The 52,805-nt window shown below is 57.9% G+C and carries 47 protein-coding genes (1 of these 47 cut by a window edge); 33 read left to right on the forward strand and 14 right to left on the reverse strand.

The features are described 5' to 3' along the window. Positions 1-188, forward strand: partial view of a GAF domain-containing protein gene (locus IPM39_20895; GenBank protein MBK8988493.1) — the final stretch only. 1,444 nt of this gene lie to the left of the window's left edge; only the last 188 of its 1,632 coding nucleotides appear in the window; its start codon lies off the left edge, out of view; it ends in the stop codon at positions 186-188. 25 nt (positions 189-213) lie between these two features. Further along, positions 214-765 carry a response regulator gene (locus tag IPM39_20900; GenBank protein ID MBK8988494.1) on the forward strand — a complete coding sequence of 184 codons (552 nt, stop codon included), beginning with the start codon at positions 214-216 and terminating at the stop codon, positions 763-765. Positions 766-835: 70 nt separating this feature from the next. Here the strand turns inward: IPM39_20900 and IPM39_20905 are convergent, their stop codons facing one another. After that, entirely contained in the window at positions 836-3,313 is a 2,478-nt protein-coding gene (locus tag IPM39_20905) for an AAA family ATPase (GenBank protein MBK8988495.1), read from the reverse strand. A 286-nt stretch (positions 3,314-3,599) separates the two neighbouring features. Then, the gene (locus IPM39_20910) at positions 3,600-4,025 is read right to left on the reverse strand and encodes a pyridoxamine 5'-phosphate oxidase family protein (protein ID MBK8988496.1); all 426 of its coding nucleotides are present in this window, start codon (positions 4,023-4,025) and stop codon (positions 3,600-3,602) included. Positions 4,026-4,194: 169 nt separating this feature from the next. Here IPM39_20910 and IPM39_20915 point away from each other — a divergent pair, with 169 nt between their 5' ends. From IPM39_20915 to IPM39_20935, 5 genes are all read left to right on the forward strand, one after another. Continuing rightward, a complete protein-coding gene (locus IPM39_20915; protein MBK8988497.1) occupies positions 4,195-5,190 on the forward strand; it encodes a ketoacyl-ACP synthase III in 996 nt (331 codons plus the stop codon). A gap of 77 nt (positions 5,191-5,267) precedes the next feature. After that, a complete protein-coding gene (locus tag IPM39_20920) occupies positions 5,268-5,621 on the forward strand; it encodes a four helix bundle protein (GenBank protein MBK8988498.1) in 354 nt (117 codons plus the stop codon). A gap of 32 nt (positions 5,622-5,653) precedes the next feature. After that, positions 5,654-7,195, forward strand: coding sequence for a long-chain fatty acid--CoA ligase (locus tag IPM39_20925; protein ID MBK8988499.1), 1,542 nt, complete (start codon positions 5,654-5,656; stop codon positions 7,193-7,195). Between the two features lie 203 nt (positions 7,196-7,398). Next, on the forward strand, positions 7,399-7,626 hold the full coding sequence (locus tag IPM39_20930; protein MBK8988500.1) for a type II toxin-antitoxin system Phd/YefM family antitoxin: 228 nt from the start codon (positions 7,399-7,401) through the stop codon (positions 7,624-7,626). After that, positions 7,623-8,021, forward strand: coding sequence for a type II toxin-antitoxin system VapC family toxin (locus IPM39_20935; GenBank protein MBK8988501.1), 399 nt, complete (start codon positions 7,623-7,625; stop codon positions 8,019-8,021). Before IPM39_20930 ends, IPM39_20935 begins: the two co-directional genes overlap by 4 nt. A gap of 82 nt (positions 8,022-8,103) precedes the next feature. On the opposite strand, the gene IPM39_20940 is transcribed toward IPM39_20935, so the two are convergent. The 5 genes from IPM39_20940 to IPM39_20960 all read right to left on the reverse strand — a co-directional run bounded on the left by IPM39_20940 (position 8,104) and on the right by IPM39_20960 (position 13,543). Next, the gene (locus IPM39_20940; protein MBK8988502.1) at positions 8,104-9,402 is read right to left on the reverse strand and encodes an ABC transporter permease; all 1,299 of its coding nucleotides are present in this window, start codon (positions 9,400-9,402) and stop codon (positions 8,104-8,106) included. 125 nt (positions 9,403-9,527) lie between these two features. Then, positions 9,528-11,345, reverse strand: a complete 1,818-nt coding sequence (locus tag IPM39_20945; protein ID MBK8988503.1) for an IPT/TIG domain-containing protein — start codon at positions 11,343-11,345, stop codon at positions 9,528-9,530. Between the two features lie 57 nt (positions 11,346-11,402). Continuing rightward, on the reverse strand, positions 11,403-12,107 hold the full coding sequence (locus tag IPM39_20950) for an ABC transporter ATP-binding protein (protein MBK8988504.1): 705 nt from the start codon (positions 12,105-12,107) through the stop codon (positions 11,403-11,405). Between the two features lie 14 nt (positions 12,108-12,121). Continuing rightward, on the reverse strand, positions 12,122-12,907 hold the full coding sequence (locus tag IPM39_20955; protein MBK8988505.1) for a YIP1 family protein: 786 nt from the start codon (positions 12,905-12,907) through the stop codon (positions 12,122-12,124). Positions 12,908-13,114: 207 nt separating this feature from the next. Next, positions 13,115-13,543 (reverse strand): OsmC family protein, encoded by a 429-nt coding sequence (locus IPM39_20960; protein MBK8988506.1) that lies wholly within the window; start codon positions 13,541-13,543, stop codon positions 13,115-13,117. A 177-nt stretch (positions 13,544-13,720) separates the two neighbouring features. Between IPM39_20960 and IPM39_20965 the strand changes: the two genes are divergently transcribed. From IPM39_20965 to IPM39_20980, 4 genes are all read left to right on the forward strand, one after another. Then, positions 13,721-15,244: a cryptochrome/photolyase family protein gene (locus tag IPM39_20965; GenBank protein ID MBK8988507.1), complete on the forward strand. Its 1,524-nt coding sequence runs from the start codon at positions 13,721-13,723 to the stop codon at positions 15,242-15,244. Between the two features lie 59 nt (positions 15,245-15,303). Beyond that, positions 15,304-15,885 (forward strand): sigma-70 family RNA polymerase sigma factor, encoded by a 582-nt coding sequence (locus IPM39_20970; protein MBK8988508.1) that lies wholly within the window; start codon positions 15,304-15,306, stop codon positions 15,883-15,885. A 12-nt stretch (positions 15,886-15,897) separates the two neighbouring features. After that, the gene (locus tag IPM39_20975) at positions 15,898-16,146 is read left to right on the forward strand and encodes a zf-HC2 domain-containing protein (GenBank protein ID MBK8988509.1); all 249 of its coding nucleotides are present in this window, start codon (positions 15,898-15,900) and stop codon (positions 16,144-16,146) included. A gap of 220 nt (positions 16,147-16,366) precedes the next feature. Then, positions 16,367-16,567 carry a DUF2892 domain-containing protein gene (locus IPM39_20980; GenBank protein ID MBK8988510.1) on the forward strand — a complete coding sequence of 67 codons (201 nt, stop codon included), beginning with the start codon at positions 16,367-16,369 and terminating at the stop codon, positions 16,565-16,567. A 200-nt stretch (positions 16,568-16,767) separates the two neighbouring features. Here the strand turns inward: IPM39_20980 and IPM39_20985 are convergent, their stop codons facing one another. Together IPM39_20985 and IPM39_20990 are read right to left on the reverse strand one after the other, a co-directional pair. After that, on the reverse strand, positions 16,768-17,496 hold the full coding sequence (locus IPM39_20985) for a DsbA family protein (protein ID MBK8988511.1): 729 nt from the start codon (positions 17,494-17,496) through the stop codon (positions 16,768-16,770). A 55-nt stretch (positions 17,497-17,551) separates the two neighbouring features. Next, on the reverse strand, positions 17,552-17,878 hold the full coding sequence (locus IPM39_20990) for a hypothetical protein (GenBank protein MBK8988512.1): 327 nt from the start codon (positions 17,876-17,878) through the stop codon (positions 17,552-17,554). A 468-nt stretch (positions 17,879-18,346) separates the two neighbouring features. Between IPM39_20990 and rocD the strand changes: the two genes are divergently transcribed. Beyond that, complete coding sequence (rocD, locus tag IPM39_20995; protein ID MBK8988513.1) at positions 18,347-19,552, forward strand: ornithine--oxo-acid transaminase; 1,206 nt, start codon at positions 18,347-18,349, stop codon at positions 19,550-19,552. A gap of 59 nt (positions 19,553-19,611) precedes the next feature. Here the strand turns inward: rocD and IPM39_21000 are convergent, their stop codons facing one another. Beyond that, positions 19,612-20,268: a hypothetical protein gene (locus IPM39_21000; GenBank protein MBK8988514.1), complete on the reverse strand. Its 657-nt coding sequence runs from the start codon at positions 20,266-20,268 to the stop codon at positions 19,612-19,614. 118 nt (positions 20,269-20,386) lie between these two features. Between IPM39_21000 and IPM39_21005 the strand changes: the two genes are divergently transcribed. From IPM39_21005 to IPM39_21050, 10 genes are all read left to right on the forward strand, one after another. Continuing rightward, positions 20,387-20,860: a DUF1499 domain-containing protein gene (locus IPM39_21005; GenBank protein ID MBK8988515.1), complete on the forward strand. Its 474-nt coding sequence runs from the start codon at positions 20,387-20,389 to the stop codon at positions 20,858-20,860. 120 nt (positions 20,861-20,980) lie between these two features. Beyond that, a complete protein-coding gene (locus IPM39_21010; GenBank protein ID MBK8988516.1) occupies positions 20,981-22,306 on the forward strand; it encodes an alpha-amylase in 1,326 nt (441 codons plus the stop codon). 395 nt (positions 22,307-22,701) lie between these two features. Next, entirely contained in the window at positions 22,702-25,761 is a 3,060-nt protein-coding gene (locus IPM39_21015) for a hypothetical protein (protein ID MBK8988517.1), read from the forward strand. 158 nt (positions 25,762-25,919) lie between these two features. Continuing rightward, positions 25,920-27,245 carry a hypothetical protein gene (locus tag IPM39_21020; protein MBK8988518.1) on the forward strand — a complete coding sequence of 442 codons (1,326 nt, stop codon included), beginning with the start codon at positions 25,920-25,922 and terminating at the stop codon, positions 27,243-27,245. Between the two features lie 60 nt (positions 27,246-27,305). Beyond that, positions 27,306-28,502 carry a hypothetical protein gene (locus tag IPM39_21025; GenBank protein ID MBK8988519.1) on the forward strand — a complete coding sequence of 399 codons (1,197 nt, stop codon included), beginning with the start codon at positions 27,306-27,308 and terminating at the stop codon, positions 28,500-28,502. A 69-nt stretch (positions 28,503-28,571) separates the two neighbouring features. Further along, positions 28,572-29,066: a CopD family protein gene (locus IPM39_21030; protein ID MBK8988520.1), complete on the forward strand. Its 495-nt coding sequence runs from the start codon at positions 28,572-28,574 to the stop codon at positions 29,064-29,066. A 324-nt stretch (positions 29,067-29,390) separates the two neighbouring features. Continuing rightward, the gene (locus IPM39_21035) at positions 29,391-29,969 is read left to right on the forward strand and encodes a sugar transferase (protein ID MBK8988521.1); all 579 of its coding nucleotides are present in this window, start codon (positions 29,391-29,393) and stop codon (positions 29,967-29,969) included. A 46-nt stretch (positions 29,970-30,015) separates the two neighbouring features. Further along, positions 30,016-31,080 carry an RNA 3'-phosphate cyclase gene (gene rtcA, locus IPM39_21040; GenBank protein ID MBK8988522.1) on the forward strand — a complete coding sequence of 355 codons (1,065 nt, stop codon included), beginning with the start codon at positions 30,016-30,018 and terminating at the stop codon, positions 31,078-31,080. A 161-nt stretch (positions 31,081-31,241) separates the two neighbouring features. Further along, positions 31,242-32,201: a ribonuclease Z gene (locus tag IPM39_21045; protein ID MBK8988523.1), complete on the forward strand. Its 960-nt coding sequence runs from the start codon at positions 31,242-31,244 to the stop codon at positions 32,199-32,201. A 22-nt stretch (positions 32,202-32,223) separates the two neighbouring features. Beyond that, positions 32,224-33,597 carry an FAD-binding oxidoreductase gene (locus IPM39_21050; GenBank protein MBK8988524.1) on the forward strand — a complete coding sequence of 458 codons (1,374 nt, stop codon included), beginning with the start codon at positions 32,224-32,226 and terminating at the stop codon, positions 33,595-33,597. A gap of 308 nt (positions 33,598-33,905) precedes the next feature. Here the strand turns inward: IPM39_21050 and IPM39_21055 are convergent, their stop codons facing one another. The 4 genes from IPM39_21055 to IPM39_21070 form a co-directional block, all read right to left on the reverse strand. After that, positions 33,906-35,774 carry a PAS domain S-box protein gene (locus IPM39_21055; protein ID MBK8988525.1) on the reverse strand — a complete coding sequence of 623 codons (1,869 nt, stop codon included), beginning with the start codon at positions 35,772-35,774 and terminating at the stop codon, positions 33,906-33,908. 230 nt (positions 35,775-36,004) lie between these two features. Then, positions 36,005-37,042 carry a zinc-binding alcohol dehydrogenase gene (locus IPM39_21060; protein MBK8988526.1) on the reverse strand — a complete coding sequence of 346 codons (1,038 nt, stop codon included), beginning with the start codon at positions 37,040-37,042 and terminating at the stop codon, positions 36,005-36,007. After that, the gene (gene ribA, locus IPM39_21065; GenBank protein MBK8988527.1) at positions 37,039-38,370 is read right to left on the reverse strand and encodes a GTP cyclohydrolase II; all 1,332 of its coding nucleotides are present in this window, start codon (positions 38,368-38,370) and stop codon (positions 37,039-37,041) included. Before ribA ends, IPM39_21060 begins: the two co-directional genes overlap by 4 nt. 12 nt (positions 38,371-38,382) lie before the next feature. Then, positions 38,383-39,504, reverse strand: coding sequence for a polysaccharide deacetylase family protein (locus tag IPM39_21070; GenBank protein MBK8988528.1), 1,122 nt, complete (start codon positions 39,502-39,504; stop codon positions 38,383-38,385). A 184-nt stretch (positions 39,505-39,688) separates the two neighbouring features. Between IPM39_21070 and IPM39_21075 the strand changes: the two genes are divergently transcribed. The 11 genes from IPM39_21075 to IPM39_21125 all read left to right on the forward strand — a co-directional run bounded on the left by IPM39_21075 (position 39,689) and on the right by IPM39_21125 (position 52,753). Next, positions 39,689-40,279, forward strand: coding sequence for a sigma-70 family RNA polymerase sigma factor (locus IPM39_21075; protein MBK8988529.1), 591 nt, complete (start codon positions 39,689-39,691; stop codon positions 40,277-40,279). Positions 40,280-40,780: 501 nt separating this feature from the next. After that, positions 40,781-41,551 carry a hypothetical protein gene (locus IPM39_21080; GenBank protein MBK8988530.1) on the forward strand — a complete coding sequence of 257 codons (771 nt, stop codon included), beginning with the start codon at positions 40,781-40,783 and terminating at the stop codon, positions 41,549-41,551. 389 nt (positions 41,552-41,940) lie between these two features. Then, complete coding sequence (coxB, locus tag IPM39_21085) at positions 41,941-43,011, forward strand: cytochrome c oxidase subunit II (GenBank protein ID MBK8988531.1); 1,071 nt, start codon at positions 41,941-41,943, stop codon at positions 43,009-43,011. Between the two features lie 31 nt (positions 43,012-43,042). Continuing rightward, complete coding sequence (locus IPM39_21090; protein MBK8988532.1) at positions 43,043-44,905, forward strand: cbb3-type cytochrome c oxidase subunit I; 1,863 nt, start codon at positions 43,043-43,045, stop codon at positions 44,903-44,905. A gap of 35 nt (positions 44,906-44,940) precedes the next feature. Beyond that, positions 44,941-45,141: a cytochrome C oxidase subunit IV family protein gene (locus IPM39_21095; protein MBK8988533.1), complete on the forward strand. Its 201-nt coding sequence runs from the start codon at positions 44,941-44,943 to the stop codon at positions 45,139-45,141. Next, complete coding sequence (locus IPM39_21100; GenBank protein MBK8988534.1) at positions 45,141-45,818, forward strand: heme-copper oxidase subunit III; 678 nt, start codon at positions 45,141-45,143, stop codon at positions 45,816-45,818. Before IPM39_21095 ends, IPM39_21100 begins: the two co-directional genes overlap by 1 nt. Before the next feature lie 9 nt (positions 45,819-45,827). Further along, positions 45,828-46,769 carry a cytochrome c oxidase assembly protein gene (locus IPM39_21105; protein ID MBK8988535.1) on the forward strand — a complete coding sequence of 314 codons (942 nt, stop codon included), beginning with the start codon at positions 45,828-45,830 and terminating at the stop codon, positions 46,767-46,769. Positions 46,770-46,938: 169 nt separating this feature from the next. Next, entirely contained in the window at positions 46,939-47,721 is a 783-nt protein-coding gene (locus tag IPM39_21110; protein MBK8988536.1) for an SURF1 family protein, read from the forward strand. Between the two features lie 129 nt (positions 47,722-47,850). Then, on the forward strand, positions 47,851-48,234 hold the full coding sequence (locus IPM39_21115; protein ID MBK8988537.1) for a hypothetical protein: 384 nt from the start codon (positions 47,851-47,853) through the stop codon (positions 48,232-48,234). Positions 48,235-48,412: 178 nt separating this feature from the next. Continuing rightward, the gene (locus IPM39_21120; protein ID MBK8988538.1) at positions 48,413-50,683 is read left to right on the forward strand and encodes a transglutaminase domain-containing protein; all 2,271 of its coding nucleotides are present in this window, start codon (positions 48,413-48,415) and stop codon (positions 50,681-50,683) included. 312 nt (positions 50,684-50,995) lie between these two features. Further along, complete coding sequence (locus IPM39_21125) at positions 50,996-52,753, forward strand: GAF domain-containing protein (GenBank protein ID MBK8988539.1); 1,758 nt, start codon at positions 50,996-50,998, stop codon at positions 52,751-52,753. Positions 52,754-52,805 lie beyond the last annotated feature (52 nt).

The raw sequence follows: 52,805 nt of genomic DNA on the forward strand, positions 1-52,805 counted from the left end.
TGATTATTTTGGTGCGTGATAACGGCCGTGGCCTGCCCACCAACGTCACCTACGGCCTGGGCCTGGAATTGACAACGATGTTGATAACCGATGACCTGCGTGGGGGTTTTAAGTTTAACGCGCTGGCGAGCGGCGGCACTGAGGTCAGCATCCGCCTGCCGCGCGAAATTGAGCGCGATTTGATGTGAATGACCTATCTTTGTAAGAACAGACATGAAAATTTTAATTGCTGATGATGAATCTATTATCCGGCTGGGGTTGAAAGGGATGCTAGAGGGGCTGGGGCATGAGGTGGTGGCGGCGATGAACGGCCGTGAAGCCCTGCAAATGGCCGCCCGTTTCACGCCAGACCTGGCCATCCTGGACATCAAAATGCCCTTTACCGACGGTTTGCAGGTCGCCAAAACTCTGGCGCGGACTTCCCCTCTGCCGATCTTGCTGCTGACAGCCTATAGCGAGCAAGACCTTATCGAAAAGGCCACCGATTTGCCCATTCAAGGCTACCTGATCAAACCCATCAAGTCGGCTGAACTTTCGGCGGCGATTAATGTGGCCTATAAACGTTTTTGGGAGCAGCAGTCATTGGCCGACAGGGCGGCTAAACTCCAGGAAACGCTGGAAATGCGCAAATTGGTAGACCGAGCCAAAGGCAAATTGATGGCCGCCGGGCTGTCGGAAGAAGAAGCATACCAATCGCTTCAGCGCGAAGCGCGCAGCAAGGGACGCAGTTTGAAGGATGTGGCGTTGGCGGTTTTGGGGGAGTAATTGGTTGATTGGGTTGATTAGTTGGCTGGTTGGTTAACCAACCAGCCAACTAATTTTTTATTGCGTTTCGTTATGGCGCCGTTGCATCGGCGGATTGGGGGACGGCCGGCGGTTCGGCTACGTCTACCTGGATAAAGGTCAGTTCGTTGTCGTCCATGTCAATGAGGATGTGGTCGCCGGTGCGGAACTCGCCGCGCAGCAGCCGCACGGAGAGCGGGCTTTCCACGTACCGTTGGATGGCCCGGCGCATAGGCCGCGCGCCAAAATCTTTGTCGTAGCCCTGCTCGGCCAGCCATTTTTGCGCCGTTTCCGTCAGGACGATGGTCAGGTTGCCCTGATCGGCCAACCGCTCTTGCACTTCCTTGATTTGCAGCTTCACAATCTCCAGCATGTCGGCTTCCGACAACGGCTCGAAGATGATGATCTCGTCAATGCGGTTGATAAATTCGGGCCGGAAGGTTTCCTTCAGCGCTTCTTCAATGCGCTTGTGGTCCGCTTTTTCCTGCGAGTCGCGGACGCCGACGAAGCCCAAGGCGCCAGACTTATGGACGAAGGAGGTTCCCACGTTGCTGGTCATGACGATGACGGCGTTGCGGAAGTTGACAATGCGTCCCTGACCGTCGGTCAGACGGCCGTCATCCAATAGTTGCAGCAGGGTATTCCACACGTCCGGGTGGGCCTTTTCGATTTCATCGAACAACACGACGGAATACGGCCGTCGCCGCACCTGTTCCGTGAGTTGGCCGCCTTGTTCGTAGCCAATGTAGCCGGGCGGCGCGCCAAACAGACGGCTGACGGTGTGTTGTTCGCGGTATTCGCTCATATCAATACGCACCAGCGCTTCCTCATCGTCAAACATAAACTCAGCCAGGGCTTTCGCCAATTCGGTCTTGCCCACGCCGGAGCTGCCCAGGAAAATGAAAGAGCCTAACGGCCGTTTCGGATCACTCAACCCCGAACGACTGCGCCGGATGGCGTCGGCCAGGGCCGCAATCGCTTTCTCCTGGCCGACAATACGCTCGTGCAGCCGCTGTTCCATGTTGAGCAGTTTGTCCGCTTCCGTCTCCAACATTTGCGTCATCGGAATGCCGGTCCAGGAAGCCACCACCTCGGCGATGTCATGCTCATCCACCACCTCATCCAGCTTTTGCTCGGCCTGCCACTTTTCGCGGGCAGCCTCGAACTCCGTCTGTACCCGCAAACGCTCGGCCCGTTTGACGGCCGCGCGCTCATAGTCGCGCACCGTATGCGCCTCTTCTTCCTCGATGATGAGCTGATCAAGCTGTTTTTTGTGTTCCTTCAACTCGGTCGGCAGCGTGTGCAGCGCCACCCGCAGTTTGGCAGCCGCCTCATCCATCAGGTCAATGGCCTTGTCTGGCATGGACCGATCCGTCACGTAGCGGTTCGATAATTTTGCCGCCGCCACCAACGCCGCGTCAGAATAAGTGACTTTGTGATGCGTCTCATAACGGTCGCGCAGGCCATAAAGCATTTCAATGGTGTCTTCCACCGATGGCTCGTCTACAAAAACGGGGGCAAAACGGCGCTCAAGGGCGCTGTCCCGTTCGATATATTGGCGGTATTCGTCCAATGTTGTGGCGCCGACGCATTGCAGTTCGCCGCGCGCCAACGCCGGTTTGAGCATATTGCTGGCGTCCATCGCCCCTTGCGCCGACCCGGCGCCAACGACGGTGTGCAGCTCGTCTATGAACAGAATCACTTCGCCCTGCGCGCGCTGAATTTCTTCAACGGCCGCTTTCAGCCGTTCCTCAAATTCGCCGCGAAACCGGCTGCCGGCGATCATCGCCCCCAGGTCCAGGGAGATCACTTTTTTGTTCAGCAGATTTTCCGGCACGTCGTTGGCGATGATTTTTTGCGCCAGCCCCTCCACGATGGCCGTTTTGCCTACGCCGGCCTCGCCGATAAGCACCGGGTTGTTTTTGGTCCGTCGGCTGAGGACTTGAATGACACGCAAAATTTCGTTGTCGCGGCCGATGACCGGGTCCAGGCGGCTTTCTTTTGCCAGTTGGGTCAGATCGCGGCTGTATTTTTCCAGAGTACGATAGCGGCTTTCCGACTGGCGGTCGGTAACGCGCTGCCCGCCGCGCAGTTGGTTGACGCCTTCTAAGATGCGTTCGCGGGTCAGGCCAAACTCTTGCAAAATACGGGACGATGGCGTGTTGCGCTCGCTGAGAATCGCCAGGAAGATATGCTCGGTGGAGATAAATTCATCTTTCAGGCGGTTGGCTTCGCCCTGGGCCAGTTCTAGCACGGTGCGAATGCGGGGTGTGTAGAATATTTGCCCCACGCCGCCGCCATAGACGGCCACTTTGGGGCTGGAGCGCAGTTCCTGGTCCAGGCGGTCTTTGATGCCGACGCTGTCCACGGATAGTTGGTCCAAAATTTGCAGGACTGCGCCATCTTTTTGTTCCAGTAAAGCCAGGAATAAATGCTCGGTGTCTACCTGGGTGTGGCCGTACCGCTGCACAATTTCATAGGCGCGGGCGGCGGCGTCTTGCGCTCGTTCTGTAAATCGATCAAATCGCATTAGGTTTCCTCGTGTAAATAGTTGGTTCGTTCGTTTGCTGGTTTGAGAAACCATCCAACCAACAAACGAACACGCTTTCCAAACTATACAGTGCTTTAGTTGGATTCACGTAAGAATCAGATGAAGCGTTTCTTATGCGTCAGGCGTCTGGCTCACATGACAGCAATTCCAATGATGAACCTGTTTGTAGGGTCGGGACAGGCGGGCCAACGTCTCGGCCATTCGCCAACATCTCGGCTGCCGCCTGTCCGCGCCGTCCCGTCCCTACCAACATTGGAACTGCCGCTCACATGATGCGCATCCCATCTGTCTGGTCGTAACCATCACCCCAGGCCAGGATTTTGCTGGGGGTAACTTCGATGAGCCGCCACTCGGCGCTGTCGTCGTAGCGGAAGTCCCATTCGTATTTATGATAAAAGTAGTCGGCCAGTGTGTCTACTGTAGCGCGGTCGGCGACGTGGGCTTCGCCTTCGATGATGAGGGCATTGACGGCGTCGGGCAAGGAGAGGGCGACGCTTTGGTTGTGGAACATGTTGACGAATTTTTGGGTGTGCGCGCCGGTTGCCAGGTAGACACGGCCGTTCAGCCATACATACCACAACGGCGCAAGATGCGGACGGCCGTCGGACCTTACCGTCGCCAGCCAGATTGTCATTTCTCGGCCCAATCGAGCCTCGATGGCCCGCAGGCGCTCTGGACTTTGTTTTCTCACGCTGAATACCACCCTGTCCACGCCAACAAACTGTCAATTTGTACCACGAAACGGCCGTTTTTTCACCACCTTGTATCCCATCTGTTACCCGTTCATGCTATTCTACTACCTGTCATTGCAATGACTCGACTAAAAACAACTCGACGAAAAGACAACAGGACAAAATCCCATGCCCCGATATGCCCAAATCCGCAGCACCGGGCGCTACGTGCCCGAAAAAATGCTCCCCAACGCCTATTTCAACGAAATTCTAGGCCGCGATGTAGATGAATGGCTCGTCAAAAACGTCGGCATCCGCGAACGCCACGTGATGGCCCCCGACGAATCCACCAGTGACCTGGCTTACCACGCCTCCCGGCAGGCGTTGGAGCGCGCCCATCTCCAACCCACCGACCTGGACCTGATCCTCGTCGCCACCGACACTCCCGATTACCTCAGCCCTGGCACGTCCAGCGTGCTGCAAGGCAAATTGGGCGCAACCCAGGCCGGTACGTTCGACGTGAACTGCGCCTGCGCCGGTTGGGTAACGGCCGTGGAAACGGCCGCGCGCTTCATCGCCACCGACGACGAAATCAACCACGTCCTGGTGGTCGGCGTCTACGCCATGAGCCGGTTCGTGGATTATACCGACCGCTATACCTGCACCCTCTTCGCCGACGGCGCGGGCGCGGTCGTGGTGGGCGCGGGCGACGCGCCGGGGTTCATCACCGGCAAGCGCTTCGCCGATGGCTCTTATTCGGACGCGCTGGGCATTTACACCGGCGGCGCGGCCTGCCCGGTTACGCCAGTCGAAGTAAACGGCGGCGTGCCGCGCGTGCAATTTGTGCGTAAATTCCCGGCCACCTTCAACACCGAACACTGGCCGCGCCTGGTGCGCGAGGTAGTGGCGAAGGCCGGGTTGACGCTGGACGACATTGACTTCTTCCTCTTTACGCAGCTCAACCTGAACACCATCAAGTTGATGATGGAAATGCTGGAACAACCCCTGGAGAAAACCCACTGGATCATGGACAAATGGGGCTACACCGGCTCGGCCTGCATCCCGATGGCCCTCGACGACGCCATCGAACAAGGACGCGGCCCCCAACCCGGCGACCACGTCCTCTTCTGCGCCAGCGGCGGTGGCATTGCTATGGCGGCATCGGTCTGGCGGTGGACGAAGTAGTTGATAGTGGAGAGTTGTTAGTTGGTAGTGGGGAGTTGTTAGTGGATAGTGGGGAGGGGAGTGTGATGGGGCAAGTGGTGCAGAGTTATCGGGATTTGGTGGTTTGGCAAAAGAGTGTTTTGCTGACGAAAGAGATTTATTTGCTGACGGCAAACTTTCCGGATGCTGAGAGGTATGGGCTGACAAATCAGATGCGCCGCGCGGCCGTTTCCATTCCTTCAAACATCGCCAAAGGGCAGGGTCGTCGAAGCGCACCTGATTTCCGCCGATTCCTACATATTGCCCTTGGTTCGGTTGCTGAACTTGACACTCAAATTGTCATCGCCATAGAACTCGGATATTTGACCCATGAAAACACAATCAAAGCCAACGGACTCATCATAGAAATCAAAAAGATGCTCTACACCCTGATTGACAAACTGACCAACTAACCACTCCCAACTATCAACTAATAGGAGGAGCTATGTACATTGGCGATTATTTAGGACGACGGGCGATTTATTCACCCGATAAATTGGCGATTATTGATGCGGGCAAAACGCCTGAATTGCAGCTGTCTTATGCCCAGATGAACTCGCGAGCGAACCGGTTGGCGAACTGGCTGCGCGACCAGGTGGGCGTGGGTTATGGCGACCGGGTGGCGATTTTGGCGCGGGATGGCCTGGAGCATCTGGACACTTTTTTTGCCTGCGCCAAACTAGGAGCGATCCACACGGCGCTGAATTGGCGGCTGCATTGGCGGGAAACGGCCGTCATCCTCGCCGCCACCACCCCAAAAGTCCTCATCTTCTCCGCCGATTTCGCCCCGGCCGTTACCGAACTCCAACACGCCCCCGAAGCCGCCAGCGTTACCCACTATTTGCATTTGGATGGCGAGCCGGTGGGCGGAAGCCTGTCGTTTGCTGAGGTGATGGGCGGGGCGGCGGATACGGCCGTTACCACCCCCACCGTCACCGAAGAGACCACCGCCGCCCTTATTTTTACCGGCGGAACCACCGGCCTGCCCAAAGCCGCTCAGGTGACACACAAAATGATCGCTTGGAACAGCCTGAACACCATCATCCACGACCTGCACCACGATGACACCTACCTGAACGTCTTTCCGCTCTTCCATACCGGCGGACTCTTTGTCTACACCCTGCCGAACGTGGTGTTGGGCGGCACGACCATTTTGCTGCGCCAGTTCGACCCGGCGCAGGTGCTGGACCTGATCGCCCGTGAGCATGTCACCGTCTTCGCCGGCGTACCCACCATGTACCAACTTCTCACCCAGGCGGCCAACTGGCAAACGGCCGATTTGTCCTCTTTGCGCTTTTGCACCAGCGGCGGCGCGCCCTTGCCCGTGCCCCTGGTACAAAAATACACCGTCGAAAAAGGCATCCGCTTCAAGCAGGGCTTCGGCATGACAGAATTTGGCCCCGGCATTTTCGCCCTGGCCGCCGAGGACGCCATCGCCAAAGCGGGCAGCATTGGCCGCCCCAATTTTTACGTGGATGCGCGGGTGGTAGACGACGCCAATCAACCGCTCGGCCCGGACGAGGTAGGCGAATTGGTGCTGAAAGGGCCGAGCTACTGCGCCGGCTATTACAACAATGAAGCGGCGACGCGCACGGCCGTTGACGATGACAACTGGTTCCACACCGGCGACCTGGCCCGCCACGACGCCGACTGGTACTTCTTCATCGTGGACCGTAAGAAGGATATGTTTATTTCCGGCGGCGAGAATGTATACCCGGCGGAGATTGAGAAGGTGCTGTATGAGCATACGGCCGTGCACATGTGCGCCGTCGTGGGCGTGCCAGACCCGAAGTGGGGCGAGGTGGGCGTCGCCTGCGTCGTCCTCAAGCCCGACGCCACGGCGACCCCCGACGAGCTTTTGCAGCACATGGCCGAACGTCTGGCGCGCTTCAAAGTACCCCGGCGCGTGCAAATCATGAAAGAACTGCCCATCTCCGGCGCGGGCAAAATCCTGAAACGGGAACTACAGACGCAATTGATCACGTAACGCCGTTTGTGAACGCGACCAGGTATCTTCTGAATATTTCGGGGGTCAACCGGTGGGCAAAAGGGTAAAAGCCGGGTTTATCCGGCGTTGTTTTGTAGATCGGCGCTTTAGCGCTGATCGTCGTCGGCAACATTGACAGGGCGTTTGTCTCCAACTAAAATGTACATAAGAAACTTTCTATGTACATTTGGAGGACAAAGGCCATGATCAAAGTCTCGGCCACAGACTTCAGGAAAAATCTATTTGATTACTTAGACAAAACGGCCGCCGGCGAAATCATCATCATCCAGCGCAACAACCAGGAAATCGCCCGCCTGCTGCCCATGGAGCGCGCCAATTGGCGCGATCAGATGACCACGACGCCGCAGCTCCTGGTTTCACCGGTAGAACTGATTCAACCGCTCGACGACATTTGGGAAGCCTACGTGTGAAGCCAAACGCCTATTTATTCGACACCCACGCGCTGATTTTTTGGGTAAACAAAGTCTCGGTATCAGACAAATTTATCGCCTTTTTCGATACCCAGGCGCAGCAGGGCGCTTTACACGTTTCGGCCATCACCTTTTGGGAGATTGCCTTTCTGGTGCAGAAAGGCCGACTTGCCATACCAGACATTCACGTCTGGCAGCGAGAATTGTTAAGTCAGGCAAACCTGCGCCTGATTCACCCGTCCGTTAGCGAGATGATTGACTCAACACAACTGCCACCACATCATAAAGACCCATTTGATCGCTTGTTAATTGCCCAGGCAAAGTACCATCATCTCATTCTCGTTACTCAGGATCAAATGATCCAGGCATACGACGTTCCCCAAATCTGGTTATAAATCGGGTCCGTAACGGTTACGGCCAAAGCCGCCACCCCAAAAACCTCCGTGTCCTCCGTGCCTCTGTGGTGAATGCTTCCGCCTACTCATATTTTAGGGCGGTGATGGGCGACAGCGTCGCCGCCCGTAGCGCCGGATAGAGGCCGGAAAGCAGCCCAATCACCGTGGCAAAAATCAGAGCAAAGAGCGGCAGCCAGGCGGGGGTGGACACAGCCACCGTCGGCGGTGGGCCGCCGGTTTGCGCCGCCTGCCCGGCCAGGTAAGCAATGGCAAACACATTCACCACCTGCCCCAGGCTCCAGCCCAACGCCACACCGCCCAATCCGCCCAAAAAACCAATGCCCGCCGATTCGCCCAAAAAGACGCTCAGTACGTGCCGATTGGTCGCGCCCACGGCCTTCATCAAACCGATTTCGCGGGTGCGCTCCAGAATCGCCATCGCCATCGTATTGGCGATGCCGATGGCCGCCACCAGCAGGGCAATGGCCCCCATGCCGCCAAAGACCAGTTGCAACACCACGTAAAAGCTGTTAATGCCCTGCACAAACGACTGCGGCGTCCACGCCTGGAAACCCATCGCGGTGATCTGGTCGGCCACTTCCAACACCTGGTCCAGGTTGGCGGCGCGCACGATGACGGTGTTGTAGCCAGTTTTGTTGCGGTCCAACCGCTGGCCGGTAAACCAGGCGTTCATCGCTTCCAATTCCTTCAGCGGTATGTAGATGGAGTAATCGGCTTCGTCGCGGGATTCGGCCAGCACGCCAGCCACGCGGGCGCGCACCGTTTTGCGGATTTCTGTGCCGTCCTCGCTGTACTTGATGAGCGTGAAGGTGATTTGTTGGTTCAGCAGGTCGGGCGGCGGCGGCGGTTCCTGGCCGGGCCGGGCGTGCGGGTCCCAGAAATTGTTCGGTATCTGGTAGCCAACGACCACTGTGCCGGGCAGCAGTTCGGTCGTGCCCTGGTCGGCGCGCAGACCTAATTCACTCAGGTCGGTTGTGCCTGCGCCTAAAAGCTGGCCGCCGCCTTCCAGCCGGTCTACGGTCATTTGCGCCCAACCTTGCAAGTAATCCTGGGGGATCACGGCCGTTACCCCCACCATCCCCCGAAACGCTTCGACGGCCGTATCATTCAGCGGCGCGTCAATGATGGGCATACCGGTCGTCGGATCAAATTCGGTGAAATTGGGCGATACGCTGATTTTGGTCAGGTCGCCGATGCCGCCCAACTGGCTGGCCGCGTTTTGCTGCAAGCCCGACCCCAACGACACCAACAGCACCACCGCCGCCGTGCCGATGATGACGCCAACGGCCGTTAGCGCCACCCGCCCCTTCCGCCGCGCCAGGTTCTCCACCACCAACGCCATCAAATCAAAAACCGACATAATCGCTTACTCACAAAAGACCTGACAGTTTAAACCCTCTCCCCTGCCCTCTCCCTTTGGGAGAGGGAGCCAGACTTCCCTTCCCTTTGGGAGAGGATTGAGGGGAGGGTAAGCTCTGCTATCCGTTACGGCCCAAAATTTCCCGGCCCGCCAAAGTCTGGCGGCACGCTCTCTACGGGCTGCTCCGGCACGGGCACGCCGCTGCTTAATCCCAACAGACCCAGGATAAAGCGCCAGATTTTCGCGCCCAGGGTTTCCGGTTCCGGCTCCGAGGCCGGTTCCTCAAAGCCTTCCGGCGGCATTTCTGGCTCCTCGAAGACCATCCCCTCCATCACCTCCACCGTCAAGGTGTGCGTAATGACTTGCGGCTGGTTAAAGTCGTCGGTGTAATCCACGCTCAGGTGTAAATCCAGCGGCCCTGGCTGGCTGGCAATCAGCAGTGCATCCAGCGGGAAAAAGCCGCCCGATTCCAGCGCGCCGATAAAAACGCTGTTGTTCATCAGCACGGCGTCATCGGCCGTGACCTTAAATGTGCCCAACACCGCCGCACTGCTGCCCACATTCACAATTTGCAGCGGCAAACTGGCCGCTTCACCGGCAAAAATGGTCGGTTCCGGGGCATAAAAGTTGAAGCTGACCGACGGCCGTTTATACACCAGCAGCGTAATCACCTGATCATCCACAAAGCTGCCATTCTGGTCGTCGCTGTAGACAAACGACACCTTCAGCGGGTAGGCCCCCGGCTTGGTGGTGGCGTTGACAATGAGCGATTGGCCTGTGTCCAACGATTGGCCGCGCAGCAAATCGCCCAGCGCGCGCACGTTGGACGTGCCCACCGGAGCAAATTCGGTAAAGCTGCCGCTGGCCCCGGCCAGCCCGCCGGCCTGCGGCGTGCCTTCGGGGTTGACGCTGCTGCTGCCCGTACCGCCGCCCACAACCATCGTTACGCGGCGGGCATCGGTGCTGCCCTGGTTTTGCACCGTCAGGGCCAATTCAAAGATCGTGCCCGGCTCTAGCTGCGGCACATTGATCGTGTAATCGGTGATGATAAGCTGCGGGCGCAGGCGCGGCGCGGCCGTGGCCGTCGGCGTCGCGGTCGGCGTGGGCGTGGCCGAAGCCGCCCCGCCTACCGCTCGTGGCACGATGGGAAACGTCAGGGCAAAGGTGTCGTTGTAAGCCGTGCCGTTGGCATCGGTGTAAGAAACTTTCACTTCCAACGTGCCAATCGCCTGCCCGGCCAGATCGGCGCTGGCGGCCAATGGCTGCCAGAAGCGTGACTTTTCGCCGGGCTGCAAGCCGCCGATGGCCCGCACGCCGCCGGTGTTGCGCGGCACAAAGCTGCCGCTGACAAAGGTGGCGACGATGTTGCTGGCCGGAATTTGCCCGGCGTTAGCTAACGTCATCTCAAAATCGAAGTTGGCGCCGGGGGTGATTTGCGCCGAGCTGGCGCCGTAGTTGTCTACGATGAGCAGCGGCCGGACAAAAGCGGTCGCCGCGGGGGTGTTGGTGGGCGCGGGGGTGTCGGTGGGACCGGGCAGCGCTGTGACGGTGAGGGCGTTGGGCAAGGAGGCCGCCTGCGCGTTTGGATTGACGACGGTGACGGTGTACGCGCGCGGCGGTGCGCCGGCTGGCAGCAGCGCCCTTAGCAGGTTGGCGCTGACGGTCGTGGTGGCGAGTGCGCCGTAGCCTTCCAGCACGACGACCGCGCCATTGGCAAAATTACTGCCGGTGACCACCAGTTCGGTATCGCTGGCATTGCTGACGCTGTTGGGCTGCACGGCCGTTGGCTGCGGCGCGGATGATGGCGGATTGGTCGTCGTGGCGGTGGGCGTGGGTGTATCGGCCTGGGCGTAAATTTGCGGCGCGGCGCAGATCGTCAGGGCCAGCAGCAAAATCAGCAGCAGGCCGGGAGCGTATTTGCGGAAAATGGTTGATTGGTTCATAGGCGTTTGCGTGCGTAGATTGGTCCAATCTTAAAGATTGGACCAATCTTGACAGGTTTAGACTCCGGTAACGGCCGTTTCATAATCGGCCTGGGTGACGATACGGCCGTCGAGCATATAGACGGTGTGGGTGGCGTATGCCTGCATCCGCGGATCATGGGTGACAACGAGTACGGTACGGCCGTGTTGGTGTAAATCGGCCAATAACTGCATGATGGCCTGGCCGCTGGCTGTGTCCAGGTTGCCTGTCGGTTCGTCGGCCAGGATAAGCTGCGGGTCGTTGACCAGGGCGCGGGCGACGGCCACGCGCTGCTGCTGCCCGCCGGACAATTCAGCCGGTTTGTGGGTCAGCCGGTCGCCCAGCCCTACCCGCTGGAGCAGGTCGCGGGCGATGGACTGACGGCGGCGGCGGCTGACGCCGCTGAAGCGCAGCGGGTAGGCCACATTTTCCAGCGCCGACAGGCTGGGGATCAGATTGAAGGATTGGAAAATGAAGCCAATGGTGCGGCGGCGATAAATCGCCAGGGCGTTTTCATCCATCGCTTCCAGTGATGCACCGCCGACATGAATCTGGCCGCTGGTGGGGCGGTCCAGGCCACCCAACAGGTAGAGCAGGGTGCTTTTGCCGGAACCAGACGGCCCCATCACCGCGTAAAAGGTGTTGACAGCCACGGTCAAATCCACGCTGTCCAGGGCGTGGACCTTTTGCCGTCCCATTTGGAAGGTCTTGCGCAGTTCGTGGGTGATGATTAAGGGAGACATGGGAAATTGGCTATTTAGAAAAATGGGCGTACCACTGTTAACCCGCTAAATTGAGCGGCGATGAGGGCCGGCAGGGCGCGCAGCAAGGTAAAGACCAGGATGGTGAACAGGACGACGCTCCACACTTTGGCACGGCTGATGGTTTCGGCGGCGCGTGCGCCAATCAACAGCAGAAAAATGTGCCAGAGCAGGTAAATATCCACCAGGGTGAGCAGCGCCGTCAGGTAAATGTTCAGGCTGCCATCGCCCGTCGGGGCGAAGCCGGCGAGGCCCAGGGAGGTGAGCGGCTGGCCGGTGAGCCACATGGCGGTGATGCGCACGCTGTCGCGGATGGCGAAGGGCAGCAAGGTCCAGGCGACGACGTTGAGCGCCTGACGGCTGCTGCCGCGCCCGCCCATTAATGTCAGGCCGAGGTGGATGACCCAACCCAGAATCAGCCAGCCGAGATAAACGCCGAGGATGGTGACGACCGAGGGCAGCAGATAGGTGAAGACGGGGCCGCTGGTGGCGGTCATGGCCTGCTGCAATTGGGCCTGCTGCTCCGGGGTGTAATATTCAAAGCCGGGCGGCGGTGCGCCGCTGTTGGCGGCGGCCAGGTTGGCGGCAGCCTTCACGGAACCGTTCACCAGAGTACGGACGAGGCTGGTGAGGACGAGGATGAGGATGGGGGTTTGCCAGACGGCCGTTTCCGTCCCGGCAATGCGGGCAAAAGCGCGGCGTGGTTGGAACAGGGTTGGCAGCAGCCAGTCGAAGCGCCAACGGCCGTTATCGTCTGATGAATCGGACAATACATCTTCCATAGAAAAGTATCCTCTTTTCTGTCATTCCTTCTTCACTATCAAGCGATCTAGCGCAGAAGGTTTACATTTTAACAAGGTTTACCTGCGTTTAACAGTCGGCGAGCAGGGGTTTCATCTACGAATGACCACTGATGTCAAGTTATACACAAAAGCCCGACCTTGTAACAAAGGTCGGGCTTTTGTGTCGGAGGAGGAAGGATGAGGAGCTTAGCCTGGTGATAGTTCGGCCGCTTCGGGGTGGATGATCGCAAATTCAATGCGTTGGATGGTCTCGATGGTTTTGTGTACCGGGCATTGTTCCGCCACACGGATTAAAGCCGCTTCCCGGCGCTTATCCACACAGCCATTGTCTGGCATGAAGACCTTCACCTGGATGTTGGTCAGGCGGGTTGGGTTGCCTTCTTTGTCAAAAGAGACATCCACACGCATGCCCGAAGCGTCCGAATCGTGGTTGGCGCAATATTCGGCAATGAGAGCCGCTACGCATGAGCCAATCGAGGCGATGAACAACTGCGGTGGTTGTGGACCACGATCCTGACCGCCCATCTCTTTGGGAACGTCAATCAACAATTTGTGGTTGCCTATTATTGTTTCAAACACCATATCGCCACGGTAGTGGGTTGTAATTGTTGCCATTGTTACTCCTTTTCAGGTTGATATTTAGATTTTGGATGCTGCATTGACTGTAACAGCTTGATGATACTTTATACCATTATGTAAATTTACACAGTGACGGAAGTCGGTTTCTTTTGTGACAAATGTCACAAAGGCAGTTTGAGCATTTGCCGGACACTCTGTACAATGGTGCGCATGATGGCCGAAACAAAAACGACCTTCTGGATTTTGGGCAATCAACTCCTGGCAAATCATCCCTTATTAGAGGGGGTGGACAAAACGGCCGTCACCATCCTCTTCATTGAAAGCGCGGCGCGGGTGCAAAAATTACCCTACCAGCGCAAAAAATTGGTCCTCTTGTTCAGCGCCATGCGCCATTACGCGCAAGAATTACAGGCGCAAGGATTCCAGGTAGATTATCGCGCTGCGCCCACTTTCCTGGCCGGCCTACGGGCGCATGTGGCCGCTTACCAGCCAGACGAGTTGCTCACGATGGCCGCCGCCGACTGGTCCGGCCGCGCTTTTCAGCAGGGTCTGGCGGCGCAGTTGGGGCTGCCTGTTACCATCACGCCCGACCGCCAATTTCTGGTGGCCCAATTTAACCCGTACCCGGATACGCCACCAGAAAAGCCGATCGTCATGGAATACTTTTACCGGGAGATGCGCCGCCACTTCAACGTTCTGATGGATGACCGTCAGCCGGTTAGCGGGCAGTGGAACTATGACAAAGAGAACCGCAAGCCGCTGCCCGCCGGTTTGCCACTGCCGGCCGTCCCTGTCTTTGCGCCAGATGCCATCACCCAGGCGGTGATGGCTGAAGCGGCTGCCCTACCCGGCATCGGCGCGCCCCATGGCTTTAGCCTGGCGGTGACACGGGCGCAGGCGCAGGCGGCCTGCGCCGATTTTTTTGCCCATCGCCTGGCCGATTTTGGCGCGTATGAAGACGCCATGACTGTGCGTCACGCGACCCTGTTCCACTCGCTGTTGTCGCCTTACCTGAACATTGGTCTGTTGGAACCATTGGAACTTATCCGGGCGGCGGAGCAAGCCTACCACGACGGCCGTGCCCCGCTGAATTCCGTTGAGGGGTTTGTGCGCCAGATTTTGGGCTGGCGTGAGTACATCTACTGGCAATATTGGCGGCAGGGGCCGGCGCTGTTGGCGCTGAATGAGTGGGGAGCAGAACGGCCGCTGCCCCCCTTCTTTTGGAGCGGCGCGACAGAGATGAACTGCCTACGCCACGTTATCCACCGGGCGCTGGAGGATGGCTACACCCACCATATCGAGCGGTTGATGGTGGTCGGCAATTTTGCCATGCTGGCCGGTTTAAAACCGACGGCCGTCAATGACTGGTTCCTCGCCTGCTACCTGGACGCCTATGAATGGGTGATGGCCCCCAACGTCCTGGGCATGGCCCTCAACGCGGATGGCGGCCGCACGGCCACCAAGCCCTACATCGCCAGCGCCAACTACATCCACAAAATGAGCAATTACTGCGCCGGCTGCCGCTTCAGCCATAAGCAGCGCCACGGCGACGACGCCTGCCCCTTCAACTTTCTCTACTGGAATTTTCTCATTAGACACGAGGCAAAACTGCGGGCTAATTCGCGCCTGGGGCAAAACGTGTTAGGGCTGCGCCACCTGGATGAAGCGGAACGCACGGCCGTGACCCGTCGGGCGCAGCAGTTTTTCGCCGCGTTTGACAGTGAGGCGGTTGGATGATTTGTTAGCCAACTCAACCACGTAACCTTTTTCGGGGCGATTCGTCTAAAATAAACACCATGAATAACCAATGGAGCGATACTGAATTGTTAGCGGCGCTGCGGTGTCGGGAAGAAGCAGCGTTTGTCTACCTGTTTGAAACCTACTCCGACCGGCTGTTTCGCTTGGCCGCCGGTTTGTTGGAGGATGAAGAAGAGGCAGAAGGGGTCGTGCAAGAGACGTTTTTACGTCTGTTTGAGCGCCTGGAGCAGTTTGAGGGGCGGTCCAGCCTGAGTACATGGCTGTACCGCGTGGCCTATAACAAATCTATAGACATGCTGCGCCGCCGTCGCGTTACCCTCTCATTAGACGGGACGATGGATGATGAGGCCATGGTAGCCCCGGCCATCTTGGCGGACTGGAGTGAAGCGCCGGAAAAACTGGTTTCGCAGGCAGAGATGACGGCCGAATTGGACCGGGCGATGGCGGCGCTGCCGGATATATACCGGGTGGTGTTTTTATTGCGGGAAATGGAAGGGCTGACGACGGAGGAAACGGCCGTGATCACCCATCTGTCCATCAGCGCTGTGAAAGTACGCCTGCACCGCGCCCGTCTCTTTTTGCGTGAACGCCTGGCCGAATCATATGCGGCCCTGGCCTGAGGTACGAAGACAATGACTTGTGATGAATTAATCAGCTACCTGTCTGACTATATTGACCAAAATTTGGATGAAGAATTAACGGCCGCCGCCCAGGAGCATCTGGCTACCTGCCAAAACTGCCGCGTCGTGCTGGATACCACCCGGCAAACCATCATCTTGTTCAAGAAACAGTGCCAACGCACCATTCCGATGGGGCGGCGGCAGCAGTTATTCAATACCTTGCAGGCTGCCTTTTTGCAAAGTGAGCCGGGTGAAGGGTGATCGCCGGGCAGTGACACCTAGACGCAAAATTGATTTTGCCAGTTTTGTAACCAATCGAATCCGCCTGCGTCTAAAAGGGTGTATGCAGGTAAGACAAAATGGATGACACAAAAAAAACTTTGTTGAAATTGCTGCTGGTTTGCGTATTGTGTGTTGGTCTGGTGTCTGGCCTGGTTGTCTTAATTCAATCGTTTAATTAGTTTATGACTGGAGGTTTGTGATGCCGAAAAATATGGGAACTGTGGATCGTGTTGTGCGGGCTGTGTTTGCCGTGGTTGTGGCTGTGTTGTATTTCGCCAACATGATACCGGGGACGGTGGCGATTATTTTGGGTGTGTTGGCGCTGGTTTTCCTGGCGACCAGCGTTGTGGGCACTTGCCCGCTGTATATCCCTCTGAAACTCTCGACGAACAAAAAATAACGGCCGTTACCCCCAACGGCTCGCCTAAAAAACAGGCCGGCAATCGCCGGCCTGTTTTTTTGAAATAGGGTATAGGGTACAGCTTATACTGCGCTGGCAGCCGTAATCAGTATTCAGTCACCAGTTTTCAGTGACCAGTTTCAGTTGGCGCTACTCTGGAAAACGCGCACCGAATACTGAACACTGACTTCTGGATACTGCTACGAGCCTCCAGCCAGGATCGCATCGATCATAGACTGGAATTGGGCGAAGGGCAGCGCCCCGCGCACTTCTTCGCCATTGATAAAAAAGGTGGGGGTTGAACTGACGTTGCGGCTTTGGGCAATTTCCCGGTCGGCCTGCACCAGATCGCTGTATTTACCGGAGTCCAGACAGGCGTTAAATACGGCCGTATCCAGACCCAGGTTAACCGCAAAGGTTTTCAGGCTGCGGTCGTTAAACGCGCTCTGGTTTTCCCCTTTTTGGTTTAGGAACAGCATATCGTGGTAACGCCAGAAAGCGCCTTGCTCGTTGGCGCATTCGGTCGCCTCGGCGGCCCGAACAGATTCTGGTCCGAGGAAGGCATAGTGGTTATAGACAAAACGTACCTGGCCCGTATCGCCATACATTTGCCGAATTTGCTCACCCGCGCCCAGGGCAAACTGACCGCAGTAAGGGCATTGAAAATCGGAAAACTCCTCAATTACCACGACGGCATCTTCTGGCCCCCAGGCACGGCCGTCGGCATTGGCCGGCTCGTCGGCGACTTCCGGGACGACAATGCCCCGCGCCGCGATGGTGGTGGTGATTTGACGTGTCCAAAACATAAGACCGGCGATGATAACAACACCGGCGACGGTGAGGGCAATGGTTAACGAACGCCGCCGCTTTTGTTGCGATTGGTGCTGCACGCGGCGGGCGCGACGAGATTGACTCGGTTTTGGGGTCATGATTTTTCCTCCATAAAAGTTTAGGTTGCTGCTCAGGATGTGCTTCGGCCAGGACTTATAGGGAGCGAGGTGGAGGAACGAGAGGGCTGGTGACGGCCGTTTGTGGCAGATGAACCGACAAAAACCAGGACGATATCATAAAGGGAGCGGCGACCCAACCTTCGGCTGTCGGCGGCCAGATGGCCGGACAGGGACAGGAGTGGGGAGCGCCGCTGGTGTTGGCTTCGACCAGGCGTACAGAATCGTGGCAGGGGATAGCGTTGGGGGCGGGCGGGGAAACGGCCGTTTCCCCGCCCGCCTTATCACAAGCGGGATTATTGACCAGGATAATCGGCCGACCCGCCAAAATAAGTATGACTACCAACGTGATCCATCGCCACATAATCTTTTGATTATAGCGGCGCTGTCTCAAATTCTCCATGTTCAGGCTTTTCATCTCACGCACTCTTAACCCAAAAGAGCGGTGAGGCCCATCGGCGCTCCATCCATCGTCCCCCTATTTACTCATAGACAACCCCCCGGTTCCTACTCTATAATAGCTTTATATTGTGAAACACATTTTCAAAGATGGCCCTTAACTAACCGGGGACGGTTAGCGGTCTGAGCAAAGCCTGATTCCAGCATTGGATCAGGCTTTTTTGGTAAAAGGGCATGTTTGAAGAAGTGGGTTAGTGGGCGAGTTGGCTGGCAAACCAACCAACTAGTAGCCGTAAACCGAAGCCGTATGCCGTTTTCCGTTGGCATTTGCAGAGGCGCCGCCCTATGGAATACGGCATACGGAATACGGGATACGGATTACCGAACACCTGTACCAGCTAACCTGCACCAAGTCATTTAAGGAGTATTTCCCATGGACAGCGATACCTTTATCGAATTAGAAGAAACCTACAGCGCCCACAACTACCATCCTTTGGATGTGGTGATTGAACGGGGTGAAGGGGTGTGGGTGTATGATGTAGACGGCCATAAATACCTGGACTGCCTCAGCGCCTATTCGGCCGTCAACCAGGGACACTGCCACCCCAAAATCCGGCAGGCAGCCATCGAGCAGATGGGGCGGGTCACGCTCACCTCGCGCGCCTTTCGTAATGACCAGATGGGGCCATTCTTGCAAGAATTGTGCCAGCTTAGCGGCTATGAAATGGCGCTGCCGATGAATTCTGGGGCGGAAGCAGTGGAGACGGCCGTCAAAGCGGCGCGCAAATGGGGGTATGAAGTCAAAGGCGTGCCGGATGGTCTGGCCGAAATCATCGTCTGCCAGGGGAATTTTCACGGCCGTACCATCACCACCGTTGGTTTCTCCAGCGAGGCAGGCTACAAACGCCATTTTGGTCCCTTCACGCCCGGCTTTGTGACAGTTCCCTACGGCGACGCGGCTGCCCTGGAAGGGGCCATCACGCCCCATACCGTCGGTTTCCTGGTGGAGCCGATTCAGGGCGAGGGGGGCGTGGTGATGCCGCCGGAAGGCTACCTGGCCGAAGCAGCCAACATCTGCGCCCGCCACAACGTTTTGCTGATTGCCGACGAGATTCAGACCGGCCTGGGGCGTACCGGCCGATTGTTTGCCAGCCAGCACGAAGAGGTGCGCCCGGACATCACCATCCTGGGTAAGGCGTTGAGCGGCGGTTTTTACCCGGTGTCGGCCGTGTTAACCGACCGGGACGTGTTGGGCCTGTTCCAACCGGGCGACCACGGCAGCACGTTTGGCGGCAATCCGCTGGCTTCGGCCATCGGGCGGGCGGCGCTGCGGGTCATCGTCGAAGAAAATTTAGTGGAACGGTCACGCGAGTTGGGCGCTTATTTTAAGGGGCGGTTGGCGCGTATTGAGAGCGACATCATTCAGGAAGTGCGCGGCAAGGGGCTGTTTATTGGCGTAGAGCTAAAAGTGGCGGCACGGCCGTTTGCCGAAGCGCTGCGTGATCGGGGGATTCTGTGTAAGGAGACTCACCGGACTGTGCTGCGCTTTGCCCCACCGCTGGTCATCGGCAAAGAGGAAATTGATTGGGCGATGAACCACATTGAGGCGGTGCTGATGACCGAAAAGGTGGCGGCGTAGGGATTTTGGATTTGGGATTTCGGATTGAAGATGAAAGGTTGGGCAAGGCCAATCCCTCATTAGCTTTCAATCTTCGGGCTTTTCCCCAGGAAGAACTGCACGGCCGTTTGCCCATCCGCTTTCTCTAGCTCCAGCAACAACATTTCAAGTTCCACCTGGGTGTGTTTGGTGGCGGCGGCCAGGGCATAGGCGAACAACGGGCCGCGCCCCGGATGGTCCAGGTGCATGGCATCGTGAATGTCTGGCGGAAAGTAGAGCCGCTGCGCCAGCGGGCCAAGCAGGGGCACGCGATACAGCAAAAAAAGGGGGATAGCCGCCCGGCCAGACAACAGAGCGGGCACGGTCGTTGTGTCCGGGCAGATGGGCGTGTCTTCCGGGCGACAGTGGGCCGGACCGCCTTGCGTTTCTACCCAACGGGCTACCCAATTGGCATGGGCGTAAAAATCCTGACGGCCGTGCAGCAGCCGCCCAAACGACTGTAGGGCCGCCGTCCGATCTTGTTGCCTGGTGATGGCGGTGACGGCCGTTTGCCGCTGCTGGTGAATATACGCCTCGCTGTCGGCAAACCGGCTGTCGTCGAAGTGGTAAACCGGGCGCAGCAGCCCTACCAGGCTGTCCTGCCCCAGATTGGCCTGGATGATGATCTGTAAATCGGCCGGCGAAAAATAGGCGGCCAATACGTCCTGAATCATCTGGCGGTGGTACTCAGCTTCCATGCATCCATTATCCTGAAATCAGCCAGACCCGCCAAAAAAGCCCTATCCGTGCTACAATCACTCTTCAAAACTGGGGCCGCGCCGCTTCCCCCTTCACAATTCACAATTCTGGAGCCTTATGTCTAAACTTATCAAACTACTCGTCCTTTTTGCGATTATCGGTCTGGCAACTTTTTTGGTTTTGCGGCGCTGGCTGGTGGAACAGGCCAGCCCACTGCCGGATAATTTGGGGGTGGTAGACGGCCGTCTCGCCCCCTGCCCCGACAGCCCCAACTGTGTCTCTACCTTTGCCACCGACACAGAGCATGGCATTGCACCGCTGGCGTATGATGGGAATACGGCCGTTGCCCAGGCGGCTATCCTCGCCATTCTGCAAGCCCAACCCAGTTACACCCTCATCAACAACGACCCGGCCTACATCCACGCCACAGCGCGTTCCGCTTTCTGGGGTTTCATTGATGACGTAGAGTTTTATTTTGATGAAGCGGCCGGCCTCATCCACTTTCGCTCCGCATCCCGCCTCGGCTATGGCGATGGCGGCGTCAACCGCCGCCGAATGGAAGAAATTCGGAAATTGTACGAAAATAGATAATCGAACTCGACGGATAAAGAACCAGGCTTGAATGATTTACACGTTCGGATTGGACCAATCTCAGAAGATTGGTCCAATCTTCCACTTGTTATTTAATTTTCATTCCTTAAGGAAAATTTAATGGCTACAAACACCCCGCAAACTTATAAGAATTTGGTGCTGTATGAGATTTACGTGCGCAATCACGGCCGTTCCGGAACATTCGCCGACGTCACCGCCGATTTGCCGCGCATCCGCAGCCTGGGCGTGGACGTGGTCTGGTTTATGCCCATCCACCCCATCGGCCAGCTGCACAAAAAAGGGTCGTTGGGCTGCCCTTATTCCATCAGCGATTATCGCGCAGTCAACCCCGAATACGGCTCAAAGGAAGAATTTCGCCTGCTGTGCCAATACGCCCACGCCCTGGGCCTAAAAGTGATGATTGACGTGGTCTACAACCACACCGCCCACGACTCGGTGCTGATCGGCCAACACCCCGAATGGTTCCACCAGGACGAACACGGCCGTCCCTTCACCACCGTGCCCGAATGGAGCGACGTGATAGACCTGCACTACGCCGATCCCGCCCTGTGGGATTACCTGATCGAATCACTCAAAGGTTGGGTGGAACTGGGTGTGGATGGCTTTCGCTGCGACGTGGCCTCGATTGTGCCGCTGGAATTCTGGCGGCGCGCCCGGCAAGAAGTGGCTGCCGTTAAGCCTGGCGTCATCTGGCTGGCCGAATCGGTGCATACCAGCTTTGTCATAGACCGGCGGCGGCACGGGCTGGTCGCCCAATCTGATGGCGAAATCCATCAGGCGTTCGACCTGAGCTACGATTATGACATCTGGCCGACGTGGGTAACGGCCGTTACCGACCCCACGGCCGTGCCCACTTACATCTCCCTGCTGCAATTTCAGGCTGGCATCTACCCGGCCCACACCATCAAAATGCGCTGCGTCGAAAACCACGACCAGCCGCGCATCATGCGGCAGGCCGCCAGCCGGGCGCAAGCTCTGGCTTGGACCGCCTTCCAGGCGTTTAACGAAGGTGCGTTCCTCATCTACGCCGGGCAAGAATCAGAAAACGAACACACCCCCAGCCTGTTCGACGTGGATAAAGTGATCTGGCGCGATTACGCCTTGCAAGGTTTTCTGACCCGCCTGTGCCAACTTAAAAAAGACCCGGCGCAGGCAAATGGGCAGTTTGCGGTGATTACCGCCGTGCCGGCCATCAGCGCCCTCTGGCAAAGCGAAAACGAAGGGTTGTATGGCGTCTTCAACGTCAGCGGCGCAGACGAAGTAATGCCCACCCCGCTGCCCGACGGCCGTTACACCGATTTGCTCAGCGACCGGCCAGTAGAAGTGCGCGATGGTCAGATGAGTGTACCGGAAACGGCCGTCATCCTGCGTTATCACGGCCGTCTGGCCCTGGCCGCCCACCGCCAACCGTCACAATTTTTGTAATACGGCCGTGCGCCGTAAACCGTATTCCGTATTCAGTGTTCCGTTTACGGTTTACGGCTTACGGCTTACGGCCTACGGCCCCCTTTCTTAACGTTTTCTCAACGAACAGACCACAACTCCTATCCGTCCATCCCCCTGGTTTGTCAACCCGCTTGCCCTTGTGCTAGAATCAACCAAGTTGATACATTTGGCAACAGGCGGCTAATAGGCCGCTTTTTTGTATAATGCCAACATCGTATCTGCTGCGTGAAGAGGAAAATACAGCGCAATAATAAAGGAAGGGTGGTTAGACCAAACAGGTTTCCAAATAAACCTGTTTGGTCTAACCACCCTCTAACCGATTTTTTTGGAGGTATGCAACTATGGGAGAAGGAATCCCCCCTACTGAAGACACCATGATTCAATCACCACAGGAGGAGCCAACCCTGGGCGAAATACAACGCGCCGATGGGAACAGCTCTAAGAAATCATCCGGGCTGCTCATAGCCGGCGCGGTTGTTTTTGTACTCCTGGTGGTTATTGGTTTGTTTTTGCCCCCCATTTCCCTGGGACAGCGATTGAGCGGCGGTAACAACGAAACGGCCGTCGCCGCCACCAGCCCTGCGGAAACTGCCCAACCGACCAGCCCGGTTATCCCCGGCGAAATTACCCTGACCGTCGCCGACAATGCCAATGTCAACGTCAGCGGCACGACCCTGGCCGATTTCGTGGCCGCCAATGCCAGCGCCGCCATGCCCGGAGAAGCCTCCGTGCAGGGCAACGTCTACGTCTTACAATACGAAGGTGACGCGCCACAGGGCCAGGTCTCGCTCACCATCCCCCCCGGCGTATCGGCTGCGGAAGCCCTGGACCTGTTGGGTTGGGACGGCCGTCAATGGAAATTCATCCCCAGCGAAGTAGACGCGGTTAGCCAACAGATCGTCTCCGTCGCCGATAAACTACCCCAGGCCTACGCCCTGGTTGCCTTTGCTGCTCCGGCGTCGCCAGACCTGGCCGTCTCCGTGCTGCCAGAACAAACCCTGCCGGTAGAGATGCTGCCCATCGTCACTCAGGTGATATTGGGCAAACTGAGTTTGGCCGATGGCGGCGTGCTGGATGGCGCTGCCGCCACTATGCCCACGGGCGCTTACGAGCAGTACGTCAACGCCAGCAACACCGGCGCCATCATCAACCCGGCGGCGTTAACGGCCGTACTCTCCGACGCCACCACCCAAATGAACCACATCAACGCCCTGGTCGCCGCCGCACAGGCGGGTGGCTTCGCCGGCGTCGCCTTGGATTACCAGGAAGTTGGCGACAACAACCGCGACGCCTTCACCCAATTTGTCGCCGCCCTGGCCGATGCCCTACACCAACGCGGCCTCAAACTAGCCATCACCCTGGCTGCGCCACAAAACGTAGGCACTCGCTGGGAAACCGGCGGCCAGGATTGGGCCGCCCTCGGCCAACTGGCCGATAAAATCAACCTCCTGATGCCCCTGGACCCGGCCGCCTACGGTGATGGTGGCGCGGCCGAGCAAATTTTAACCTGGGCCGTGCGCCAGATTGACCGCCACAAGTTGAACATGTTGATCAGCGCCAGCGCCATCAACCGACTGGGTGATTCATTTGTGGAACTACCCAACGACGCTGCCCTGAGTAATTTTGGCGAGCTGTCCTTTATGCAGGGCGGCGCAGAGGTGGAACCGGGAACGGCCGTTGAAGTCGCCCTCTCCGGCACCGCCAGCCCCCTGGAATGGGACGGCGCCAGCCTGACCTACAAATACAGCTACGAAGACAACGGCCAGACCCACAACGTCTGGCTGGCGAACGCCGCCTCGCTGGCCCATCGCCTGAATCTGGCGAAAAAGTTCAACCTGGGTGGTGCGGCCGTGCGCGGCTTAGGTGGAGTGGCCGATGGGCCAGGCTATGCGGCCGCCTTGAACAGCTTTGTCAGCGGCGGTGAAGCGCCGGCCCCGGCCAGCGCGGCCATCGTCTGGACTGTGCGCGACGAAAATGGCAGCGTCATCGCCAGCGGCAGCGGCGAAGACCTGACCTTTGCCTGGGACGGCAGCGAAGCGCCCGGCGTTTACACCATTAACGCCGAATTTGCCCTGGGCGACAACGTCGCCAGCCTGGATGAAGTGAGTGTAGCCGTGGCCGCCCCCGTCGAAGAAACCGTCGTCGAAGAAGCACCGCCGGCCGAAGAAACCACCACAACCACCCCGGTGAACGTCGGTGACGCCGATGCGGTCGTGAAAGCGCCATCCAACGTGCGTCTGGGGCCGGGCGTCAATTATGGCCTCATTGCCAACGGGCTGAATGCCGGTGTACAGGTTAAGCTCATCGGCCGTAACGCCGATTCAAGCTGGCTGAACATTACCATGCCCAGCGGCGAAGATGGCTGGATATTTGCCACCCTGGTTACAGTGAATCCTAATGTCAATGTCGCCAGCCTGCCTGTGGTGGAGGTAGCCGCCCCGGTTGCCAGCGCCCCAACCAACCCAACCAACCCAACCAGCCCGGGCACAACCGCCCCACCGCCTGTTTCTGCACCGCCGGTGGCAGTGGGCAACTTTGAATTAGGTGGGCAAACACATGGCTTTGGCAATCCGCAGCTCATGTCTTCAGCCGGGATGAATTGGGTGAAATTCCAACAAAAATGGGGTCCTGGCGCCAATCCCGGCGACCTGGCCGGCCGCATCAGCAACGCCCATGCCAGTGGCTTCAAAGTGCTGCTGAGCATCCCCGGCAGCCCCTATCCCACCAGCATTGATTTCGCCAGCTACACCGAATATCTGCGCGGTGTGGCGGCGCTTGGCCCGGACGCCATCGAAGTCTGGAACGAAATGAACATTGACTTTGAATGGCCGGTCGGGCAGATTGACCCCGTCAACTATGTCAACAACATGCTTGCTCCGGCCTACAACGCCATCAAAAGCGCCAACCCCAATGTGATGGTCATCAGCGGCGCGCCGGCGCCCACCGGCTTCGACAACGGGACCAACGCCTGGTCGGACAGCCGCTACATGGCCGGCATGGCCGCCGCTGGCGCGGCGCGTTACCTGGACTGCGTCGGCGCACACTTCAACGCCGGGGCGACCTCGCCCAGCGCTGTCACCGGCCATCCGGCCGGCAGTGACCATTACAGTTGGTATCTCATGCCGACCTTGAACATCTACGCGCAGCTTGGCAAGCCAGTTTGCTTCACAGAATTGGGCTACTTGTCTGGCGAAGATTACGGCGGTGTGCCGGCGCGCTTCTCCTGGGCAGCCGGAACCACCGTGTCTCAGCACGCGCAATGGTTGGCCGAGGCGGTAAGTTTGTCGGCCAACAGCGGCAAAGTGCGTATGGTCATCATCTTCAACGTGGACTTTAACCAGTGGGGCGACGACCCGCAAGCGGGTTATGCCATGATTCGGAAAGATGGCAGCTGCCCGGCCTGTGGCACGTTGGCGCAGGTGATGGGACGGTAATGAGCAGTGTTCAGTAACCAGTATTCAGTAGTCAGGGTTCAATCTTCGGTCAGCATGTAAGTTTACTGAACACTGTGTACTGAACGCTGAATACTGAACACAGGGCGCATTTTGGTGAGGTACTGCCGGAATGCGCCCTTTAGTTTGGAGAGGAGAATATGAAGCGATTAATGGTTGGTTTGTTGGTTAGTTTGATGATTGGTCTGTTGGTGGCCTGTGATGGCGGCGCCGCAGAGCCGGTGGTAACTGTGCCGGAGGTTGCGCCGCAGGAAGTGGCGCCAACGGCGATTGTGCCGCTGGAGCAGCCGACGCTGCCACCGCCGGTAATTACCGGTGGTGAAGGGGGAAGTGGGGAAACGGCCGTATCCGAACCCGCCCCCGTCGAAGAACCCGTTGTTCTCGGCCCAACCGTCCCCTGGCCGGCCGACCGCTTTGGCTACGGCATTCAGGTACATGGCAACGCCAGCGTGGGCAACGCCGCCGATACCATGCACGCGGTGCGCAGCCAGCTTGGCCTGGATTGGGTAAAGATGCAGCTCAAATGGCCGGTCATCCACCCCAGCCCTGGCGCCGACCAATGGTTTTTCTATGACAGCGTCATCGAGGAGGCCAACAGAAATGGCCTGAACCTGATGGTCAGCATCGTTGGCGCGCCGGAATGGACCCGCGCCCTGGGTGGCGAAAATGGTCCGCCGGACGATTACAGCCAATACACCACCTTCCTGACTGAACTGCTGACGCGACACCCCGGCCAGATTCAGGCCATCGAAGTGTGGAACGAGCAAAACCTGGACCGCGAATGGACGACGACCAACGGCATCAGCCCGGAGGATTACGTGGTATTTTTGCGCCAGGCGTATGAGACTATCAAAGCGCAAGACCCTGGTATCATCGTCATCAGCGGCGCGTTGTCGCCGACGGGGCCAGGCGACTGGGTGCGTTGGGCCGACGATTTTGAATACATGGACCGGGCGCTGGCCGCTGGAATGCTGAATTATGCTGACTGTGTGGGCGCGCACCACAACGGCTACAACATCCCGCCCGATGCGGCCTATGACCAGACAGGCTCGCTGGCGAAAGCGCAAACGGCCGTTTTCCGCGGCCCCTTCGACAATCCCCATCATTCCTGGAGCCTCAGAACCACCCTGGACACCTATGCGCAAAAAGTGCAAGCCGTAGACCCCAACATGAAGCTGTGCGTCACCGAATTTGGTTGGGCCAGCAGTGAAGGCTACGACGTGTATCCGGTCGGCTTTGAATTTGCTCAAGACAACTCCCTGCAAGAACAGGCTGACTACATCGTCCAGGCTTTCCAGCAAATGAACGACTCCAACGCCGTCTGGCTGGCCTTTTTGTTCAACTTTGACTTTGGCAACAAGGGCAGCGGCCCCGGTGACGACCCGGTTCCTTACAGCATTGTAGACGCCAACGGCGCGCCACGGCCGTCTTATTCAGCCGTATCGGCGATGGAGAAGAAGCCGTAAGCAGTGGTCAGTAATCAGTAGGTGTAACTGAACACTGGACACTGACGACTCAAACACCAAATGCACAAGTTCCTACTTCTGATAGCCGGATTATGGTTGGTGGGCTGCGGCACGGCCGTTATCCCTGCCGCGCCGACCGCCATGCCCACCTCAGCGCCAGCGCCCACCCCAGCGCCAGCGCCTACCCCGCTGCCTACCGCCCTCATGAGCGACGAACCGGTCACACCGTTGTTTGGCTCCCCGGCATACGGCATCCACATCGCTCAATGGTGGCAGCTAGACGCCCTGGACCGCGACCTCAAACTGGCCCAAGAAATGGGCTTCGGTTGGATCAAGCAAGCCTTTTCCTGGCGCGACATCGAAGGCTACGGCAAAGGACAGTACGACTGGTTCCGCCCCGATGTGATCGTTGAATCGGCCGAAAGCGCCGGTTTGCAGCTTGTCGTGCGCATAGACCACCAACCTTTGTGGTCGGTACGCTCGCTGCCCGACGAAAAAATCACCCCCAACCAACCGCCGGTGGACTACCAAGATTTCGCTGACTTTTGCGGCGTGCTGGCCGCCCGTTACCAGGGGCGCATCGCCGCCTACCAAGTATGGAACGAGCCAAACCTGAGCCGTGAATGGGGTGGCGAATCGCCTGACCCAGCCGCCTACACCGAGCTGCTTCGGGTCTGCTATGAAGCCATCAAAGCCGCCGACCCCCAGGCCATCGTCATTTCGGCCGGGCTGGCGCCCACCGGCACGCAGCCGCCGGACGCCATGCCCGACACCGACTTCTTGCAAGGCATGTACGACGCCGGCGCCGCCAGCTACTTCGATGCACTGGGTGTCCATGCCCCTGGCTACAAAGCGCCGCCAGAACTATCGGCCGATGAGGTAGCAGCCAGCTACGACTATGGGCAGGGACGCTGGTTTGCCTTTCGGCGGGTGGAAGATATGCGCGCCATCATGGTTGCCAATGGCGATGGAGCCAAACAGGTGGCTATCATGGAGATGGGCTGGATACTAAACCAGGAGATGCACCCCAGCTATACCTGGCACGGCGTCACAGAAGCCGAGCAGGCGGATTACCTGGTGCGAGCTTACCAATATGCCCAGGAGAACTGGCAGCCCTGGATTGGCCTGATGACCACCATCTACATGGCCGACGCCAACTGGACGCCGGAAGAAAATGAACAGTGGTGGTGGGCCATTGTATTACCGGACGGCACGCCGCGCCTGGCTTATGCCGCGCTGAGCGCGATGCCGAAGTGAGTAGTGTTCAGAAGCCAGTGTTCAGCGCATCACTGAGTACTGAACACTGGACATTCCCACAAGGTTCTTATGCTCTGGTTACTAGCCATTTCCTATTGGATTCATTTGTTGGCGACGGTGGTGTGGTTGGGGGGATTGGCGTTGATGGCGTTGGTGGGCTGGCCGGCTTTGCGCCAGGGTACACTGGCGGATAACCAATGGTTTGCGCTGCAAAAGCGCTTTCTGCCCTGGGCCAATGGCAGCCTGCTGCTGCTGCTGATTACTGGCTTTGTGCAGATGACCAATGATCCCAATTATAACGGCTTCTTGGCGATAGATGGGGTGTGGGCCTGGGCGATGTTGCTGAAACATATCGCCTTTGTGGGCATGGGCTTGTTGACGGCTTATGTGCAGTTTTCGCTGTATCCGGCCATGTCCCGGTTGTCGTTGGTAGCCGACAGCCGACCGCAGCTTGCCGCCGCCGAACAGGAGAAATTGAGGCGCAAAGAGATTCAGTTTTTACGGCTGAATCTGGGGTGTGCAGCGCTGATTTTGCTGTTTACGGCCGTGGCAACGGCCGTCTAGTGGTATTCAGCAACCAGTGTTCAGTAACCAGTATTAGTATTCAGTAACCAGTGTTCAGTCGGCGTAACCTATGTCAGATTCCCACTGAACACCGAACACTGAACACTGTAACCGTGTAAGCATGCCTGTAAGCCATGCCTGCCAAGATTCAGGTAGTAAACATTGTGGCGCATTTGCAATTCTGGAGAAATCAGGGTGCAGGTATCCTTTTTAGACGACGAATTACCTTCCGCGCTGCCCAGGCGCGATTCCCAAACCGGCGATTACAATTTAGCCCAAGCCAGGCAGGCGGCGCCGCGACAACCGGCGCACTGGCTCAAGACGCTGCTTGATTACAGCATCACGCTGCCGGGACTACTGTTTATTTTGCCCTTGCTGCTGCTGTTGGCCGCGCTGATCAAGCTGGATTCGCCCGGCCCGGTAATCCATCGGCGGCTAATGATGGGGCAGCACGGCCGTCCCTTTTATGCCTTCAAATTCCGCACCATGGTCGTCAACGGCGACGCCATCCTCGCCCAGAATCCTCACCTGCAAGCTGAACTGGCGCAAAATTTTAAGCTCAAAAACGACCCCCGCGTCACACGCATCGGCCATTTGCTGCGTAAATACAGCCTGGATGAGCTGCCGCAGCTTTTGAATGTGCTGGCCGGGCAGATGTCGCTGATTGGGCCGCGGTTTGTCACGCCACAAGAAATTGCCAAATACGGGCCGCATGGCGACACTTTGCTGACGGTGCTGCCAGGTCTGACAGGGTTATGGCAGGTAAGCGGCCGTTCCGACACTTCCTACGACGAACGCATTCGCCTGGACATGCTCTACATTCACCACTGGTCGCTGGCCCTGGACCTGAGGATTTTGCTGCGCACGCCGTTGGTGGTGCTACAGGGCAAAGGGGCGTACTAGCGATCAACGGTTAACATCTGCCCGTTAATTTGGTACACTGGACCAGATGATACGGATTGATGGCAGCCAGGGGGAAGGGGGCGGGCAAGTTTTGCGGACTTGCCTTAGTTTGTCGGCGCTGACGGGACGGCCGTTTCACCTGCGCCATATTCGCGCCAATCGCCGCAAGCCCGGCTTGCGCCCGCAGCATCTAACGGCCGTGCGCGCCGCCGCCGCGATCTGCCAGGCCCACGTCAGCGGTGATCACCTCAATGCCTCAACCCTCGAATTTCATCCCCAGGTCCCCCCGACGGCTGGCGCATACACCTTCGACGTGACCCAGGCGGCTCAGGGCGGCTCCGCCGGGGCGGTGACACTGATTTTTCAGGCGGTGTTGTGGCCGCTGCTGTTTGCCGCCGCACCAACCCAACTCACCCTGCGCGGCGGGACCCACGTACCGTTTAGCCCGCCATTCCATTACCTGACCGAGGTATTTGGCCCGGCAGTGGCCCGGCTGGGCGCAGCTTTCAGCGCCAACCTGACGGCCTGGGGCTGGTATCCCATGGGCGGCGGCGAGATGATCGCCATCATCCAGCCCATCCACCAATTAACCACCGCCGACCTGAGCCGGACGGCCGTTGCCCATGCCCGCGTTAGAGGGCTGGCGGCTGTGACCAACCTGCCAGCCGACATTCCGCAGCGGATGGCGCGCCGGGCAGATAATCTGCTGCGCCAGGCGAAGCTGCTTGGGCAGGTAACGGCCGTGCGCGAACGTGGTCTGGGGCCAGGCGCGGGCATCTTCCTATGGCTGCCGCAGGCCGGGTTCAGCAGCCTGGGGCGCAAAGGGCTGCCGGCGGACAAAGTGGCGGAAACGGCCGTTGCCGAATGCCGCGCTTTTATGGACAATGGGGCCGACGTGGACAAACGATTGGCAGACCAACTGCTGCTACCCCTGGCCCTGGCCCACGGGCGTTCCCACTTTACGACCGACCAAATTACCCAACATACCCTGACCAACGTCGCCCTGCTGCGCGACTGGTTAAATGTCTCTATAACCATCGTCGGCGAGCTGAACCAGCCCGGCGCGATCACCATAGAGGGTATTGGTTATATGAGTAGCCGTAATCCGTAAACCGTATTCCGTAGGGTGGCACCTTTGGCAGAGGCTAATAGAAAACGGCTTACGGCTGTGAGGGATATTCATCCTGGCGTTGCGGAGATCACGGAGGAATAAAATGTTTAATCGCCGCACCCTCCCCGCCGCCGTGGTGCAATTTTTAAGAAATCATCACTATGTTTGAACTTGTCTTTCTTGGCACTTCCTCTTCGGCCCCTTCGGTGCAGCGTGGGCTGTCTGGGCACATCATCATGCACCGCCAATATCGCTTTTTGCTGGACTGCGGCGAGGGAACGCAGCGCCAGATTTTGCACAGCGGCCTGGGCTTTAAGCGGTTGAACAAGGTGCTGCTGACCCACAGCCACCTGGACCATATCCTCGGTCTAGGCGGGCTGCTTTCCACCCTCACGCGCTGGGAAAATCTGGAGAGTGTGGATATTTACGGCGGTCGGGCGACGTTGAAGCGCGTTTCCGACTTGCTGTTTAAGGTGGTGTTTCCCGGCGGCCAGACGCCGCTGGAGATTAACCTGATCACACTGGAATCGGGCATTGTCATGGAAGACGATAAGTTTGCCCTGTCGGCGTTTCCGGTGAGCCACCGGGGGCCAGACTGTTTTGGTTTTGTGTTTGCGGAGAAGGAGCGACGGCCGTTTCTGGACGACAAAGCGGCGGCGCTGGGGGTGCCGTCTGGCCCAGAGCGCGGCCGGTTGGTGCGCGGTGAAAGTGTGACATTGGCCAACGGCCGTACCATCCACCCCAGCGACGTGTTGGGCGAGACCATCCCTGGCGTCAAATACGTCCACATCGGCGATGTGGGCCGCACCGATACCCTGCTGGAGATTTGCCGCAACGCCAACACGCTGGTTATCGAATCCACCTATATCGAGGAAGAAGCAGAGATGGCCGCCCAATTCGGCCACATGACAGCCGCCCGCGCCGCTCGCCTGGCCCAAGAGGCCGAGGTGCAAAGCCTGATCCTCACCCATCTCTCGCGCCGTTATTTCGAGCGCGACGTGCGCCGCGAAGCGCAGGCCATCTTCCCCGCCACCTTCGTCGCCCGCGACTTCGACCATTTCCAGATCACCCGCGAAGGGGCGCACCGTTTGCCAAAGAACGAGCAGGGGGAGGTGGGGTGACAGGGTGACAGGACGAGGTTGAATGATGGAAACTGCGGCTGTGGTGATTTGTGGGGCGGGTATTGCCGGGACGGCGGCGGCGTATGCGCTGGCCGTGGGGCATGGCATGAAAAATGTGGCGCTGGTGGATGAACGGCCGCCCTTAACCCTGACCAGCGATAAATCCAGCGAATGTTACCGCAACTGGTGGCCCAGCCAGGTGATGGTGCGTTTTATGAATCGCAGCATTGACCTGCTGGAGAAGCTGGCAGACGAGAGCGATAACTATTTTCACCTGAACCGGCGCGGCTATGTGTACGTGGCCGCCAGCCGGGAAACGGCCGTCTCCCTGCAACAATCCGCCGCCCACATTGCCACCCTGGGCGCGGGCGATTTGCGCATTCACGACGGCCGGGGCACCCTCTACCAACCCGCCGATCCCCACGCCTACCGCCAGCAGCCCACCGGCGCGGATTTGCTGCTGGGCAGCGACCTCATACGCGCCCACTTCCCATTTGTGACGCCAGAAGCAACGGCCGTGCTGCATGTCCGACGCGCCGGTTGGCTAAGCGCGCAGCAGTTGGGCATGTATTTGTGGCAGCAGGCCAGGGAACATGGGGCGAGATTGGTAAACGGCCGTGTCACCCACGTCAGCCAGACCAACGGCGCTGTGAGCGGCGTCCGGGTAGCCGCCGCCGGGCAGACCATCCACCTGTCTACAGGCCGGTTTGTCAACGCTGCCGGTCCTTTTTTGCGCCAGGTGGGGCAAATGGTAGGCGTAGAGTTGCCCATAACCAACGAACTGCACGGCAAAATTGCCCTGGAAGACCCCCTGGGCATTATCCCCCGAGACGCGCCGATGATGATCTACAACGACGCCGTGACGCCGCCCTGGTCGGACGACGAGCGGGCTTACCTGGCGGAACAGGCAGAGACCCGCCACTTGTTGGGCGCGCTGCCGCCGGGGGCGCATTTTCGGCCAGAGGGTGGGCCGGGCAGCCAAACGCTGTTAATGTTGTGGCCCTACCATACGGCCGTGCAAGACACCCCCCGCTGGCCGCTGCAATTCGACCCGGAGTACCCCGACGTGGCCCTACGCGGCCTGGCCTGCCTGGCCCCTGGGCTGGCAGCCTATTTTGAACGTCGGGGCAAGCCGGTGATTGATGGCGGCCATTACACCCGCACGGTGGAAAATCGGCCGTTGATTGGACCGCTGCCGCTGGCCGGGGCTTATGTGGTGGGGGCGTTGTCTGGTTATGGCATTATGGCGGCGCCGGCGGCCGGGGAACTGCTGGCGGCGCATATCACCGACGATTCCCTGCCTGATTATGCGCCAGCCTTCTTGCCGTCGCGCTATGAAGACCCGGCCTATCAGGCGCAGGCGGCGCGTTGGGCGGCTGAGGATGGGCAGTTGTAGGCGTCAAATGTCAGGCGTCAGGCATTAACATTCAAAGCAGGGCGGAGAACATGGATTTACAGGATTTGCGGATGAAGCAGGTCGAGAAGTAAATCCGTAAATCCTGCTAATCCGCTGTCCCTCTAGTGGGCTGTCGGAAAAGTAGAAATGGATACACGGATGACATGGATTTAACGGATTTACACCGATTTTCTGGTGATTTATCCGTAAAAATCCGTCGAATCCGTTCAATCCGTGTACCTATCCTGAGTTCTCCGACAGGCTGTTAGCTGAAACGAAACACCCCCCTGACAAGTGACGCCGGCTGCCTACGTGGTGTCCAAATACATTTCCACCACTTGCAGCAGTTCGGCGGCGCTGTAGGGCTTTTGCAGAAAGGCGGTGGCTGCCAGGCTGGTAAACCGCTTACCGATTTCGGTCTGGCTGTAGCCGGAAGAGAGGATGATTTTGACGCGGGGGTTGCATTGGCGCAGGGCGTGGAACGTTTCTTCGCCGCTCATGCCGGGCATAGATAAATCTAAAATGATTAGCCGGACGCTTTTTTGATTTTCACGGAAGGCGTCCAGACCGGCACGGCCGTTTTCTGCCTCAATCACCCTGACCTGGCGCAGTTCCAGAATATCTACCACCGCCTCGCGGACCAGGGCTTCGTCGTCTATCACCAGGACGGAACCGCGCAAGGGACCGGTATCCACTTTCGGGCTGGCCTGGGTTTTGGCGGAGGGGTGGATAGCGGGGAAGAACAGGCGGAAAGTGGCCCCCTGGCCTGGATGGGTGGACACTTGTAAGCCTGCTTTGTGGCCGCGCAAAATGCCTAAAACGGCCGCCAACCCCAGGCCATGTCCCGTGCTGTGTTTGGTTGTGAAAAAGGGATCGAAGATTTTAGCCAGCGTAGCCGCGTCCATGCCGTGCCCGTCGTCCTGAACTTCCAGGCAAACGTAGCGGCCGGGCGGCAGGGACGAATTGCTGTAAAGGGGGATACGGCCGTTTTCCTCATCCAGGTCCAGGCTGTTGGTACGCACGGTAACAATTCCCGGCCGCTCACCGATGGCTTCAACCGCGTTAATGATCAGATTCATCACCACCTGCTGAATTTGCCCCAGATCGCCTTCGATTGCCGGTAATGGTTCGCTCAAGTCAGAGCGCAAGTCAATGTGCTTGGGAACCGCCACCTGGAACAGGTGTAAATGGTCCTGAATGAGGGCGTTGACCTGGATGGCTCGTTTTTCAAACTGGCCGCGTCCAGAATAGGCCAGGAGCTGCCGGGTAAGGTGGGCGGCGTTTTCAGCCGCTCTGATAGATTTTTCAATGTGGGGGCGGGCGTCGGCATATTCGGGCAGCTTCGCCAGGGCCAGAGTTGCCTGCCCCAACATAGCCACCAGCAAATTGTTAAAATCGTGGGCGACGCCACCGGCCAAAATACCCAGGCTTTCCGTTTTTTGTGTCTGGCGCAGCGTTTCCTCCGCTTGTTTGCGTTCGGTAATGTCGCGGACAATACAAAAAATGAAGGAGGCGCTGTCGGCTTGTGCCAGGGCTGTGGTCAGCTCTACGGGGATGAGACGGCCGTCTCGATGCCTGAACAGGCTCTCGAAGGGGGCGCCATCTGGAGACAATGGTACGGCATTCGCCGCGTCGCTGGCCTGCAAATCGCTAAAACGCATGTGCAACAATGTCGGCAGGTCATAGCCCATCATCTGGCACGCCCGTTGGTTGGCGTCTATGATGTCGTCTGCTGGGGTTAACAAAAAAATAGCGTCGTTGGCTGTCTCAAACAAAGTCTGGTACCGGGCCTGGCTTTCGCGCAACGCGCCCTCGGTTTGCCGATGACGGGTTATATCTTCGCCAATCGCCAAAACCCCCCAGGGTGTACGGTACACCCATGAATGCAGATAGCTGTTATTGATAGGGCCTTCGACCATCTGGTCCTGACCTGTTTGCAAAACATTCAGGTAGGCGGCAAAAGAACGCGAGCGGGTAAAGCTGGGCAGCAGATCAGGCAGCTTGTGGCCCTCCAGATCGGCGATGGGTATTCTTGCCAGCACGCTAAACGCCTGATTGCAATAGAGAATCGTCAGGTCTTCTGTCAGAGCCAGAATAGGGGCGCGTATGCTGTTGAGCAAGAGACGGAGATCGCTCTCGTTGTGGCGCAAAGGTGATCCTGGCAGGTCTTCTTTCATTGCAGAGTCGCAGCAAAAACATTTTGAATAGGACTGAAATGGAACAGCCCCTGGTTTAGTACACCATGTTAGCAAAAACCTGTGGGTTTGTGACTAGGTATTATGTCACCGTGAGTAACGATCGGCGGCAACCCGGTATGGCGCTGAACACGGATTTACAAGATTTGCGGATGAATGTGGATGAAACTGGTCGAGAAGTTAATCCGTAAATCCTGCCAACCGCTGTCGCTCTAATAATCGAGTAGGACTTGAATGGTTTGCGCCGGTTGTTCGGCGATGAGGCGGTAGGCGGCGGCGGCCTGGCTCAGGGGAAAGCGATGGGTGATAAGTTGGGTGATGCGTTGGGCAGGTTGGCAGCGGGCTAATTGGGACCAGGCAATTTGCAGGCGGCGGGCGGAGGTCCAACGGCCGTGCCAGCGCGGCGCAATGTGGCTGACCTGGCTGCTAATAAGCTGCATGTGGCTGCGATGAAAATGGCCGCCTAATTGTAAACTGACCGGCTTTGTACCATACCAGGAACCGATGAGGACACGGCCGTTAAAACCGGTCACCGCCACCGCCTGATCCAACGCCGCCGGATGGCCGGACAGCTCAAACGTCAGGTCGGCGCCGGGGTAAGGGCGATCTTGTTGCAGCGTCGCCAGCAAACTGGCGCTGGCGGCCGGCGCGGCCGGGTCCAGGCTGGCGTGCGCCCCCAGGCGTGTGGACCATTCGCGGCGCAGGGCATGGCGGTCGGCCGTCACCAGGCGGGCCAGGGGCATTTGCGCCAGCAGCGCCGTCGTCAGCAGGCCGACAATGCCCTGGCCAAACACCGCCACCTGCTCGCCGATCATCGGCTGGCCGTCCATGAGGAAGGAGACGGCCGTTTCCATGTTGGGCAAAAAGACGGCCGCTGCTGCATCCAGGCCATTGGGCACGGGGATTAGCTCATCGGGTGCGGCCAGAAAATGGCTCTCGTGGGGGTGGAAGGCAAATACCAGGCGGTCCAACCAGGCGGGGTCTACGGCCGTGCCAGTGGCAACCACCCGCCCCACGGCCGCATAACCATACTTTAGCGGATAGGCAAAAGCGCCGCTCAGGGCGCTGATGGTGGCGTCCAGGGGCACGTCGGCGGGCATCTGGCCGCGATAAACCAGCATTTCCGTGCCAGGGCTGATGGCCGAGACCTCCGAGGCCACCAGCAGTTGGTGCGCCGCGGGGGCGGAGATGGTCTCCTCGCGGACCTCCACCACGTAAGGGGCGGTGAACAACAGCGACTGCCTCTTCATCCGTCCTGCCAATCTATGTCGGCGACCAGCACGATGTCCTGGCCGAGTGTCTGGTAATGGGGGTGGCGCAGATGGGGCGAGGAACGGCCGTTGTGCCAGACCACATTTTCCACGGCGTGCAGCCCACCCACTAGCAGCGGCGCAATCGTCACCGCCACCCGGTCTGCGAGATGCAAATCGAGAAAACTGGTGATGACTCGCGCCCCGCCCTCTACCATTAGCGTTTGCACGCCCCGTTCGGCCAACTGTGCCAGGAGAACGGGCAAATCTACCCGGCCCAGAGGATCGGATGGCAGGGTAAAAAGCTGCGCCCCGGCGGCTTCTAGCGCCTGGCGGCGGGTAGGGTGAGCCTGGGCGGTGGTGGCAATCCAGGGAGGGCAATCCGGGTGGTGGCACAGGAGGTTGGCCGTCAGGGGGAAGCGTAAATGGCTGTCCAGCACAATGGGCTGGGGATTTTTGCCGGGGACCAAACGCACAGTCAGGTGGGGGTCATCGGCCAGGATGGTGTTGATACCCACCAGGATGGCGTCGTGTTGGGCGCGCAGGTGGTGGCAGAAGGCCATAGATTGCGGCCCGCTGAGGGCCAGCGGTTGGCCGCGATAAGCGGTGATGGAGCCGTCCAGGCTTTGGGCGTAGCTGAGGGTGATGAAGGGACGGCCGTTGGGCCGGGCATTGGGGGGCATGGCGGGCAGGGTGGCGGGGGCACGGCCGTTTTGCCCATGCGCTGGCTCCAGATTGAGCAAGTGGCGCATCCGCTGGACTTTTGTTTGCAGGTAGGTCTGGTTTTCCGCCGTCACCTCAGTGGTCAGTGGCACGCGCGCCGTCACCTGGATGCCTTGCTGCTGCAGGCTTTCTATTTTGTCCGGGTTATTGGTGAGCAGCCGCACATTGCGCACGCCTAAGTCGCGCAGAATGAGGCCGGCGATGGTGTACTCACGGCCGTCGGCCTGGTGGCCCAACATCAGATTGGCGTCTACGGTGTCATAGCCCATATCTTGCAGGTTATAGGCGCGCAGCTTTTCGCCCAACCCAATCCCACGCCCCTCCTGGCGCAAATAGATGATAACGCCGCTGCCATTGTCGGCGATGAGGCGCATGGCTCGCTGCAGCTGCGGGCCACAATCGCAGCGCAGCGACCCCAGCACATCGCCGGTGAAACATTCCGAATGGACGCGCACCAAGACGTTATCTTGTCCAGCCACATCGCCCATGATCAAGGCCAGATGCTCCTTTTGGTCCTGACTATTCGCATACAGGCAAAGCTGAAACTGCCCCACATCGGTGGGGATGCGGGCGCAAGCCTGCTGTTGGACGGTCACTTGTGTCATGGTCTCCATCTATCAGGGTAGGGCATTGCCGCCGCGGGTGTTGCCCGGGTCTACCAGGGTGATAAATTCTGGCAGGGTGGTGGCGTGGCGAATACGCATCCGGCTCCATTCGTAGCGGTCGGTAAAGCCCTGCCAGCGGCCACCCTGGGTCGTCACCGCTCCCCAATAACCCACTTCCTGCAAAATAGCCATTGTGGTCTCATCGTAGCGGCCGGATGGGTAACAGAAATAGCGCGGCGTATAACCCAGGTGGGCGGCCAGCGTTTCTTGGGAACCCAACAATTGATAGATGACGAAGTCGCGGCTTTTGCCGCTGAGATCGGGGTGATTGCGGGAGTGGGACTCGATACGCATCCCGGCGGCGGCCATCTCTTTGAGCATATCCCAGGTCATGTAGCCGGGCAGCTCCCGGTCTACAAAATCGGTGATGACAAAAAAGGTGGCGGTGAAGCCGTAGGCTTGCAGGACGGGGAAGGCGTTTTGGTAGTTGTCCAGGTAGCCATCGTCGAAGGTGAGAATGACCGGTTTGTCGGGCAGGGTCAGTTCGTTGACAATAGCCAGCGATAAGTCGTAGAAATCAATCGGGGTGTAGCCATTTGCGGCCAGGTAGGCCATTTGCTGGCGGAACATCTCTGGCTCGGTGGAGAGATCGGTGCGGTAGATGTCGGCGTCGGCTGGGGGGGTGCTGAGGTAGTGGTACATCAGGATGGGCACGCGCAAGGTGCGGCTGTAGATGCCCTGGGGCGTGGGCAAGGCTGGCGGCGGCCCGGCAATGAGCGACGACGCGATTGGCGGCATCGCTGTGGGTGATGCTGTCGGCATCGCTGTCGGCGACAAAGTCGGCGTTTTTATGAGGGATGGTTCCGCCGTCATGGTGGCGATGGGGGAAGGCGGCGCTGTGCTTGGTGCAGGGGGAAGCAGAAGCGGCGTGGGGGAGGGCACGGCCGTTTCCCCGGCGGCGGTTGGCGCGGCGGTGAGCTGCGCCATCGCGCCTTCAGCCGCGCCGGTTTGGGTCTGGCAGGCTGTCAGCAGCAGCCCCGCCGCCAGCAAGCAGAGAAAGAGAAGGGCACGGCCGTTGTGCCATGCCCGGTAAATCGGTGCGACAGCGTCTTGCAATGTTGTGGGCAATATCATAAACAAGCAACGATAACGTACCGGCAAATCAGCGTCAAGAGCCACTCTGGTTTGTCTGCCAAATGTTAAGATTTCACCGGTGTGGAATAGATACCTGACAAGGTGGCAGAGAGGTGTGTGGGCGGTAGGCAGGTGTATATCCTTTTGGTATACTGCTGCCACACTGGTTAGCAGGAAGACCCATGTGACAGAAAATCTTGAAGAATCAGAGTTAATTGAACGGGCCAAAACGGATAAAGAAGCCTTTGGCGTGTTATACGAACGGTATCAGGGCCGAATCTATAATTACGTGTATTACCGGACCGGCAATGCAGCCGACGCGGAGGATTTAACGGCGCGCGTTTTTATGCGGGCGATGGCTCATATTGGGACTTATGAGGACAAAGGGCTGCCATTTTCCGCCTGGTTGTATCGCATTGCCCACAATCTGGTAGCAAATTGGCACCGTGACCGCAGCCGACGGCCGTTAATCGCCTTAGACGACATCGCCCAATGGCACATGGGCGATGCTGATCCTGAATTCACGGCGCAGTTGTCCGAGGATCAAGATGCGCTGCTGCAGGCAATCCGACGCCTGCCGGCCGAACGCCAGGAGATGCTCATTCTAAAATTTGTCGAGCGCCTGCCCAATGCCGAAATTGGCGAAATCATGGGGCGCAGCGAAGGGGCCATTAAATCATTATACCACCGCACCTTGTTGTCCCTGCGTGAAGAGTTTAAGGACCAGCACCCACAGCCAGCAAAACGCCGCGCCCTTTTTAGCCGCCTGCGCTGATCAAAGATCAGACCGGTTTGGCAAGCCATTGAAGTCCAGCAGTTCTCAATTTGTCATGGTGCATGGTAGGGGCGAGACGGCGCGCGCAGAAAACAGCCGCAGCGGACGACTTTTCCCGCGCCGTCTCGCCCCATAGGACCCAAAGAGCGGCGAGACAAGCGGGAGGCAAGGCATTGGTGATTGGCAAAGACGTTGCGCCGCCTGTCCCGCCCCTACGGCTGGATTGCAAATTGAGAACTGCTGATTAAAGCCATTACCAGTTGGCGCTATTACATATCAGATGTAAAATCCCGGAATTATTCATAAAACTCTTAATTTAATATGAAATTGTATATTTTGGATTGCTGCTGAAACGGGATTATGTTAGAATGCCGGGGCGATTGTGGATAAGTTCACAATCATTTAAGGGTCGGAACATGTTCTGATCATTCAGCGGCTTGGGGACGTAATCCATCATGATGCAGTCCATCATTCGGCGCAATTGCAACAGGAGAGGACCTCTTGAACAAATCGGAATCAGCGAGAAACTGGCTTATTATTTTGGCGCTTCTGATCGTGACCGGGGTGGTAACGGCCGTATGGCCTTTATTAAGCCTGAACCTGGGCATCTCCTTTGGTTTTGGTCCCAACCGGCCGTCCGTGGAGCAGCCCGGTATTGTGTTCCCGGTCCCGGCGTTTCTGGTTGAGCAGTTAGGCACACAACTAACGCTGAGCAGTTTCCAGGTATTTGTGGCCTTTGTTGTCATTCTGGTCTCGGTGGTCATCACCACCCTTGTGGTTGGGGCGATTTTGTCCTTTTTGATTCGGGCGTTGTCTAAGTCAGCAACGGCCGTTACCACCGGCGAAACCTACCAAAAAGCGACAGCTTCCCTGGATAAACGACAGCAAGAAAAACTGGCAGCTCATCGCGCCCGCAGCCCTAAGCCAAACGCCCCCGGCGGATACACCTATCAGCTAGACCCTGTTAGCTTTTCTCTGGTTATCCTGCTCTTTGTGGCCCTAGTAGGGACCCTGCTGTATGCTGAATTTGCCCCATCCGGTGAATTTGTCTTGTTTGGGCAGACGTTTTCTACCGCCACACCCATCCTCATCATTCTGTTCGTCATTACCATCCCCATTTTAGCCTGGCGCGTTCGCGGACACCGGCTAACGGCCGTTGCCGAAAAAGACCACGCCCCCATTCCCTGGGACTTCATCGCCGTGTTGGTAGCTGGCTTGCTCATTGTCGGCGTTGGGGTTGGGCTGATGATGTTCCTCAACAACTCTGCCTGACAGCACTGTTCAGTATCCAGTGTTCGGTGTTCGGTATGTGTTTTCAAGGAGTAGAGGCTGCTAAATACGGATCACTGAATACCGGTTAGTGAACACAGAACACTGAATACAGTCTTCTGTTCACCGGTCCTTACCTTCGTCAAAAACCTGGCTGAACTGACGTTTATTGGTTGTTTTAGAAGCAGCGCGGTTTTCACAATCGTTCTGCCTGTCAGAAAAACGCCAACATCTGTCAGTTGATAGGCCTGAATCAAACCAATCACATTTCCAAATTTAGCGCCTGGGAAAAAGCCTCTGATCACCAATCTGAGCGCCCGTTTCCAGGCCGAACAAGCTCAATAGGTCATCCTATTGGTCTGCCTGTTTGCCAAACCGCAAGGTATATTCACATGGGTAAAAGAAAACATTATATCGCAGTCGCGGTCCTGATTGTTTTAACCACGCTCGTTCTCCGCTTTTTTATCTTGGGCCCGCTGTACGTTTTGCCAACCGCCGCCAGCAGCGAGGCCGGCCCCATTGACGCCATGTTCGACGCCCACTTCTGGCTGATCTCCTTTCTGTTTGCCCTGATCATGGTTTTTATGCTCTATTCCGCGGTGGTTTTCCGCCGTAAACCGGGCGATGAAGAAATGGGAACATACGTACACGGCCACACCGGGCTAGAGATTGCCTGGACCTTCATTCCCACCGTGTTCGTCATCGGTTTTGGCATTTGGGGGGCTGTTACTCTCAACGCCCTGACAGCCCCGAACCCCGAAGAAATGACGATTCGCGTCTGGGGGCAGCAGTGGGCCTGGTTGTTTGAATACCCGCAGCAAGAGGGCATCACCGCGCCAGAACTGATTTTACCAATCAATCAACCCATCGTTTTAGAAATGGAATCACGGGATGTTTTGCATTCTTTCTGGATTCCTGAGTTTCGGGTGAAACAAGATTTGCTGCCAGGGCGTAAAACCTTTCTGCGAATCACGGCCACCGAGTTAGGCGACTATAAGCTGCTCTGCGCCGAAATTTGTGGCTTACAGCACACCACCATGGTGGCCGATGTGCGCGTCGTAAGCCAAAGCGAGTTCGTGGCCTGGGCCGACGAGCGCATGGGTGGTCCGGCCTATGCGGAGATGACGCCGGCCGAACGCGGCGAAATCTGGTATACGGAATATGGCTGCCTGGCCTGCCACAGCCTGGATGGCCGGGATATGGCCGGACCAACATGGTTGGGGCTTTATGGTCATGAAGCTCAACTTGCCGATGGCACGGCCGTTCCCGTAGACGACGATTACCTCCGGGAATCTATTGTCAACCCCAACCTTAAGCTAGTCGCCGGTTACAATGCCGACGTCATGCCGCAAAACTTTGGCGAACGCATGGCCGAAAAAGAAGCGCAAATCCTGGCCGCCGAAGGCATAAGCATAGACACCATCGCCGACCTCATCGCCTTCATCCAAACCATCCAGGAATAACAGAGCCAACACCAGGTTCTGGAGGACATTTATGAGAACGTTAGGCATCATCTTTACCTCTGGGTACATACGCGGCCTGATCGGTCAGGCCATCTTTACCTTCGCCGGTATTGGCCTGGTAGGCGGCGTCCGCACGGCTTTAGGGCTAGAGCCGAATGTGGAACCAGGCGTCGTCCTGGGATCTGTTCTGGGCATTATCGGCTTTTTACTCTTTGCCGGCGTCCTCACCGATTGGCTCAAATGGATCGTTGGCAAAAAAACGCCACTGCGGCACGGCACGCCGCCCGGTAAACCAGAATGGTCCCGTTATGTCAATGTAGACTATAACCACAAGGTCATCGGCATCCAATACGGCTTCACCAGCCTGTTTGTCCTGTTGGTGGGTGGCATTTTCGCCCTCACATTCCGGCTGGAACTTTCGCAGCCAGGGGTGCAGTTCCTGGCAAACGACACATACAACACCCTGTTTAGCGCCCACGGCATAGTCATGATCGCCAGCATCCTATTGGGCGTTGGCGCCATGATCAATTACCTGGTTCCCCTGATGATTGGCGCATCGGACATGGCTTTCCCCCGACTCAACGCCTTTAGCTACTGGGTGGGTGTCCCGGCCATTATGCTGATCCTGGCCGGCATGGTTGTGGGGGGATGGGACACCGGTTGGGTGGCGTATCCGCCGCTCAGCTTCCGCGCACCGCTGGGGGTCGTTCTCTTTTTAATGGGCTTCTATTTGAACGGCCTTTCTTCCATTGCCAGCTCCATCAACTTGCTGGTGACAGTTTCCTTTATGCGCGCACCGGGCATGTCCTTGTTCCGTATGCCCATTTTTGTGTGGGCGGCCGTCGCCACCTCCCTCATCCAGTTTACCGCCACCCAAACAGTTGGTGTGGCCCTGACCCTGAATGTGATGGAGCGCGTGGCCGGGCTGACCTTCTTTGATCCGGCCGGCGGCGGCGACCCTGTTTTGTACCAACATCTGTTCTGGTTCTATTCCCATCCGGTGGTATATGTGTTTGTGCTGCCGGGGTTGGGCATCATCAGTGAACTGCTGCCGGTGTTCTCGCGTAAGCCGCTGTTTGGCTACAAATGGATTGCGCTGTCCAGTCTGGGCATTGCCTTTGTCGGCTTCCTGGTGTGGGCGCACCACATGTTCACCTCCGGCATGAACGACGCTCTGCGCATCCCTTTTATGATGGCGACCATGTTTGTGGCGATTCCCACCGGCGTGAAGTTCTTTAGCTGGATAGCCACCATGTGGGAAGGCAAACTGACTTTTGAAACGCCGATGTTGTTTGTGCTGGGCGCGATCTCCGTCTTTTTGATTGGCGGCGTTACCGGTCCGATTTTAGGGACCATCCCTACCGATTTGCACCTGCACGACAGCTATTGGGTGGTGGGCCATTTCCATGCGACGATGTTTGGCGGCTTCGTTTTTCCGTTCTTTGCCGCCATTTATTATTGGTTCCCCAAAATTTCAGGGCGCATGTACAACGAGGCTTTAGGTAAGCTGCATTTCTGGCTGATGGTCCCCGGTTTTTGGGTGATGAGCCTGGGGCAAATGCAAATTGGCTTGTTGGGTATGCGCCGCCGCATCTCCGATTATGATCCGGCTTTGGGCATACAAGGGACGCAGGTACTCATTACTATTGCGGCTCTGGTCATCGGCTGGTCGGTGATTATTATGTTGTATAACCTGATCAGCAGCGCCCGGTCCAGGGAGATGGCGGTTACCAATCCGTGGGGGTCCCGCTCGCCGGAGTGGCAGATTCCTTATCCTGTGCCGGAATTTAACTACGATGCCCCATTTGAGGTGGTCGGCGACCCCTACGATTATGGTCTGGTTGGCTCCAGGTATGTACAGATGCAGCCGGCGCCGGCTCCGGCTGGGGATTAGCCTAACATACTGGCGACTAACGCGAGGAGTGTGACGTGGAATTACAAAAGAAAGCAGCCTGGCGGCAGGGCAATATCGTTGCCATTTTATTGGTCGTTTTAACGATCATAGAATTTGTGATTGCCATTGTGAATGGCTCGGCCGTTTTTCTGTTTATTGTGGCCTTGATTAAAGCGGCGATTATTGTGCAGGTGTTTATGCACGTCTATCGGTTGTGGCGCGCGGAGGAGCATTGATGAGCGCATATACCAAAGTATCTACGGAACTACCTCAGGGCGCTCATGCCCATGACGAGGATCGCGGCCATGAACTGCCTTACGCTGTACAGGTAAGGGCGAATCGTCTGGGTTTGTGGCTGTTTTTCATCTCGGAGTTTTTCTTGTTTGGGGCGCTGCTGATTACCCGGTTTTATTTGTGGAATGAGCCGGGGGTGGGACAGACACGGCCGTCACTCAGCCAGGAATTGGGGTTAATTACCACCAGCATCTTGCTGCTCAGCAGCTACCTGGTGTATCGCGGTGAAACCGCCATGACTTATGGCGACCGTAAGGTGTTTACCCAATCCTACTTGTGGGCGGCCATTCTGGGGCTGCTCTTTTTCATCGGCGTGGTGGTGATGGAGTGGAACCTGTTTGGTCTGCGCCTGGATTTGTTTGGCATTGAGTGGTTTGGTCATTTAAAGCCATCTGATGGCGTGTATGGCGGCGTTTTCTACATGATGACCGGGATGCACGCCCTGCATGTGATCAGCGGCGTGTGGCTGCTGTTGGTGGTCTGGAACCGGGGACGCAAGGGCGAATATTCGCCGGAGCGCCATTGGGGTGTAGAAGGGGTGGCGCTGTATTGGCATTACGTGGATGTCGTCTGGATATTTTTCTATCCGGCGTTGTATTTGATTGGTACGGCCGTGTAAAAAACCACAATGGACCCAGTCCTTAAAGCCGTTCTTACTTCGTGGAACTGGCGTTTCACCATTCTGTTAGTCCTGGCGCTGGCCGGGGCTCTTTATTCCATTGGCTGGTGGCGGCTGCGGCGGCGCAGCCAGCGCCGCCTGCGCCCGACGCGCCGCCCTGGGCAGCCCTGGCCTCTATCGGCGCGGTGGCGGTTGGTCTCTTACCACACTGGCCTGATCGTTGCCGCCATTGCCCTCATGTCGCCCATTGATGTGTTAGGCGGGCAGCTTTTCTTCATGCACATGATCCAGCATTTGCTGCTGATTATGATTGCCCCACCCCTGCTGCTCATTGCCAATCCCATGGCGACCATGCTCTGGGGACTGCCGACCGATGCGCGCCGCTGGCTAGGCGGCGGCCTGAGCAAGGCGCTGCACCGCGAATCGCCCTTTCGTCATGGGCTGCGTATCGTCACATCGCCAGGCGTTATCTGGCTGACCTGGGTTATTGTGTTGGTCGGCTGGCACGACCCCAACATGTACAACTGGACCCTGCGCAACGAGGTGGTCCACGACGTAGAACACCTCTCCTTCTTCCTGGTAAGCATGGCCTCTTGGTGGCGGACGACGGCCGCTGCGCCGCGCATTCACGGCCAGTTAGGGCTGATGGGCCGCATTGTGTTGGTCCTGGCCCTGGTTCCGCCCAATATGTTCACCGGGGTAGCCATCGCCTTCGCCGAAAGCCCGATTTATACTTATTACGTGGACGTGCCCCGGTTGTGGAATATCAGCGTGATGACCGATCAGCGCATTGGCGGCATTCTGATGTGGATTCCGGGCAGCATGATGTACATCATCGCCGCGCTGGTATTGGTGGCCCAATTTTTAGGCCAGGAAGAGCGTAAACCCAGTTTGCCTGAAAGCAAATGGGCGACCGATGAAGCCTTATTAGCGCCGGGCTTAAAAAAGTAGCGCCAAATTGCTTATCACCACAGAGGCACGGAGGACACGGAGATTTTACCCGTCAATCTTTGGTGTTTTCTGTGCCTCTCTATGGTTGTACCCCTGATGAATAGGTTGCATGGTCAGTGTCGAAATTCTCGGCACTTCTCACGGGCCAGGGGAAGTTGGAGCCAATGGTATGGAACGCATCAAGTTAGTGGTACGCGCCCTGTTTAGCCGCCAATGGTGGTGGGTGACGATTCTGGTTCTGGCATTGACGGCCGTTTTTCTCCGTTTGAGTGTGTGGCAGTGGCAGCGGCTGGAGCAGCGCCGGGCGGAGAATGTTGTGCTGGCGCAAGCGCTGGCGGCGCCGCCGGCGCTGTTAACGGCCGTCTCCCTCCCCCCAGACCTTACCACCTTCCAGAACCGCGAAGTGTTCGTCTCTGGCACGTATGATCTGGCGCACCAGATGGCCCTGAAGGTGCAAAATTGGAACGGCCGTGCCGGTATTCATCTCATTGCCCCACTGGTGGATGAAGATGGCGAGACGGCCGTACTCGTTGATCGCGGCTGGATACCGGACAGCGAAGCTGACCCAGCCCGCTGGTCCCAATTCGATGAAACCGGGCCAATCACCATAACCGGCTACGTCGCCCTCTCCCAAACCATCTCGCGCCAGGCGACCAACAGCCTTCAGGCGACCAACAGCCTGCCCGGCAGCCCGCAAACGGAGTGGTATCGGGTAGACATCGCCGCTATCCAGCAGCAAATGCCCTACAATTTGCTGCCAGTCTACGTCATCCAATCGCCGCCGCCTGACGGCAATACGGCGCTGCCGTTTCACGCCGAGCGGGAAATTGATTTGTCGGAAGGCTCCCATTTAAGCTACGCTATCCAATGGATTTTTTTTAGTCTGTTACTAGGCGGCGGCTACCTGATTTATGTTAACAAGACTGTCTCTAAAAAAGTGGCACGGCCGTAAACGCGGCCTGTTGATTTGCGTTGGGCTGTCCGCGCTGTGGTGGCTGGCAGCGGCGCATCTTGTCTGGGCGCATGGCGGCGGCACGATCCATGTGGCCGGTGAAACAACCGGCCCCTATCGGGTGACGGTTTGGGTTGCGCCCAATGGAGGGAAGCTGGCAAGAAGCTGCACTTCACCGTCGCGGTGGTCAGCGCGGCAGACAATCAGATGGTGTTGGACGCGGACGTGCTGATGGTGGTGTTGGCGGAGGAAACGGTCGTTCTCTCCGGCCCGGCCACTACGGCCCAATCCCTCAACAAGCTCTTCTACGAGGCTGATTTTGACGCGCCAGCCATTGGCGACTATCAAGTAGAGGCGCAGGTCAGCGGCGCGGCCGGGGCGGGCGCGGTTTCGTTTGACCTGACCGTGCAACCGGCGCGGCAAAACAATCTCCTGTTTGTTGGTCTGGCCGGACTGCTGCTGGTCAGCGGATTGGGCCTGTTTCTATCGCAGCGCAGCGCCAAGGCAGATTAACAACCCCTATAAATCATGGGGCATTGGGCGGCGTCTGGGGAACGGGCTGTTATAATGCGCTATGGGAGTCAGAAAATGCAGAGTGTTGGGTGTTGGCGGCCGGTGGCGGCCGGTGGCGGCCGTTGGCCCTTCGTCCAGACAAGCGTCAGGCAAATGACAGACACAAGGTGGCTAAAATATGCACAAACGCGCCAATTTTAATCTGGCAGAAGGCTGGTCTACACTGGCTTTGCTGCTTTTGCTCATCATCATCCCCACCGTTGCCATTATGCAGGCGGAACTGACGCCAGGAACCCATGTGCTGCCGCTGGTCGGAATCATCGCCGTTGTCACTGGTTTGTTGCTGGCCAAAAGCCGTTTCAGCGCCAATTCTGCCCATCTTTTCAGCCTGGTTTATGGTCTGTTTTTCATCTTTTACCTGGTGGGCACAACATTGCCGGCCGACCTTACCTGGCGCGAGCGGGTGCTGGACCTGGTGGCGCGGCAGGCGAATTGGTTTCAGAAAGCGTTTGACGGGGGGACCAGCCGAGATGGGTTGGTTTTTGTGATGCAAACGGCCGTTGTCTTTTGGTTATTGGGGTATACGGCCTCCTGGTACACCTTTCGCAGCCTGCGTGTCCGGCGCGTTATCTTGCCCACCGGCCTCGTTCTGCTGAGCGTTGTTTATTATTATTACGGTCCCAAACCGTTGCTGATCTACCTGGCGCTTTATATTGTTGTGGCCCTGGTTTTTATCGCCCGCACCTTTCTGATAAGCCAGGAACAGGTGTGGCAGGCAGCCTCTGTGCGCTACGAACGAGGCATTCGCTCCAGTTTTATCCGCGCCGGTTTTCTGGCGGCGCTGGTGTTGATGATTATCGCCTACCCGCTGCCCAAGTTATCGGCGAGTACGGCCGTTAACGAAGCCCTCAGCGGCACGCGCGGCCCCTGGCGCGAATTTCAGGAGACCTGGACCCGTCTCTTTTCCGCGCTGCGCGCCTATGGCACGGCCACCAGCGACCCCTATCAGGAAACGATGTCTCTGGGCGGCCCCCGTTCTGTGGGCAATGACCTGGTGATGGATGTCTACGTGCCGGAGCCGCTGCCCAATTTATATTGGCGGGCCATTGCCATGGACACTTACCGCGATGGCGGCTGGAGCCTGACCAATGGCGAGACGATCCTCCATTTTCCCGACGATGGGCCGCTAGACACGCCGCCGTTGGCCGGGCGAGATACCATCACTCAGACCGTGGTGAATTTTTTGCCCAATTCCAGTTTTTTATACGCCGCCCCGGAAGTTATCAGCTCTAACCGGCAAATGTTTGTGGATTGGACGCTGGATGAAGATGGTCATGTACTGGTCGCCGCGGCGCGTTCGCGCTTCGTTTTGCGGCAGGGCGATCAGTATCAGGTGGCCTCCAGCATTTCCAGCGCCGATACAGACAGCCTGCGACGGTCTTCCACGCAGTACCCCCAATGGATTTTAGACCGTTATTTGCAGGTTCCGCCGGAAATCAGCCGGGAAACCTTGTCGCTGGCGGCGGCGCTAACGGCCGATTACGACAATGTGTTCGACAAGGCAACGGCCGTGCAAAACTACCTGCGTGAAGCTATCACCTACAACGACCAGATTGCCGCACCGCCGCCCAACGTTGAACCCATCCACTACACCCTGTTTGTCAGCCAGGAGGCGTACTGCACCTATTACGCCTCGGCCATGGCCATCATGCTGCGTTCCCAGGGCATTCCGGCGCGGATTGTTAACGGTTATGTACAAGGGGATTACGACCCGCTTACCAGTTCCTACCGGGTACGCGCCAGCAACGCCCACACCTGGGTGGAAGTGTATTTCCCGGCTTATGGCTGGATTCAATTTGAACCCACCGCCAGCATCCCCGTGTTGGTACGGCAAGAATCTACCGAAGCTGGCGCGGAGTTGGCGGCCAATGCGTCTTCGCCGATTGGCAATCCTGAACTGGCCGCATTATTGGACGATCCCCCATTCGGCGATGTGGAGCGCGGCGGCGATGTAACGACCGAAGCTGACTCAACCCCGGCGTCCCAACCGACCTGGTGGCAGCGCCTGCCGCTGTGGCAGGTGACCGGGGTGACGCTGGTTCTGGCGTTTGCTCTGGGTTTGATGTGGCTGGCAAATGAGATGAACAGGCGCGTCGAAACAGACGTGACGCGCAGCTATTCGCGGCTGGAATCCTGGGCGCGTTGGTTGGGAATTTCGTTCAAATCGGCCAATACCCCTTACGAGCGGGCGGATATGCTGGCAACGGCCGTGCCTGAAGGCAAAACACCCATCCGCAACCTGACCCAACAATTTGTGCTAAAGCAGTTTAGCCGAACGCATGGCGAAGAGGATGGTTTCGATTCGTTGACGGAATGGCAGGTGTTACGGCCGTTGTTACTCCGCCAAAGCATCGTCAGCCGTCTAGAAAAGTGGCGCCAACGCCGTTAAATCCTTGCGCCAAGAAAAACCCCCCTTTAACTCCTTCCCGGCTCTGCTATAATCCAGAGGAACACTTGGTATAGATATTCAGATAATGATTTTGTGTAGGGCGGGCCTCGTGCCCGCCCGTCTGCCAGAGGGCGACCACAGGGGTCGCCCCTATCAGTCAAAATGTTTATCTGAAATTCCATAACAGAAAGGTCAGAAGTTAGCGCGCCGTGGCTGTTTGCCAGAGGCACTGCTTACTGACCACTGAACGGGAACAGCCCATCATGCACAATACAATGGGCGTCTCTGGTTGCAGAGCAGGGAGGGCACTCCGTGAGCGAGCAGTCTATCACCCAGGTACACCGCAATCTGAAACACCTGCGTGAAATGGTGGATCAGTTGGGTGGCGCTGTGAACCAACAGCACACCATGATCACCACCCGCGCCGAAATTACCCGCCAGGCGGCCGTACAATCCACCGACGAACTATCCCGCCTGTTTGTCCAGGTACGCCGCACCCTGGAAGACCTGGAACGGCGCATCGAAGCCCAGGCCAAAGAACACGAGCAGCTCAAAGCGTTGCAAGAAATCGGCGCCGTCGTCAACTCCTCGCTAGACCTGAACCAGGTGCTGGCCGAAGTGATGGACGCCATCATCAACCTGACCCAGGCCGAACGCGCCATCCTGCTGCTGATAGACGAAAAAAGCGGCCAACTCACCGTGCAGGTTGCCCGCAACGTAGACCGCGAAACCATTGAAAAATCCTCCTCTTTTGAGATTAGCCGAACCATTGTGCGTTCCGTCGCCGAGTCTGGTGAACCGGTGGTGACGATGAACGCCCAATCTGACCCCCGCTTTTCGGCTACCGAAAGCATCATCAGCTACAACCTGCGCTCGATCCTGTGCGTGCCGCTGAGCATTAAGGACACCACCATTGGCGTCATTTACGCCGACAATCGCATTGCTTCGGGCATCTTTGGCGATGCGGATCGGGATTTGCTGGCGACTTTTGCCAACCAGGCGGCCGTCGCCATCGAAAACGCCCGCCTCTTCCAACAAATTCGCCAACACCTGACCGAAATCACCGAAATGAAAGACCTGATGGACAACGTGTTTGAGTCTATCGCCAGCGGCGTCATCACCATCGGCGATGATGATCGCGTCGCGCTCTACAATCGCGCCGCCGAACAGATTTTAGGCGTACCGCCCCTTTCGATTATCCACGAAACCTATACCAAGGCCCTGAGCGTTTTGGGGCTGCCGGTGAAGCCAATCGTGGAAGAAGTAAAGCGCAGCGGCGGCACGCAAAACACAGAAATGGATATTGTTGTCGGCCAACGGCCGGGTACAACCACCTTAAACCTCACGTTTTCGCCGCTGCGCGATTTCCAACAAGAGACGTTGGGCGTGGCAATGGTACTGAACGACATTTCCGAGACCAAGCGCCTGGAGAGTGTGCGCCGCTATTTGCCGCCAGCCCTGGTGGACCAGGTGCGCGATCTGGATGCAGCGCAGCGGCCGCAGCGCCGCGAGATCACCGTGTTGTTTGCCGATGTGCGCGGCTTTAGCACCTTCAGCGAAAATCTGGACCCGGAGACGTTGATCCAGGTGATTAATGGTTATTTTACGCAGGCGGTGCGGGCCATCTCGCACTTTGGCGGCCTGACCGATAAGTTTATGGGCGACGCGGTGATGGCTTTGTTTAATACGCCGCTGAATCCTCAGGAAGACCAGGTAGAGCGGGCCATTCGCACGGCGCTCATGATTCAAAACAACATGACGGCTTATCATCTGGACATGCCGGTGGATAAGCGGCTTTATTTTGGCACCGGCATTCATGTTGGCGAGGCGGTTGTCGGCAACGTGGGCAGCTTACAGCGCAAAGATTACTCGGCCATTGGCGATGCGGTGAACCTGGCGAAACGGGTGCAGGAGACGGCGCGGCCGGGCCAGATTTTGCTCAGTGCGGCGGCCTATGAGCGGGTGAGAGAGTGGGTCATCGCCGAGCCGATGAATCCGATGCGGGTGAAGGGACGGCAAACGTTAGAGCAGATTTACGAGTTAATCGGGATGAGAAACAGTGGATCGTGACGCGGCGGAGGGGGGAACGGCCGTTCCTGCCCTACTCTCCTACCACCACCGG

Origin of the sequence: Candidatus Leptovillus gracilis (assembly GCA_016716065.1) — a bacterium.
GTDB lineage: Bacteria > Chloroflexota > Anaerolineae > Promineifilales > Promineifilaceae > Leptovillus > Leptovillus gracilis.

Bases quoted from the DNA above. Each gene is read 5' to 3' on its own strand.
- ribA (MBK8988527.1), bottom strand. From the start codon at position 38,370: ATGACACAAGTGACCGTCCAACAGCAGGCTTGCGCCCGCATCCCCACC.
- IPM39_20930 (MBK8988500.1), top strand. From the start codon at position 7,399: ATGATCAAAGTCTCGGCCACAGACTTCAGGAAAAATCTATTTGATTAC.
- IPM39_20950 (MBK8988504.1), bottom strand. From the start codon at position 12,107: ATGTCTCCCTTAATCATCACCCACGAACTGCGCAAGACCTTCCAAATG.
- IPM39_21110 (MBK8988536.1), top strand. From the start codon at position 46,939: ATGGAACGCATCAAGTTAGTGGTACGCGCCCTGTTTAGCCGCCAATGG.
- IPM39_21105 (MBK8988535.1), top strand. From the start codon at position 45,828: ATGGACCCAGTCCTTAAAGCCGTTCTTACTTCGTGGAACTGGCGTTTC.
- IPM39_20975 (MBK8988509.1), top strand. From the start codon at position 15,898: ATGACTTGTGATGAATTAATCAGCTACCTGTCTGACTATATTGACCAA.
- IPM39_21020 (MBK8988518.1), top strand. From the start codon at position 25,920: ATGAAGCGATTAATGGTTGGTTTGTTGGTTAGTTTGATGATTGGTCTG.
- IPM39_20925 (MBK8988499.1), top strand. From the start codon at position 5,654: ATGTACATTGGCGATTATTTAGGACGACGGGCGATTTATTCACCCGAT.
- IPM39_21005 (MBK8988515.1), top strand. From the start codon at position 20,387: ATGTCTAAACTTATCAAACTACTCGTCCTTTTTGCGATTATCGGTCTG.
- IPM39_21070 (MBK8988528.1), bottom strand. From the start codon at position 39,504: ATGATATTGCCCACAACATTGCAAGACGCTGTCGCACCGATTTACCGG.
- IPM39_20945 (MBK8988503.1), bottom strand. From the start codon at position 11,345: ATGAACCAATCAACCATTTTCCGCAAATACGCTCCCGGCCTGCTGCTG.
- IPM39_21060 (MBK8988526.1), bottom strand. From the start codon at position 37,042: ATGAAGAGGCAGTCGCTGTTGTTCACCGCCCCTTACGTGGTGGAGGTC.
- IPM39_20960 (MBK8988506.1), bottom strand. From the start codon at position 13,543: ATGGCAACAATTACAACCCACTACCGTGGCGATATGGTGTTTGAAACA.
- IPM39_20965 (MBK8988507.1), top strand. From the start codon at position 13,721: ATGGCCGAAACAAAAACGACCTTCTGGATTTTGGGCAATCAACTCCTG.
- IPM39_20955 (MBK8988505.1), bottom strand. From the start codon at position 12,907: ATGGAAGATGTATTGTCCGATTCATCAGACGATAACGGCCGTTGGCGC.
- coxB (MBK8988531.1), top strand. From the start codon at position 41,941: ATGGGTAAAAGAAAACATTATATCGCAGTCGCGGTCCTGATTGTTTTA.
- rocD (MBK8988513.1), top strand. From the start codon at position 18,347: ATGGACAGCGATACCTTTATCGAATTAGAAGAAACCTACAGCGCCCAC.
- IPM39_21090 (MBK8988532.1), top strand. From the start codon at position 43,043: ATGAGAACGTTAGGCATCATCTTTACCTCTGGGTACATACGCGGCCTG.
- IPM39_20900 (MBK8988494.1), top strand. From the start codon at position 214: ATGAAAATTTTAATTGCTGATGATGAATCTATTATCCGGCTGGGGTTG.
- IPM39_21030 (MBK8988520.1), top strand. From the start codon at position 28,572: ATGCTCTGGTTACTAGCCATTTCCTATTGGATTCATTTGTTGGCGACG.
- IPM39_21015 (MBK8988517.1), top strand. From the start codon at position 22,702: ATGATTCAATCACCACAGGAGGAGCCAACCCTGGGCGAAATACAACGC.
- IPM39_21025 (MBK8988519.1), top strand. From the start codon at position 27,306: ATGCACAAGTTCCTACTTCTGATAGCCGGATTATGGTTGGTGGGCTGC.
- IPM39_21000 (MBK8988514.1), bottom strand. From the start codon at position 20,268: ATGGAAGCTGAGTACCACCGCCAGATGATTCAGGACGTATTGGCCGCC.
- IPM39_21120 (MBK8988538.1), top strand. From the start codon at position 48,413: ATGCACAAACGCGCCAATTTTAATCTGGCAGAAGGCTGGTCTACACTG.
- IPM39_21050 (MBK8988524.1), top strand. From the start codon at position 32,224: ATGATGGAAACTGCGGCTGTGGTGATTTGTGGGGCGGGTATTGCCGGG.
- IPM39_20980 (MBK8988510.1), top strand. From the start codon at position 16,367: ATGCCGAAAAATATGGGAACTGTGGATCGTGTTGTGCGGGCTGTGTTT.
- rtcA (MBK8988522.1), top strand. From the start codon at position 30,016: ATGATACGGATTGATGGCAGCCAGGGGGAAGGGGGCGGGCAAGTTTTG.
- IPM39_20985 (MBK8988511.1), bottom strand. From the start codon at position 17,496: ATGACCCCAAAACCGAGTCAATCTCGTCGCGCCCGCCGCGTGCAGCAC.
- IPM39_21055 (MBK8988525.1), bottom strand. From the start codon at position 35,774: ATGAAAGAAGACCTGCCAGGATCACCTTTGCGCCACAACGAGAGCGAT.
- IPM39_21100 (MBK8988534.1), top strand. From the start codon at position 45,141: ATGAGCGCATATACCAAAGTATCTACGGAACTACCTCAGGGCGCTCAT.
- IPM39_20905 (MBK8988495.1), bottom strand. From the start codon at position 3,313: ATGCGATTTGATCGATTTACAGAACGAGCGCAAGACGCCGCCGCCCGC.
- IPM39_20940 (MBK8988502.1), bottom strand. From the start codon at position 9,402: ATGTCGGTTTTTGATTTGATGGCGTTGGTGGTGGAGAACCTGGCGCGG.
- IPM39_20990 (MBK8988512.1), bottom strand. From the start codon at position 17,878: ATGTGGCGATGGATCACGTTGGTAGTCATACTTATTTTGGCGGGTCGG.
- IPM39_21010 (MBK8988516.1), top strand. From the start codon at position 20,981: ATGGCTACAAACACCCCGCAAACTTATAAGAATTTGGTGCTGTATGAG.
- IPM39_20915 (MBK8988497.1), top strand. From the start codon at position 4,195: ATGCCCCGATATGCCCAAATCCGCAGCACCGGGCGCTACGTGCCCGAA.
- IPM39_20970 (MBK8988508.1), top strand. From the start codon at position 15,304: ATGAATAACCAATGGAGCGATACTGAATTGTTAGCGGCGCTGCGGTGT.
- IPM39_21045 (MBK8988523.1), top strand. From the start codon at position 31,242: ATGTTTGAACTTGTCTTTCTTGGCACTTCCTCTTCGGCCCCTTCGGTG.